The organism is Corynebacterium sp. HMSC034A01 (genome assembly GCF_001838175.1).
Classification (GTDB): domain Bacteria; phylum Actinomycetota; class Actinomycetes; order Mycobacteriales; family Mycobacteriaceae; genus Corynebacterium.
Genome location: NZ_KV835975.1, coordinates 1 through 54,766 on the forward strand (window position 1 = coordinate 1; position 54,766 = coordinate 54,766).

At 65.3% G+C, this 54,766-nt stretch carries 58 protein-coding genes, 1 pseudogene and 1 riboswitch; of the genes and pseudogenes, 29 read left to right on the forward strand and 30 right to left on the reverse strand.

The genetic code is table 11. The features are described from left to right. From HMPREF2791_RS09050 to typA, 9 genes are all read right to left on the reverse strand, one after another. The coding region (locus HMPREF2791_RS09050) for a DDE-type integrase/transposase/recombinase (protein ID WP_141764958.1) at positions 1-728 on the reverse strand (728 nt) is incomplete at its 3' end. Between the two features lie 122 nt (positions 729-850). Then, entirely contained in the window at positions 851-1,039 is a 189-nt protein-coding gene (locus HMPREF2791_RS09055; protein ID WP_070845092.1) for a hypothetical protein, read from the reverse strand. Positions 1,040-1,126: 87 nt separating this feature from the next. Beyond that, complete coding sequence (locus HMPREF2791_RS09060; protein WP_246825494.1) at positions 1,127-1,690, reverse strand: GtrA family protein; 564 nt, start codon at positions 1,688-1,690, stop codon at positions 1,127-1,129. Positions 1,691-1,750: 60 nt separating this feature from the next. Beyond that, positions 1,751-2,851, reverse strand: a complete 1,101-nt coding sequence (dapC, locus tag HMPREF2791_RS09065) for a succinyldiaminopimelate transaminase (RefSeq protein WP_070845093.1) — start codon at positions 2,849-2,851, stop codon at positions 1,751-1,753. Between the two features lie 4 nt (positions 2,852-2,855). Beyond that, positions 2,856-3,179 carry a ferredoxin gene (fdxA, locus tag HMPREF2791_RS09070; RefSeq protein ID WP_070421608.1) on the reverse strand — a complete coding sequence of 108 codons (324 nt, stop codon included), beginning with the start codon at positions 3,177-3,179 and terminating at the stop codon, positions 2,856-2,858. A 13-nt stretch (positions 3,180-3,192) separates the two neighbouring features. Next, positions 3,193-3,516 carry a hypothetical protein gene (locus HMPREF2791_RS09075; protein ID WP_070475074.1) on the reverse strand — a complete coding sequence of 108 codons (324 nt, stop codon included), beginning with the start codon at positions 3,514-3,516 and terminating at the stop codon, positions 3,193-3,195. Continuing rightward, positions 3,513-4,385, reverse strand: a complete 873-nt coding sequence (gene mshB / locus HMPREF2791_RS09080) for an N-acetyl-1-D-myo-inositol-2-amino-2-deoxy-alpha-D-glucopyranoside deacetylase (protein WP_070475073.1) — start codon at positions 4,383-4,385, stop codon at positions 3,513-3,515. The genes HMPREF2791_RS09075 and mshB overlap by 4 nt, the downstream gene beginning before the upstream one ends. Further along, positions 4,382-6,076: an ABC transporter family substrate-binding protein gene (locus tag HMPREF2791_RS09085; protein WP_070845094.1), complete on the reverse strand. Its 1,695-nt coding sequence runs from the start codon at positions 6,074-6,076 to the stop codon at positions 4,382-4,384. Before HMPREF2791_RS09085 ends, mshB begins: the two co-directional genes overlap by 4 nt. Positions 6,077-6,087: 11 nt before the next feature. Continuing rightward, positions 6,088-8,004 (reverse strand): translational GTPase TypA, encoded by a 1,917-nt coding sequence (gene typA, locus HMPREF2791_RS09090; RefSeq protein ID WP_070845095.1) that lies wholly within the window; start codon positions 8,002-8,004, stop codon positions 6,088-6,090. 165 nt (positions 8,005-8,169) lie between these two features. Here typA and HMPREF2791_RS09095 point away from each other — a divergent pair, with 165 nt between their 5' ends. From HMPREF2791_RS09095 to HMPREF2791_RS09120, 6 genes are all read left to right on the forward strand, one after another. Next, a complete protein-coding gene (locus HMPREF2791_RS09095) occupies positions 8,170-8,841 on the forward strand; it encodes an Rv1157c family protein (protein ID WP_141764959.1) in 672 nt (223 codons plus the stop codon). Between the two features lie 3 nt (positions 8,842-8,844). Further along, positions 8,845-9,381 carry a ribonuclease FAU-1 family protein gene (locus tag HMPREF2791_RS09100; protein ID WP_070475069.1) on the forward strand — a complete coding sequence of 179 codons (537 nt, stop codon included), beginning with the start codon at positions 8,845-8,847 and terminating at the stop codon, positions 9,379-9,381. Between the two features lie 374 nt (positions 9,382-9,755). Continuing rightward, on the forward strand, positions 9,756-11,462 hold the full coding sequence (locus HMPREF2791_RS09105) for an ABC transporter family substrate-binding protein (protein ID WP_070845097.1): 1,707 nt from the start codon (positions 9,756-9,758) through the stop codon (positions 11,460-11,462). Positions 11,463-11,596: 134 nt separating this feature from the next. Further along, positions 11,597-12,580: an ABC transporter permease gene (locus HMPREF2791_RS09110; RefSeq protein WP_070475067.1), complete on the forward strand. Its 984-nt coding sequence runs from the start codon at positions 11,597-11,599 to the stop codon at positions 12,578-12,580. Positions 12,581-12,667: 87 nt separating this feature from the next. Next, on the forward strand, positions 12,668-13,669 hold the full coding sequence (locus HMPREF2791_RS09115; RefSeq protein ID WP_371335966.1) for an ABC transporter permease: 1,002 nt from the start codon (positions 12,668-12,670) through the stop codon (positions 13,667-13,669). Next, positions 13,666-15,633, forward strand: coding sequence for an ABC transporter ATP-binding protein (locus tag HMPREF2791_RS09120; RefSeq protein WP_070845098.1), 1,968 nt, complete (start codon positions 13,666-13,668; stop codon positions 15,631-15,633). The genes HMPREF2791_RS09115 and HMPREF2791_RS09120 overlap by 4 nt, the downstream gene beginning before the upstream one ends. Here the strand turns inward: HMPREF2791_RS09120 and HMPREF2791_RS09125 are convergent. The 5 genes from HMPREF2791_RS09125 to HMPREF2791_RS09145 all read right to left on the reverse strand — a co-directional run bounded on the left by HMPREF2791_RS09125 (position 15,620) and on the right by HMPREF2791_RS09145 (position 19,298). Then, entirely contained in the window at positions 15,620-16,087 is a 468-nt protein-coding gene (locus tag HMPREF2791_RS09125; RefSeq protein WP_070845099.1) for a nucleoside/nucleotide kinase family protein, read from the reverse strand. The genes HMPREF2791_RS09120 and HMPREF2791_RS09125 overlap by 14 nt on opposite strands. After that, positions 16,084-16,845, reverse strand: coding sequence for an energy-coupling factor transporter transmembrane component T family protein (locus HMPREF2791_RS09130; protein ID WP_070845100.1), 762 nt, complete (start codon positions 16,843-16,845; stop codon positions 16,084-16,086). The genes HMPREF2791_RS09125 and HMPREF2791_RS09130 overlap by 4 nt, the downstream gene beginning before the upstream one ends. Then, the gene (locus HMPREF2791_RS09135; protein ID WP_070845101.1) at positions 16,842-18,185 is read right to left on the reverse strand and encodes an ABC transporter ATP-binding protein; all 1,344 of its coding nucleotides are present in this window, start codon (positions 18,183-18,185) and stop codon (positions 16,842-16,844) included. The genes HMPREF2791_RS09130 and HMPREF2791_RS09135 overlap by 4 nt, the downstream gene beginning before the upstream one ends. Continuing rightward, on the reverse strand, positions 18,186-18,803 hold the full coding sequence (locus HMPREF2791_RS09140) for an ECF transporter S component (RefSeq protein WP_070475062.1): 618 nt from the start codon (positions 18,801-18,803) through the stop codon (positions 18,186-18,188). After that, positions 18,800-18,916, reverse strand: a riboswitch (TPP riboswitch). Its footprint overlaps the gene before it by 4 nt. A 22-nt stretch (positions 18,917-18,938) precedes the next feature. Further along, positions 18,939-19,298 (reverse strand): DUF2218 domain-containing protein, encoded by a 360-nt coding sequence (locus HMPREF2791_RS09145; RefSeq protein ID WP_070475061.1) that lies wholly within the window; start codon positions 19,296-19,298, stop codon positions 18,939-18,941. A gap of 113 nt (positions 19,299-19,411) precedes the next feature. Here HMPREF2791_RS09145 and HMPREF2791_RS09150 point away from each other — a divergent pair, with 113 nt between their 5' ends. From HMPREF2791_RS09150 to HMPREF2791_RS09170, 5 genes are all read left to right on the forward strand, one after another. Continuing rightward, a complete protein-coding gene (locus tag HMPREF2791_RS09150) occupies positions 19,412-20,320 on the forward strand; it encodes a DUF808 domain-containing protein (protein WP_070475060.1) in 909 nt (302 codons plus the stop codon). Positions 20,321-20,341: 21 nt separating this feature from the next. Then, positions 20,342-21,394, forward strand: a complete 1,053-nt coding sequence (locus HMPREF2791_RS09155) for a hypothetical protein (protein WP_070845102.1) — start codon at positions 20,342-20,344, stop codon at positions 21,392-21,394. Positions 21,395-21,447: 53 nt separating this feature from the next. Beyond that, entirely contained in the window at positions 21,448-21,867 is a 420-nt protein-coding gene (locus HMPREF2791_RS09160; RefSeq protein WP_070475058.1) for a cupin domain-containing protein, read from the forward strand. Positions 21,868-22,020: 153 nt separating this feature from the next. Next, on the forward strand, positions 22,021-23,472 hold the full coding sequence (locus HMPREF2791_RS09165; protein WP_070475057.1) for a DUF4185 domain-containing protein: 1,452 nt from the start codon (positions 22,021-22,023) through the stop codon (positions 23,470-23,472). 42 nt (positions 23,473-23,514) lie between these two features. Then, the gene (locus tag HMPREF2791_RS09170; protein ID WP_246825495.1) at positions 23,515-24,966 is read left to right on the forward strand and encodes a DHA2 family efflux MFS transporter permease subunit; all 1,452 of its coding nucleotides are present in this window, start codon (positions 23,515-23,517) and stop codon (positions 24,964-24,966) included. Here HMPREF2791_RS09170 and HMPREF2791_RS09175 read toward each other — a convergent pair. Next, complete coding sequence (locus tag HMPREF2791_RS09175; RefSeq protein WP_070475055.1) at positions 24,963-25,475, reverse strand: pyridoxamine 5'-phosphate oxidase family protein; 513 nt, start codon at positions 25,473-25,475, stop codon at positions 24,963-24,965. The two genes, HMPREF2791_RS09170 and HMPREF2791_RS09175, sit on opposite strands and share 4 nt — an antisense overlap. Positions 25,476-25,557: 82 nt before the next feature. On the opposite strand from HMPREF2791_RS09175, the gene HMPREF2791_RS09180 reads away from it, so the two are divergent. Then, positions 25,558-26,286 (forward strand): spermidine synthase, encoded by a 729-nt coding sequence (locus HMPREF2791_RS09180; protein WP_070475054.1) that lies wholly within the window; start codon positions 25,558-25,560, stop codon positions 26,284-26,286. Between the two features lie 3 nt (positions 26,287-26,289). On the opposite strand, the gene HMPREF2791_RS09185 is transcribed toward HMPREF2791_RS09180, so the two are convergent. Both HMPREF2791_RS09185 and HMPREF2791_RS09190 read right to left on the reverse strand, forming a co-directional pair. Continuing rightward, positions 26,290-26,781 (reverse strand): 2'-5' RNA ligase family protein, encoded by a 492-nt coding sequence (locus HMPREF2791_RS09185; RefSeq protein WP_070845104.1) that lies wholly within the window; start codon positions 26,779-26,781, stop codon positions 26,290-26,292. 10 nt (positions 26,782-26,791) lie between these two features. After that, positions 26,792-29,077 (reverse strand): ATP-dependent DNA ligase, encoded by a 2,286-nt coding sequence (locus HMPREF2791_RS09190; protein WP_070845105.1) that lies wholly within the window; start codon positions 29,075-29,077, stop codon positions 26,792-26,794. Positions 29,078-29,112: 35 nt separating this feature from the next. Here HMPREF2791_RS09190 and HMPREF2791_RS09195 point away from each other — a divergent pair, with 35 nt between their 5' ends. The 4 genes from HMPREF2791_RS09195 to HMPREF2791_RS09210 all read left to right on the forward strand — a co-directional run bounded on the left by HMPREF2791_RS09195 (position 29,113) and on the right by HMPREF2791_RS09210 (position 33,181). Then, positions 29,113-29,973, forward strand: coding sequence for a non-homologous end joining protein Ku (locus tag HMPREF2791_RS09195; protein WP_070475117.1), 861 nt, complete (start codon positions 29,113-29,115; stop codon positions 29,971-29,973). Positions 29,974-30,088: 115 nt separating this feature from the next. Then, positions 30,089-31,336 (forward strand): ABC transporter substrate-binding protein, encoded by a 1,248-nt coding sequence (locus tag HMPREF2791_RS09200; protein WP_070845106.1) that lies wholly within the window; start codon positions 30,089-30,091, stop codon positions 31,334-31,336. 3 nt (positions 31,337-31,339) lie between these two features. Continuing rightward, on the forward strand, positions 31,340-32,425 hold the full coding sequence (locus HMPREF2791_RS09205; RefSeq protein WP_070845107.1) for a FecCD family ABC transporter permease: 1,086 nt from the start codon (positions 31,340-31,342) through the stop codon (positions 32,423-32,425). Positions 32,426-32,428: 3 nt separating this feature from the next. Continuing rightward, positions 32,429-33,181 (forward strand): ABC transporter ATP-binding protein, encoded by a 753-nt coding sequence (locus tag HMPREF2791_RS09210; protein ID WP_070845108.1) that lies wholly within the window; start codon positions 32,429-32,431, stop codon positions 33,179-33,181. A gap of 20 nt (positions 33,182-33,201) precedes the next feature. Here the strand turns inward: HMPREF2791_RS09210 and HMPREF2791_RS09215 are convergent, their stop codons facing one another. Beyond that, positions 33,202-33,975, reverse strand: coding sequence for a MerR family transcriptional regulator (locus HMPREF2791_RS09215; RefSeq protein WP_070845109.1), 774 nt, complete (start codon positions 33,973-33,975; stop codon positions 33,202-33,204). Between the two features lie 51 nt (positions 33,976-34,026). On the opposite strand from HMPREF2791_RS09215, the gene HMPREF2791_RS09220 reads away from it, so the two are divergent. From HMPREF2791_RS09220 to HMPREF2791_RS09240, 5 genes are all read left to right on the forward strand, one after another. Further along, positions 34,027-34,521, forward strand: coding sequence for a DUF1707 SHOCT-like domain-containing protein (locus HMPREF2791_RS09220; RefSeq protein WP_070845110.1), 495 nt, complete (start codon positions 34,027-34,029; stop codon positions 34,519-34,521). Positions 34,522-34,558: 37 nt separating this feature from the next. Then, a complete protein-coding gene (locus HMPREF2791_RS09225) occupies positions 34,559-35,191 on the forward strand; it encodes a hypothetical protein (RefSeq protein WP_070845111.1) in 633 nt (210 codons plus the stop codon). A gap of 108 nt (positions 35,192-35,299) precedes the next feature. Then, on the forward strand, positions 35,300-36,820 hold the full coding sequence (locus HMPREF2791_RS09230; RefSeq protein WP_070845112.1) for an HNH endonuclease signature motif containing protein: 1,521 nt from the start codon (positions 35,300-35,302) through the stop codon (positions 36,818-36,820). A 25-nt stretch (positions 36,821-36,845) separates the two neighbouring features. Next, entirely contained in the window at positions 36,846-37,388 is a 543-nt protein-coding gene (locus HMPREF2791_RS09235; protein WP_070845113.1) for a DUF488 domain-containing protein, read from the forward strand. A 70-nt stretch (positions 37,389-37,458) separates the two neighbouring features. After that, positions 37,459-39,453, forward strand: coding sequence for a bifunctional metallophosphatase/5'-nucleotidase (locus HMPREF2791_RS09240; RefSeq protein WP_070845114.1), 1,995 nt, complete (start codon positions 37,459-37,461; stop codon positions 39,451-39,453). Here the strand turns inward: HMPREF2791_RS09240 and HMPREF2791_RS09245 are convergent. Together HMPREF2791_RS09245 and HMPREF2791_RS09250 are read right to left on the reverse strand one after the other, a co-directional pair. Further along, positions 39,450-40,292, reverse strand: coding sequence for a trypsin-like serine protease (locus tag HMPREF2791_RS09245; RefSeq protein ID WP_070845115.1), 843 nt, complete (start codon positions 40,290-40,292; stop codon positions 39,450-39,452). The genes HMPREF2791_RS09240 and HMPREF2791_RS09245 overlap by 4 nt on opposite strands. Continuing rightward, positions 40,273-41,112, reverse strand: coding sequence for a DUF418 domain-containing protein (locus tag HMPREF2791_RS09250; RefSeq protein ID WP_070845116.1), 840 nt, complete (start codon positions 41,110-41,112; stop codon positions 40,273-40,275). Before HMPREF2791_RS09250 ends, HMPREF2791_RS09245 begins: the two co-directional genes overlap by 20 nt. A gap of 95 nt (positions 41,113-41,207) precedes the next feature. Between HMPREF2791_RS09250 and HMPREF2791_RS09255 the strand changes: the two genes are divergently transcribed. Together HMPREF2791_RS09255 and HMPREF2791_RS09260 are read left to right on the forward strand one after the other, a co-directional pair. After that, positions 41,208-41,876, forward strand: coding sequence for a response regulator transcription factor (locus HMPREF2791_RS09255; RefSeq protein WP_070845186.1), 669 nt, complete (start codon positions 41,208-41,210; stop codon positions 41,874-41,876). Next, positions 41,873-42,904, forward strand: coding sequence for a sensor histidine kinase (locus tag HMPREF2791_RS09260; RefSeq protein ID WP_070845117.1), 1,032 nt, complete (start codon positions 41,873-41,875; stop codon positions 42,902-42,904). The genes HMPREF2791_RS09255 and HMPREF2791_RS09260 overlap by 4 nt, the downstream gene beginning before the upstream one ends. Here the strand turns inward: HMPREF2791_RS09260 and HMPREF2791_RS09265 are convergent. The 5 genes from HMPREF2791_RS09265 to HMPREF2791_RS09285 are packed head-to-tail and all read right to left on the reverse strand — an operon-like array spanning position 42,887 to position 47,088. Beyond that, positions 42,887-43,987 carry a Dyp-type peroxidase gene (locus HMPREF2791_RS09265; protein WP_083327958.1) on the reverse strand — a complete coding sequence of 367 codons (1,101 nt, stop codon included), beginning with the start codon at positions 43,985-43,987 and terminating at the stop codon, positions 42,887-42,889. The two genes, HMPREF2791_RS09260 and HMPREF2791_RS09265, sit on opposite strands and share 18 nt — an antisense overlap. Positions 43,988-44,003: 16 nt before the next feature. Beyond that, positions 44,004-44,642, reverse strand: coding sequence for a Fic family protein (locus HMPREF2791_RS09270; RefSeq protein ID WP_070845119.1), 639 nt, complete (start codon positions 44,640-44,642; stop codon positions 44,004-44,006). Between the two features lie 9 nt (positions 44,643-44,651). Beyond that, positions 44,652-45,095 (reverse strand): GNAT family N-acetyltransferase, encoded by a 444-nt coding sequence (locus HMPREF2791_RS09275; protein ID WP_070845120.1) that lies wholly within the window; start codon positions 45,093-45,095, stop codon positions 44,652-44,654. Continuing rightward, positions 45,092-46,258 (reverse strand): chromate efflux transporter, encoded by a 1,167-nt coding sequence (gene chrA, locus HMPREF2791_RS09280; RefSeq protein ID WP_083327959.1) that lies wholly within the window; start codon positions 46,256-46,258, stop codon positions 45,092-45,094. Before chrA ends, HMPREF2791_RS09275 begins: the two co-directional genes overlap by 4 nt. Before the next feature lie 14 nt (positions 46,259-46,272). Continuing rightward, complete coding sequence (locus tag HMPREF2791_RS09285; RefSeq protein WP_070845122.1) at positions 46,273-47,088, reverse strand: CPBP family intramembrane glutamic endopeptidase; 816 nt, start codon at positions 47,086-47,088, stop codon at positions 46,273-46,275. 195 nt (positions 47,089-47,283) lie between these two features. On the opposite strand from HMPREF2791_RS09285, the gene HMPREF2791_RS09290 reads away from it, so the two are divergent. Next, on the forward strand, positions 47,284-48,315 hold the full coding sequence (locus tag HMPREF2791_RS09290; RefSeq protein ID WP_070845123.1) for an FUSC family protein: 1,032 nt from the start codon (positions 47,284-47,286) through the stop codon (positions 48,313-48,315). A gap of 41 nt (positions 48,316-48,356) precedes the next feature. Here HMPREF2791_RS09290 and HMPREF2791_RS12380 read toward each other — a convergent pair. Next, a pseudogene (locus tag HMPREF2791_RS12380) lies at positions 48,357-48,500 on the reverse strand (VOC family protein); the annotation flags it as partial. Between the two features lie 168 nt (positions 48,501-48,668). Between HMPREF2791_RS12380 and arfB the strand changes: the two are divergent. Next, complete coding sequence (gene arfB, locus HMPREF2791_RS09295) at positions 48,669-49,112, forward strand: alternative ribosome rescue aminoacyl-tRNA hydrolase ArfB (protein WP_070475032.1); 444 nt, start codon at positions 48,669-48,671, stop codon at positions 49,110-49,112. Between the two features lie 47 nt (positions 49,113-49,159). On the opposite strand, the gene HMPREF2791_RS09300 is transcribed toward arfB, so the two are convergent. Next, a complete protein-coding gene (locus HMPREF2791_RS09300; protein WP_070475115.1) occupies positions 49,160-49,420 on the reverse strand; it encodes a HigA family addiction module antitoxin in 261 nt (86 codons plus the stop codon). A 34-nt stretch (positions 49,421-49,454) separates the two neighbouring features. After that, positions 49,455-49,736 carry a type II toxin-antitoxin system RelE/ParE family toxin gene (locus HMPREF2791_RS09305; protein WP_005290974.1) on the reverse strand — a complete coding sequence of 94 codons (282 nt, stop codon included), beginning with the start codon at positions 49,734-49,736 and terminating at the stop codon, positions 49,455-49,457. A 332-nt stretch (positions 49,737-50,068) separates the two neighbouring features. Between HMPREF2791_RS09305 and HMPREF2791_RS09310 the strand changes: the two genes are divergently transcribed. The 4 genes from HMPREF2791_RS09310 (at position 50,069) to HMPREF2791_RS09325 (ending at position 52,637) form a co-directional block, all read left to right on the forward strand. Further along, complete coding sequence (locus tag HMPREF2791_RS09310) at positions 50,069-50,419, forward strand: VOC family protein (protein WP_070475114.1); 351 nt, start codon at positions 50,069-50,071, stop codon at positions 50,417-50,419. An 89-nt stretch (positions 50,420-50,508) separates the two neighbouring features. After that, complete coding sequence (locus HMPREF2791_RS11650) at positions 50,509-50,754, forward strand: ribbon-helix-helix domain-containing protein (RefSeq protein ID WP_083290258.1); 246 nt, start codon at positions 50,509-50,511, stop codon at positions 50,752-50,754. A 670-nt stretch (positions 50,755-51,424) separates the two neighbouring features. After that, positions 51,425-51,898, forward strand: a complete 474-nt coding sequence (locus HMPREF2791_RS09320) for a Pycsar system effector family protein (RefSeq protein WP_101687450.1) — start codon at positions 51,425-51,427, stop codon at positions 51,896-51,898. A gap of 7 nt (positions 51,899-51,905) precedes the next feature. After that, a complete protein-coding gene (locus tag HMPREF2791_RS09325) occupies positions 51,906-52,637 on the forward strand; it encodes an adenylate/guanylate cyclase domain-containing protein (protein ID WP_070472554.1) in 732 nt (243 codons plus the stop codon). A gap of 9 nt (positions 52,638-52,646) precedes the next feature. Here HMPREF2791_RS09325 and HMPREF2791_RS09330 read toward each other — a convergent pair whose 3' ends face one another. Together HMPREF2791_RS09330 and HMPREF2791_RS09335 are read right to left on the reverse strand one after the other, a co-directional pair. Beyond that, positions 52,647-53,342 (reverse strand): adenylate/guanylate cyclase domain-containing protein, encoded by a 696-nt coding sequence (locus tag HMPREF2791_RS09330; protein ID WP_070472557.1) that lies wholly within the window; start codon positions 53,340-53,342, stop codon positions 52,647-52,649. 380 nt (positions 53,343-53,722) lie between these two features. Beyond that, positions 53,723-54,697: an NAD-dependent epimerase/dehydratase family protein gene (locus HMPREF2791_RS09335; RefSeq protein ID WP_070845125.1), complete on the reverse strand. Its 975-nt coding sequence runs from the start codon at positions 54,695-54,697 to the stop codon at positions 53,723-53,725. Positions 54,698-54,766: the final 69 nt, after the last annotated feature.

A 54,766-nucleotide genomic window follows, 5' to 3' on the forward strand; every position in this document is an offset into this window, starting at 1 on the left:
CCCCCGCACACAAAGAATCGGACACCCTCCTCGTAGGTGTCGTTGACCTTGCGGTTTCGATCCGCCGCGCTGATCGCGTTCGACGCAGTCGAGGCATTATCCGGCACCACAACCTCAGGCACGCCCCCGAAGTAGGCGAACGCGTGGTGGTGGGCATCAAGCCAGGAATGCTGGCGCTCATCCGGACATGCGAGGGCAAAAATCATCCCTGAATACGGCATTGAGGCGACAAACACGCTGACCTTCACCCCCGGTGCGCCGTCAGGGTCGAACAGGCGCATCTTGGTGCCTGCCCAATCCACCTGCATCGTGTGCCCCGGAGTGTGGGTGATGCGTGCGGTCAAACCAGCCGCATCGACATGCGACGCCACCAGCTGGCGAAACCGGTCGTAGCTGTAATGAAGCTGGCCCGGTAAAGCTGGAGTGGTGGTGTAGCGTGCCCACAGCACTTGCAGTGTCTGCTTGTGACGCCCCGTGCGGGCTTTGACCACCGCATCGAAATCGATGGGGACAAACTCGCCCTGGCCGGTGCTGCGCCCATCTACGAATAACTCGTCGAGCTCATCATCCGTCAGCGCCAAAACCTGGTCGACGGTGCGAATCCCAAGGGATCGAAGCACCTGGTTCGACCGGGAAATCGTGCGGTGCGAGCACCCGAGCTGTTGTTCAATCTGGCGGTACGAACGCTGCTGCACAAGCAGCTTCATCACCGCCCGGTAATCCGTCATCAGCGGACTCCTTCCGGTAACCGGCTACACCCCTGTGGCGCAACCACCCGAAAGCATCACCCGCCACCGCCAACCCCGCTACCGGATACCCACTGAACCGCTACCCGAAAGTCACCACACCGCTACCAACTAGCCGGTCGCAACAGTTGGTGTTTGGTCCACCTCGTGGGGCCAAAGTAGACCGTGTGGATCGCTTCCCACTTGCTGGCCAGGTTCGGTATCACGCCGGCGGCGATGGCGGCGCGCTTGTCAAAGCCTTCAAGCACGCGGATCGTCGGTTGTGTGTTCAGAAACTCTTGGAATGGTGTCATGGCAGACAAGCTATGACCGCGCAAGCCCCAAATCTAGACCCCGGCGAAAATGTGGATAACTTTTCCTGTGAAATTCACAATCCCCAGCTAGACGGCCGATTTTGGCTTTCCGAAGGTCCAGAATTTGTTGATGATGAAGTTCACCGGCATGGCTATGAACGTCGAAATAGCCTGCGCCCAGTAGGACTTGGTGCGCAGCCCGGAAGAGTCGTCGAAGATGTGGTCCGGCAGGCCGATGGGCGTGGTCGGGTTCATCAACAGCGTCATGCACGTCAGCGACACCACGAATGCGAGCGCGCCGGTGGCTAGGAACGGGAAGAACCCGCGCAGCCAGGAGCGCCCGTGCACGCCCCGGAACGTCCAGGACCGGTTGAGCTGGTAGTTCCAGGTGTTCGCCAGCACGAACGCGAGCGTGGACATGATGTGGTACCAGCGCACGTTCCAGCGAGTGGCGCCGAGTTGCATGACCACGTCGTTGGCGTGGAGGTCAAGGCCGTTCTCCAGGGCTTTGTTGGCCAGGTAGAACACGATGAAGTTGACCAGCACGCCGGAGCCGCCGACGATGCCGAAGCGCAGGAATTGGCGCAGCCCGGCAACGAATCGCACCGCGGTGCTCCCGCCGGCTGGTGCGGCGGCGTGCTCGTGCGTCACGGACAACCTCCTCGTAAAAGTACGCAAAACTTACGTAAGTGTAGTCCCGGGAGGTCGAAGTTAAGAAACCAGGCGCTTGGCGGCTTCAGCGATGCGTTCGTCTGTGGCGGTCAGAGAGATGCGCACGTGGTTCGCGCCAGCGGGCCCGTAGAAGTGGCCGGGGGCTGCGAGGATGCCGCGGTCTGCGAGCCAGTCCAGGGTTTCGCGGGAGCTCATTGCTTCTCGACGGCACCAAAGGTACAACCCGGCATCAGAGTCGTCGATAGTAAAGCCCGCCTCCGGCAGCGCCTTCATGAGTTTGACGCGGCGCATCGCGTAAGTGGAGCGCTGCATTTCCTCGTGCATGTCGTCGCCGAGCGCTGCGACCATGGCCGCCTGGATGGGGCCAGGCACGATGAGGCCGGAGTGCTTGCGCACCAGCAGCAGTTCCTGCACGAGTGCTTCGTCGCCGGAGATGGTGCCGGCGCGGTACGACGCCAGGTTGGATGTCTTCGACAGCGAGTGCAGGGCGAGCAGCCCGGTGTTGTCGCCGCCGGTGACGGACGGGTGCAGGATGGACACCGGCTCGGCGGACCAGCCGAGATAGAGGTAGCACTCGTCGGAGGCGATGATCGCGCCCGTGTCGCGGGAGAAATCCACCCAGGCGCGCAGCTGCTCTACCGAGAGCACTCCGCCGGTCGGGTTCGACGGGGAGTTGACGAAGACAAGCGCAGCGTCGCGGGGTGCGGCCGCGGGGTCGTCGCAACGCACGACGTCGCAGTCGGCCATGAACGCGCCGACCTCGTAGGTGGGGTACGCGACCTCCGGGATGACCACCTTCGCGCCGCGCAGGCCCAGCAGCGTGGGCAGCCACGCCACGGCCTCCTTCAGGCCGATCACGGGCAGCACGGACTTGTCATTCAGCCCGGCGATACCGAAGCGACGCTCGAGCGAGGAGACGATCGTGGCGCGCAGTTCGGGCGTGCCGGCGGTCTGCGGGTAGCCGGGTGCTGCGGCGGCCTCGGTCAGCGCGAGCTGGATCGACGGCGCGACCGGGTCGACGGGGCCACCGACAGATAGGTCGATCAGCCCGCCTTCGTGCGCGGCGGCGCGCTCGCGCACGTCCGCGATGGTGTCCCAGGGAAAGTCCGGCAGCCGCGATCCGAGTGGAGTGCGAGCCAAGGGCCTAGTCCTGGTTCTGCGGCGGCAGGGCGGCCACGAACGGGTGGTCGAAGTCCTGCGGGCCGGTCTTGGCGGCGCCGCCCGGGGAGCCGAGCTCGTCGAAGAAGCCGACGTTGGCGTCGTAGTATTCGCTCCACTCGTCGGGAGTGTCGTCCTCGTAGAAAATGGCCTCGACCGGGCATGCCGGCTCGCAGGCGCCGCAGTCGACGCACTCGTCGGGGTGGATGTAGAGCATGCGCTTGCCCTCGTAGATGCAGTCGACGGGGCACTCTTCAACGCAGCCGCGGTCCATGACATCGACGCACGGTTGAGCAATCACGTAAGTCATGGCAAACAGTATGTCACTTCCGCCGAAGCATGGGCCAAACGCCACCCGCTATTCCGGCAACGAATAGCACCAAGGACCAGCCGGTTGGCGGGAGAACGGCCAGTGAAATGAAAAACGCGCATCCCCACACGCTCAGCGGCGCGAGCGCCCAGGTGTCCGACCACAGTCGTGCCGTTTTCGTCAGCACCGCGTTGAACAGCAGCGCCACAACCACCCAGATCCAGTTGAGGTAGACCACCTCCAGCACGAGCGAGACCAGCGCGCCGACGCTGAGCCACACCAGTCCGGCGATCGCCTCGCCCCGGGAGAAGTCGTCGCGCACTGCGGGTCGTGTCATCGCGCGATCCCGGTGAGCAGCGAAGCACCGTCGTCAAGCGGAAGCCCCGCGCCCAACTGGTAGTGCTCGACGCGCTGGATCGGCTGGATGATCAGGTTGGACAGCGCGTAGTACACCACCGGGCCGGCGGCGAGCGCGGCGTGGGGGTTGACGTCGGTGGTGCGCCCGTCCGCGATCCACAGCTGGGTGGCGTGCGCGCGCATCGCCTCGACCTTGGCGCTGTAGGCAGCGTTGTTGAGCTCGACGCGGACGTCGGAGGATTCCACGCCGTCGAGCTCGCCGTCGTCGGGCAGGCGCCAGCCCGCGGGTGCTTCGGCGGGCATGAGTGCGGCGGTCTCCTCGGCCAGGCGCACCGCCCATAAAATGCGCGGCACCTCCACGCGCTCGGCGGCGGCATGCGTGATCTCGTGGGCGCGGATGTGGTCCGGGTGCCCGTAGCCGCCGTCGGGGCCGTAGGTGAGCACCAGGTGCGGCTTTTCCGCTTCGAAGATGGCAGCAAGCTTCTCGACGGCCACGTCCCCCGAATTCACAAACGCCCGCGGATTCTTACTCGCGGGCGATCCCGCCATGCCGGAGTCGCGGAAGAAACCGGCGCCGCCGAGGAACTGCCCGCGCGCGCCGATCGCGTCCAGGGAACGCTGCAGCTCCTGGATACGGAAGCCGCCGAGCTGGTCCGCCTCGTCCGCGACCAGGTACTGGTAGGGCTCGCCGATGACCTCGCCTTCTTCCCCGAGGGTGCAGGTGACCACCAGCACGTCCGCGCCGCGGGCGGACAGGTCCGCGAGTGCGCCGGCGGTGGTGATCGCCTCATCGTCTGGGTGGGCGTGCACGGCCACAACGCGGTAGCCGGAAAGGTCTCGAACAGTCATGGAACCTCCTGAATCTTTGTTCGCCGCTTCACTGTATCGGCCAGTTTCCACGCGCCCGCAGACGACAGCCCGCCGGGCCACTGCCCAGGCTGCGTGCCTGCGGCGCGCACCCCGCCAGCGGTGGCAGCCAGACGGGTTTCTCGCAGAAGGGGCACCCAGAGTGCTTCCCGGTGCTCGACCGCCGCGACGCGGTCGGCGGCGATGTCGGGCGGGACCTCTCCAGCGAGGATGGCGGCGGCAAGCTCGTCACCGGCAGCTGTACAGAAACCCGCGAGGTTTCCGGCGCGGCCGTTCTCCGGCGGGCAGGCGATGCGGCCAGCGAGGGTGCTGGCGGGAGTCTCCGCGGAATCGCCGTCGTTGCGCCAATGCACCACGACGTCCACCTCGCCGGATGGGAGGCTGCGCGCGGCAATGGCGGGCAGCTCGTTGGCCACGATGCGGGCGGGCACACCGGCGTTGTTCAAAACGTCGACAAGCGAACGCGCGGCGGCGGTGGCGGCCGGATCCGCGGCATCGGCGGCGACCCGCAACACTTTGCCGTCCGCGGCGAGGGCGTGCAGCAGCGCCAGCGAGCCAGGCTCGTTCGGTGCGGCGGCGTCCACGTTGGTGCTGCGGCGGGCGGCGATGTGGGCGAGCAGGGGGACGTCGATAAGCGAACGCACCTCGGCACGCGCCTGCGGCGAAAGCCCGCTGGTGGCGGAAAGCGTCACGCCGAGGGTGCGGGTGCCCGGGAACGTGCGGGTGTCCACGTCCGGGATCAACCCGAGGACATCCGCGGTGGTGTCCTGCGGGACCATGTCCACGAACGCGAGCTGGCCACTGCGCAGCTGGTCCGCCACCTGGGTGGTGTCGCGCGCCGCGGAGAGAGTGAGGATGTCAATCGGCGCAGGGTCAGGGCCCCAGAACCTGTCGTTGCGGTTCAGCGTGACGGTGCCGTGTGCGCGGTCCACGCTGCGCACGAGGTAGCGGCCGGCGGAGGCCGGGACGGTATTGCGCAACGCGTACGCGAAATCGGCGGCGTCGGCGGCAAGCAGATGCGACGGCAAAAGGTGGCGGAACAGCACACGCCAGTCCCCCACCGGCTGGGCGAAATCCACGTCCACGACCTTGCCGCCGGGCCCGCCGACGCGCACATTCGACACTGCCCGGTATGCGGCCGGGTCCACCACACCGGCGGTGTGTGTCATTCCGCGCCACAAGTAGAGGAAATCCGAGCCGGTGATCGGGGTGCCGTCGGACCACTGCGCGTTCGGGGCGATGACGTAGCGGACTGTGAACGCGGCCGGGGACGTCGGCAGCACCGACGCCCCGACGAGCAGGTTCGGGTCCTTGGTGCCGTCTGCCTGGAATGCGCTGGGCAGGACAAGGTCGGCGATGCCGCGCACCACGGCGGACTCGTCGCCGACCAGGTGCGGGTTGAACCCCGCGCGTACGGGGTCGACGCCGATCTGCGCCTGCGGACGTCCATTGGCGGGTTCCTGGTTGGTGTCCTGCTCCTCGGCGTTGTTTGCGCCGTTAGCGCTGTCTGAGTCGCCGTTCTCGGCGTCTCGCTCGGAGACGGCATCTGGGTGGTCCTCCGGTTCCACCAGCGGCGGCGGGCCGGGGTTGGCCGCGCACGACGCCACGAGGCAGAGCACGGAAAACGCCGCCGCAGCACGGGTGGCTGGGCGGCGCGTTCTACTTAGGTGCATGGAAGAACAGGCTAGCTGTTCTTCTGCTTCGCGCGGGAGCGGGCGCGGCCGCGCTCGGTGGCGTTGAGGATGATCTTGCGCACGCGCATCGCCTCCGGGGCGACCTCGACGCACTCGTCGTCGTCGCAGAACTCGATGGCCTCGTCCAGCGAGAGGGTGCGGGCCTTCTGCAGCGTGACGGTGGCGTCCGCGGTGGCGGAGCGCATGTTGGTCAGCTTCTTTTCCTTGGTGATGTTGATGTCCATGTCCTCGTCGCGGGAGTTCGCGCCGACGACCATGCCTTCGTAGGCGTCCGCGCCCGGCTCGACGAAGAAGTCGCCGCGGTCTGCCAGCTGCTGCAGAGCGTAGGCGGTGACCTGGCCGGAGCGGTCGGCGACCAGGGAGCCGGTCGGTCGGCCCTTGATCTCGCCGGCCCACGGGCGGTGCTCGATGGAGTACGAGTTAGCGATGCCGGCGCCGCGGGTCTCGGTGAGGAAGGTGGTGCGGAAGCCGATCAGGCCTCGCGACGGCACGTCGAACTCCATGCGCACCCAGTCGCCGGAGCCGGCGTTGCCCATCGAGGTCATCTGACCCTTGCGGCTGGCCATCAGCTGGGTGACGGCGCCCTGGTGCTCGGCGGGCACGTCGATGATCATGTGGTCGTACGGCTCGTAGGTCTTGCCGTCGACCTCCTTGGTCACCACCTGCGGCTTGCCCACGGTCAGCTCGAAGCCTTCGCGGCGCATGGTCTCGATGAGCACGGTCAGGGCCATCTCGCCGCGGCCCTGCACCTCCCATGCGTCAGGACGCTCGGTGGGCAGCACCTTGATGGAGACGTTACCGATCAGCTCCTGGTCCAGGCGGGCCTTGACCATGCGGGCGGTGAGCTTGTCACCGCCGTTGCGGCCGGCCATCGGGGAGGTGTTCACGCCGATGGTCATGGAGATCGCCGGGTCGTCGATGGCAATGCGCGGCAGCGGCTCGACGTTTTCCGGATCGCAGAGGGTGTCGCCGATCATGATGTCCTCGACGCCGGAGACGGCGGCGATGTCGCCTGCAACCACGTCGTCGGTGGCCGGTACGCGGTCCAGGCCCTCGGTGACCAGAAGCTCCGCGATCTTGACGTTTTTGACCTGCTGGTTGCCCTCGGAATCGTAGTGGACCCAGGCGACGGTCTGGCCCTTCTTCACGGAGCCCTTGAACACGCGGATCAGGCCGATACGGCCCAGGAAGGAGGAAGAGTCAAGGTTGGTCACCTGCGCCTGGAACGGCGCGTCGATCTCTGCGGACGGCTCCGGCAGCACGTCGTAGATGACGTCGAACAGCGGCTGCAGGTCCTCGTTGTCCGGCAGGTTGCCGTTGCCCGGGTTTTCCAGGGAGGCGCGGCCGGCGCGACCGGACGTGTAGAGCACCGGCAGCTCGAGCAGGTTCTCGGCGGCCTCTGCGGCTTCCGGGTCCTCCAGGCCGGCGCCGAGCTCGAGGAGCAGGTCCTGGGCTTCTTCGACGACCTCGTCGATGCGGGCGTCCGGGCGGTCGGTCTTGTTCACGCAGATGATGACCGGCTTCTTGGCTTCGAGTGCCTTGCCGAGCACGAAGCGGGTTTGCGGCAGCGGGCCTTCGGATGCGTCGATAAGCAAGACAACGCCGTCGACCATGGACAGGCCGCGCTCGACCTCGCCGCCGAAGTCGGCGTGGCCCGGGGTGTCAATGACGTTGATGACTAGGTCCGCGCCGTCCTTGCCCTTGCCGGCGCGGCGGATGGCGGTGTTCTTGGCCAGGATGGTGATGCCGCGCTCGGACTCGAGCTCGCCGGAGTCCATCACGCGGTCGCCGTGTTCGCCGTGGTCACCGAACACGCCGGATTGTTCCAGCATGGCGTTGACCAGGGTGGTTTTACCGTGGTCGACGTGGGCGACGATGGCTACGTTGCGAAATTCAGGGTGCGACACAGAGATAGATCCTTTGCGTTGGCGGAAATAACGCCTAAACGATACTCCCGCCTGCACTGAATCGCATTATCCCGCCAGCAAACCGGGGCGATGCGCGCGCACGGTTCCCACAGTAATATCCCAGTTCCGCTTGACGTTGTTACGGATGTGACTAATGTGGCGCAAGTGCACAACTATCTTTCACTCTCCAGGACCGTCGTTGCGGCGGTGTGCGCTGCCGGTTTGCTGGTGACCGGAGGCGTCGCTAAGCAAACTGCCTCTGCGCAGTCCTCGTTCCTCGACCCGCTGGGCCGGCCGACGCCCGAGACCGTCGCGCGCGTCAACGCGTTCGCAGATCAGCCTCACGTCCCGCAAAAGGTGGGCAACGCGCTGCGCACCGCGGTGCAGTTCTACGCGGGTGGCGACGAGATCGGCGGCCCGCCACTGCCTGCGAACGCCCCACGGTTCACCCAGTTCTACTGGCCCACCGTCTCCGGCAACTGCATCGGCGACGGCCTCCACTCCACCGCTTCCGCGATCGCGGTACCCGGCCCGGCCGAGTCGCCCGCCCCAGGAGCAAAGGCGGGCCAGACCACCTTCGTCTTCACCGCACTCGGCACCCCGGCGGCAGCGAAAGAGCAGGACGGCATGAAGGTGTATTGGATCAACCTGGGCAATTTCCGCACCGGCGTAACGCCGTTGGGCAATAACGGGATTAACCCAACAGGACCGGCCACCTTGTCCGCGACCGCGGACACGGGCTCCGGGCGGGTTCTGGCAGTCGTTGACGGGAGTGTGCGCACCGTCGACAAGCGCTGCCCCTTTGCACCGACCGCCGCATCTATAGACGTGAGGTAACCCATGGCCGCCGATCTGCACCCCGTGAAGCAGGAGACGTTCGACACCGCAGCGAACATCAACACCGACCCAAAAGGGTTCTTGCGAGAGGTGGACACGTTCCGCGTCACCGACTTCGGCCTGTACATGGGCCGCGGCGCCGACCACCCGGAGTTCGGCTACCTGGAGAGCTGGCTGCTGCCGGAGCTTGGGCTGCGGGCAAACATCTTCCACTGGCGCGAAGGCGCCGGGTACGAGCATGACTTCTACTTCGATATCGCCGACATCGACGTCGACGGTGAGGTGTGGCGCACCCGCGACCTGTACGTGGACCTGGTGTCACTAACCGGCAACCCGATCGACGTGCTGGACATCGACGAGCTCGCCGCCGCCACCTCCGCCGGCTACATCACCGCCGAGGACGCCGAGAAGGCTATCGACGTCACGCTGACCGCCGTTGAAGGCATCACGCGCCACGGCGACGACGCGATGGAGTGGCTGCGCGCCCAAGGTATCGAGCTGACGTGGGCCGACAATGTGGAGCTGACCCCGGTCGGGTAATTAACCTCCCGTTCACCCCACCCGCTTCCCCAGCGGGTGGGGTTTTTACATTCCATGAATACCATTCACATTTTCTATAGTTTGGCAGCTTCCACGACATGTGTCACCTACACAGATTGACGTGCCGTTTTGTCAGATCATTCGGGTTTGCTGGAAAACCACTGGGCATAAAACGCAAAATACTTCCCCAAAACAATGTGAACTAGGTGACAAGTACGGTAGGTTGTGTTCAACCTGATTCACGTCGTGTTTACCGAAGGGTGCTGTACGAACCGTGTGCAGGGGCCGCCGGAAATTCCACCGGCACCATTGCCCGCCTTGGGCAACCGTCGCAAAGCAATCTGCGGACGGACGACCTACGAAAGGAACTGACCATGAGCAAACGCCTCCGTGTCGCGGCTCTCGCCGGCCTCTCCTCCATCTCCCTCGTCCTCGCCTCCTGCTCCTCGGACGGAAACTCCGAGGGCACAGCCGCAGGTGGCGGCCAGGACACAGCAAACACTCAGGCCGAGTCCTCCGGCGACAACGGCGAAAAGCTCGAAGTCAACGCCGCGGGCGACTACAACCCGCTGGAGCGCGACCAGATCCAGGACGGCGGCGAGCTCACCCTCGCGATCACCGAGATCGCCGAGCAGCAAAACCTGTTCCACGCAAACATGAACCTGTACACCCGTTCGCTGTGGACGAAGTACAATCCGGTGCTTTCGCTTTTCGACGGTGACGGCACCTACCACCCGAACCCGGCGTACCTCACCGACGTCAAGGACGAGACCGTCGACGGCAAGACCGTGGTCACCTACACCATCAACCCGGAGGCCAACTACAACGACGGCACCCCGATCGATTGGACCGCCTACGAAAACACCTGGAAGTTCAACAACGGCTCCAACCCGGAGGTGCAGGTCAACTCCACCGACGGCTACGAGCTGATCGAATCCGTTGAGCGCGGCGCAGACGACAAGCAGGCAGTGATCACCTTCAAGCAGGCGTACCCGTGGTGGGAGGGCCTCTTCGACTCCCTGGTCCCGCCGCAGGTCAAGGATGCCGACACCTTCATGAACGCCTACCTCAAGCAGGTCCACCCCGAGTGGGGCGCAGGCCCGTTCAAGGTGGAAAACGTCGACTTTGAAGGCGGCACAGCATCCTTCGTGCCCAACGAGAACTGGTGGGGCGAGAAGCCGAAGCTGGACAAGATCACCTACCGCCAGATGGAGGACCAGGCATCCCTGAACGCCTTCCGCGCAGGTGAGCTCGACGCCACCGCCGTTGGCACCCGCGACCGCCTGGCCACCGCGAAGGAAATGGGCGACGCAGTGGAGATCCGCACGGCACTGCGTCCGTCCACCTTCCTGATGACCATCAACTCCACCGCACCGGGCCTGGAAGACATCAAGGTGCGCGAAGCGATCATGCGCGGCATCGACCGCGAACAGCTCGCCGCGATCCGCTTCCAGGGCCTGGGCTACACCGAGGACCTGCCGGGCTCGTTTAACCTCTTCCAGACCCAGGACGGCTACGAGGACAACTTCGGCGAGGCTGTCCAGTACGACCCGGAAAAGGCCAAGGAGCTGCTGAAGGAGGCCGGCTACGACGAGGCGAACCCGCTGTCCGTCCGCTACGTCACCCTCGGCGACTCCCCGATGGTGCAGGCCACCACCTCCGCCCTGCAGGCGATGCTGCGCAACATCGGCATCGACGTCCAGGTTGAGGAGCGTCCGAGCTCCGACTTCTCCAAGGTCACCGCTGAGCGCGACTTCGACCTGTTCATGTCCGGCTTCAGCTCCTCCGACCCGTTCGGTGTCGCCTACTTCGGCCAGATCTACGCATCCGATTCCGAGCTGAACAAGTCCGGCACCGGCACGCCGGAGATGGACAAGCAGATCGAAGAGCTGCAGCAGATCCCGGAAGCTGAAGAGCAGATCAAGCGCGCCAACGAGCTGGAGAAGGAAGCCCTGCAGCAGTTCGGCATCATGCCGTACGCGAACGGCCCCGAGATCGTGGCCGTGAAGAAGGGCCTGGCCAACTACGGCGCCGCGTCCTTCGCGGTCCTGCCGATCGAGAACGTGGGCTGGGCGAAGTAACTTTCCCCACCTTCTACCTGGTGAAACACCCGAGATGAGTGTGAGCCCGCCCAGCGTGAGCACTGGGCGGGCTTCCGCACTTGCATCGCCGAAAACCTCCTGCACACCCGCTGACACCGGAACCGAGAGCGCACATGTTTCGATACCTGCTCAGGAAGACGCTGAGTTGGGGCCTGATCGTTTTCTTGGCCACCAACCTGACCTACTTCCTCGCTAGCTTTTTCCTCGACCCGCGAGCCAATTACTTCGGCCGCCGCCCACCTTTGCCCGAAGACCAGATCGACGCCCTGCTCGAGCCGTTGAACTTGAGCCCGAACACCCCGCTCATCGAACGCTGGTGGACCTGGCTCACCGGCATTCTCACGAGCTGGGACTGGGGCAAGTCCCCGCTCGGAGACTCGGTCAACGAGCAGGTCTCCTACCGCATCTGGGTCTCCGCCCAGCTGACGCTGTTTGCCACTCTTTTGTCCATCCTTCTCGGCGTGGCCCTCGGCGTGTACACAGCTTCGCGCCAGTACAAGCGCGCCGACCGCATGTGGCAGGGCATCTCGATTATCACCATGAACATCCACGTGGTTGTGGCGTCGATCGCCGTGGTCTGGTTCGGCCTCAAAGTCAACGAGTGGACCGGCAAGCGCGTCTTCTACGTCACCGGTGCTTCCAGCCCGGGTGTCGAGGGATTCGGCGCGAAGATGGTGGACTACGCGCAGCACCTCGTGCTGCCTACCCTGTCGCTGTTGATCATCTCGTACGCCGGCTACCACTTCATGCAGCGCACACTGCTGCTGGACAACCTGAACGCGGACTACGTGCGCACCGCCCGCGCGAAGGGGTTGACCAAGTCGAAGGCGGTGCGTCGTCACGCGCTGCGCACCTCGCTGATCCCGGTGGCCACCTCCGTGGCGTTCTCCGTGCCCGGCATCTTCACCGGCGCCGTGATGACGGAGCGCATCTTCGCCTGGCAAGGCATGGGCCAGTACTTCATCCAGACAATTGCGCGTAACGACGTCCACGGGGTCGTCGTCGTGGCCGCGTTCGGCGCCGCCATGACGGCTGTCTCCGCCATCCTGGCGGACCTCATCGTCGTTGCCCTCGACCCGCGCGTGCGCGTGAGCTAAGGAGCACCGATCATGGCACCGAACACCTCCCGCGGCGTATCCCGCAAACTGAAAGACCCCCGCGCACACAGCTCCACCAGCCTGGGCATGCACGCGAACATGCCGCTGAACGACCTCACCGCCATCTCCGAGACTGGCCGCCAGGCCGACGGCGTGATGAGCGAGGAGCGCGACACTCCCCCGCCCATCCCGAAGCAGGGCAACAGCGTCGACGACCAGCAGACGATGCGGGCGACGAGGAAGTCGAAGATCTACTTCCGCCGCTTCATGCGTAACAAGGCCGCGGTTGTGGGCCTGATTATCTTCTTCCTGCTGGTCTTGCTCGCTATTTTTGGCAAGTTCCTCACCCCGTGGAACTACCAGGATCCGGACTTTTTGAACCTGTCGGTGCCGCCGTCATCAGAGCACTGGTTCGGCACGACGGACTCCGGCAACGACCTGTTCGCCCAAGTGGTCCACGGCCTGGGCCGCTCGCTGACGATTGCGGTTCCGGCCTCGATTGCCACCACCATCATCTCGGCGATCGTCGGCGCGGGCGCAGCACTCTACGGCGGCAGTGTGGAAAAGGTCGTTTTGGCCGTCATCCACTTCCTGCTGGCCGTGCCGACCTTCCTCATCATCGCCCTGCTGGTCTCCGGCTCGGGCGGCGACTGGAAGGTGCTCACCGTCGTGCTCATCGCGTTCGGCTGGATGTACTCGGCGCGTGTGATCTGGTCGCTTTCGCTGTCCATCCGCGAAAACGACTACGTGCGCGCGGCGAAGTTCATGGGTGTCTCCCGCCCGCAGACGATCGTGCGCCACGTGATCCCGAATGTCGCCTCGCTGCTGATCATCCAGCTGATGCTGGGCATCGTCTCCACCATCATGTCGGAGACTGCGCTGTCCTTCCTCGGCCTGGGCGTGAAGCTTCCCGACGTGTCCCTGGGCACCCTGCTGCAAACCGGCACGTCGACGCTGATCACCGCCCCGTGGCAGTTCTACTTCCCGGCGCTGATCCTGACCCTGCTCACCGTGTCCATGGCGTTTATCGCAGACGGACTGCGTGACGCGCTCGACCCGAACTCGAACTCCGGAGGTTCCGCAGCATGACAACCAGCATCCACAACCCCGGCAGCGCAGGCTTCGGCGGCGCGGCCCCGGCGCCTACCGGCGACCCGGTGCTTTCGGTGCGCGACCTCAACGTCTCCTTCCCCTCGGAGGCGGGCGTGGTCCGGGCGGTGCGCGGCGTCGACTTCGACCTCTACCCTGGCCGCACTCTCGGCATCGTGGGTGAGTCCGGCTCCGGCAAGTCCGTCACCTCGCTTGCGGTGATGGGGCTGCTGCCTGAGTACGCGAACGTCACCGGCTCCGTGAAGTTCGCCGGCGACGAGCTGCTGGGCAAGTCCGATAACGCAATGTCTAAGATCCGCGGCAACGGCATCGGCATGATCTTCCAGGACCCGCTGTCCGCGCTGACGCCGGTCTACGACATCGGCACCCAGCTGGTGGAGGCGATCCAGGCGCACAACAGCATCTCCAAGTCCAAGGCGATGGACCGCGCCGCGGAACTGCTCGATCTGGTGGGCATTCCGGAGCCGAAGAAGCGCCTGCGCTCCTTCCCGCACGAGTTCTCCGGCGGCATGCGCCAGCGTGTGGTCATCGCGATTGCGATCGCGAACAACCCGAAGGTGCTCATCGCCGACGAGCCGACCACCGCTCTGGACGTGACCATCCAGGCGCAGATCCTCGAAGTGATTAAGAAGGCGCAGCGCGAAACCGGCGCCGCCTGCATCATGATCACCCACGACATGGGTGTTGTCGCCGGCACGGCGGACGACGTGCTGGTGATGTACGGTGGCCGCCCGGTGGAGCGCGCCGAGGTGCACGAGCTCTTCAGCAACCCGAAGATGCCGTACTCCGTGGGCTTGTTGGGTTCCACCCCGCGCGTGGACCAGCCGTCCAACGAACCGCTGACGTACATCGACGGCAACCCGCCGATGCTCATCGACGTCGCCGACCGCTGCCAGTTCGCACCCCGCTGCCCCATCGCCGTAGACGAGTGCTTGGCCAAAGAGCCGGCCCTGGTCCCGGACAAGGGCGACGACGATGAACACCTGGTCGCCTGCATCCGCCGCGATGAGATCATGGAGGGAAAAATCGACGGCAAGCCACTCTTCCCGGCCCCGAAGCTGCCGGAGAACAAGTACGCGGGCATCCCGCGCGAGGACCGCGAGGTCACCCTCGAGGTGGAGAACCTCTACCGCGCCTTCCCGCTGACAAAGGGCGCGTTGGTCAAGCGCCGCATCGGCACCGTGGAGGCCGTGAAGAACATCTCATTCGACGTGCGCGCCGGCGAGTGCATGGCCATCGTGGGCGAGTCGGGCTCGGGCAAGACCACCACGCTGCTGGAGATCATGAATCTCGAGCCGGAGGCGGATTCCCGCATTGTCATCTGCGGCCAGGACGCGGCGAAGATGAACTCCGCGCAGCGCCGCGAGGCACGCAAAAACATCCAGATGGTCTTCCAGGACCCGATGAGCTCGCTCAACCCGCGCATGACTGTGAAAGAGATCATCCAAGAGCCGCTGGACGCCCTCGGCTACGAGGGCGACAAGGACGCCCGCATCTCCGAACTGATGCGCACGGTGGGCCTGGACGCGAAGCAGATCGACCGCTTCCCCGGCCACTTCTCCGGCGGCCAGCGCCAGCGCATCGGCCTCGCCCGCGCGTTGGCGACCAACCCGTCGGTGATCGTGTTGGACGAGCCGGTCTCCGCCCTCGACGTGTCCATCCAGGCCGGCGTGATCAACCTGCTGGATTCGCTCAAGCGCAAGCTGGGCCTGTCCTACCTGTTTGTCGCCCACGACCTGTCGGTGGTGCGCCACCTATCGGACCGCGTGGCGGTGATGTACAAGGGCGACTTCGTGGAGTTCGGCGAAACCGACGACGTCTTCGACAACCCGCAGCACCCCTACACCAAGGCGTTGTTGTCGGCGATTCCGATCCCCGATCCGGACGCGGAGCGTGCGCGCGAGCGCACGGTGTACAAGCCGGAGGAGGTCACCCCCTCCTAACCTCCACGTCCACGGGGATTGCGGGCTGGAGCTTCTCCTGCTCGGCCCACATGTCCCACCAGGGCGCGTAGCCCGGGTCCCGCTTCAGGGCCCGGGCTTTTCGGGTTTCGGCGTCCGCGACAACCCGCAGCGTGTCCACGTCCCCGCGCGCTTTCGCCTTGCTTATCGACGCCTCCGTGACCGCCCCCACCCCCTCCACCACGAGATCCGCGCCGGGCACCAACGGCACCCATTCCGCGCGTCTATCCTGCTTCCAGTCCCAGCGCCAGAAGCCGGGTGCCACCGGGTCGAGGACGTCGTCGGCGACCATCCGGGCGCCCTCGGCGAGTCCGCCCCAGCCGGGGTAGAAGTCGTCCAGGTGCACCACCCGGATGCCGAGGGCGGCGCCGATTTGGTTGGCGAGGGTGGTTTTGCCGGAGCCCGAGGGGCCGTCGATAAGCAGGGTGTACGTCATCGCACCGCCCACACCGGGCGAAGGTAGCCGGTCGCCCACGCGAGCGCGAGCGCGGCGAGCGCGACGGCGAGGCAGGCGGCCATGACCGCCCAGTCACGGGAGTGCAGCGTGGATTCGCGCGCCCAGGAGCGCTTGTTCGGCCCGCCAAAGCCGCGCGCTTCCATGGCGGTGGCGAGCTTGCCGGCGCGGCGCAGCGACATCACCAGCAGGCCAAACGACAGCGAGAACCAGTACTTGATTTTGCCCTGGTCAGCGATTCCGCGTGCGCGGCGGGAGCGGCGCATGGCGTCGAGGTCGTCGCGAAGCAGGGTGAGCATGCGAAGCGCTGCGACGGTGCCGATGACGAAGCGTTCCGGCAGGTGCAGCACCTGCGCGAGCCCGTCGCCGAGGTCGGTGGGGTCCACGTCCGCAGACAGCAGCACCACTGGCAGGGCGATCGCGAGCACGCGCAAGATCACGGCCCACGCCAACGACACCGACAGCTCGGTGACGTGCACAAGCCCCCACTCGAGGTAGGTGTCCCCGCCCGCCTGGCCGTAGAGCGCCATGGGGATGCCCGCCAGTGGCGCGATGAGCAGGATCGGCAGCGCGCGTTTGAAGAAGCGGCCGTAGCCCAGCCCGCACACGGGCACCATGAGCAGCGTGAACGCGAGCACGAAGGTGGCGGAGACCCAGTCGATGGTGAACATCAGCGGCGTGGTCAGAAGCACCAGGCCGAGGATGCGGGTGACGGGGTTGATGCCGCGCAGCAGGTTCATCGGCCCTCCTCCGCGTCCGAGCGTGCGAGGACGCGCTCGACGTGGTCGCCCAGCGAAGCGATGAACGCCTCGTCGTGGGTGATGGACATTACGGTCACGCCCTGCTCCGTCAGCTCGCGGATCAGGCCGACGAGCTCGACGAAGGTGCGGTCGTCCTGGCCGAACGTGGGCTCGTCCAGGATGAGTAACTGCGGGGCGTTGACCAGCGCGGTAGCCACCGACAGGCGCCGCTTCTCACCGCCGGAGAGAGTGAACGGGTTCGCGTCCACCAGGTGCTCCAGGCGCAGGCGGTGCAACAGGTCGTCGATACGCTCCTGCGGCGCGCCGGACAGCGCCATCTCCTCGCGCACGGTGGCGGTGACGAACTGGTGCTCCGGCTCCTGGAACACGTACCCGATGCGGCTGGCCAGATCCCTCGACGACCACTTGATTGACGGGGAGGTCAGCCCCTGCCGGATCGTCTCCGAGTACTGGACCTCGCCCTTTTCCGGCGGGGTCAAGCCCGCCAACACTTGCACCAGCGTGGTCTTGCCGGAGCCGTTCTCGCCGGTAATAACGGTGGAATACCCCTCCGGCGCGTGCATGGTGCGCGGCGGGCCGAAACGCGTGAGCACCTCCTGCGTTGCGACGGCCGCAGGCACTCCCCGTGGCACCTTCTTCGCCGGCGGCAAGGCCGGAGCGTCCGGCAGCTCGTCGGCGCTGATGCGGGAAAGGCCCGTTTGGTCCAGTCGGTAGTAGGTCTGAACCACGTGCGCCCAGTGCTTCGGGCGGTGCTCCACCACGATCAAGGTGGCGCCGGTGCGCTGACAGACGCGGTCCACCGCGGCGATGACCTCGTCGCGCCCGCGCGGGTCTAAGTTAGCGGTGGGCTCGTCCAGGATGAGGATGTCCGCCCCCATCGCGATCACGCCCGCCAAAGCCAGGCGCTGCTTCTGACCGCCAGACAAGTGCGCGGTGCGGTGGTCCAGAGGGATGTCGAGGCCCACGGCGTCGAGGGCGCGCTGCACACGCGGCCATATTTCCTCGCGGGGTACGCCGAGGTTCTCGGCGCCGAAGGCGACGTCGTCGCCCACCCGCGACAGGATGGTCTGCGCCTCCGGGTCCTGCAGCACCATGCCGACAGTCCCGTCCACGTTCAGGGTGCCGGTGCGGCTGCCGTCCTCGGAGTCGTCGATAAGCTTGGCGATGACCGCAAGCAGCGTGGACTTCCCCGAGCCCGAATCGCCGGTAATAAGCACCCTCTCGCCGCGCGCGACGTCGAGGTCGACGTTGGAAAACGCGGGTTGCGGACGCGTCGCGTGCTGGTAGGAAAGCCCCCGCGCCGAGATGGCCAGCGACATTTACGCGGCTGTGTTGAAGCGCTCGCGGCCGGCGCCGAAGCGGTCCAGCGCGCCGGTCTGCGCCAGCGCCTTGACCAGGTAGTACGCCAGCACGCCGGCGAGGACAGCGCCGGAGATGATCAAGCAGGTCAGGTAGATCAAATTGAACTGCAGGCTCATGGCCAGGTTGGCGGAGGTGAACAGCTCCAAGATGAACGCGCCGATGCCCGCGCCGATGCCGGCCAGCGCCGCCACGGACAGGTTGAAGCGGCGGTAGGCGAACACAAGGAACACAAGCTCCGCGCCCAGGCCCTGCGCAAGCCCCGAGTACAGCGTCTCCGGGCCCCACTGGCTGCCCAGCACCGCGGAGACGGAGGCGGCGACAACCTCGACGAACAGTGCGGCGCCCGGCTTGCGGATGATCAGGCCACCCAGCACGCCTCCGATGAGCCAGATGCCCACGGCAAGGCCGCCCAGGCCCGGAGTGAGGGTGTCCAGCGCCTTGAAGCCGGCGTAGCCGATACTGTTCCACACCCAGAACAGCAGGCCGCAGGCCACGCCCAGGACGGCGGCGGTGACGATGTCTACAACGCGCCAGGAGTTCTTCTTCGGCGCTGCAGAGTTTGCGGGCACAGTCATGTGCGAATCTTCCTTCCTATCGCCGGCATTACCCGGATCAGGTGCAACGGTTCACCGAATCGTTTCGGTATCTCAGCCGCCGCTGTGTCGCGGCAGCACCCGTGTGGGGCATTCAGTTGTCGAAATGATGCTACATCATCGATTCGGCGCTTCCGGCTCGGAGACCGCGAAGCTTTGCCCCGGTCCGTCACCGCGCTGCCACTGCACGGCGAGCCCGTCCCGGGCACCGAAGCGCACGAGGTGCGTGCCTACTACACGTTCGACGCGCTCGACCGCGTCGGCGGTGCCGTCGATACGCATGTGCAGCTCCCCCTCTACCGCAGCGAGGCTGCACCGAGTGCTCTCCCCTGCTCCGTCTTGCGCGCGGAAGACAATCGCGCCTTCGCGTGCGGTGTCGTCCCACGACGCCTCAACTTTCCTGCTGAAGTGGGAAGCGAGCTGTTTGGCGTAGCGCTCGGGACGGGCTGTTTTCACGATGGCCTGGGATGTCTGCATGACACCACCCTAACAGAGGTTAGGCAATCCTTACCCCACCCCGCAAGGCCGGTTACACCTGTTTCCGTATACTGGCCGAGTTACTTTCCCCACCTCCCGAGGAGAACCCCCACATGGCCGGTGGCCTACTCGCCCTGCTCGACGACGTCGCCCTGATCGCCCGCCAAGCCGCCGCAAGCATCGACGACGTCGCCGGCATGACCGCAAAGACTTCTTCGAAGGCCGCCGGCGTTGTCATCGACGATGCCGCGGTGACCCCGCAGTACCTCGAAGGCGTGACGCCGGCACGCGAGCTGCCGATGATCTGGCGCATCACCAAGGGCTCGCTGCGCAACAAACTGGTCTTCATCCTGCCGGTCGCACTGCTGCTCAACGCGTTTGCGCCGTGGGCGCTGACCCCGATCCTCATGCTCGGCGGCACCTACCTCGCGTTCGAGGGCGCGGAGAAGATTGCGCACAAGCTGTCGTCCGACGCCGACGCGGAAGCCGAGCAGGCCGCCAACAAGTCCGACCAGGACGAAGACGCCCTGGTCAAAAGCGCGATCCGCACGGACCTGATTCTGTCCACGGAGATCATGTTCATCTCCCTCGACGAGGTCAAGGACCAGCCCGTGTGGATGGAAGCCGCCGTGTTGGTCGCGGTAGCCATCTTCATCACCATCGCGGTCTACGGCGCCGTTGCGCTGCTGGTCAAGATCGACGACATCGGCCACGGCATGATCAAGCGCGGCAACGCCGAAAAGACTGGCCGTGCGCTGGTCAAGAGCATGCCGTACGTGCTCAACGCGATCGGCATCATCGGCACCGTGGCGATGCTGTGGGTGGGCGGCCACCTGCTCATCCGCGGTTTCGACGCGGTCTTCGGCTGGCACTGGCCGCACGACGTCATCGCGATGGGCCAGGAGGCCGTCGGCGGCGGCGCGCTGGGCTGGCTGGTGGACACCAGCGTTTCCCTGGTGGCCGGCCTGGTTGTCGGATTCATTGTGCTGGGCGCGGTGAAGCTGGTGAAGAAGGTGCGTTAGCGCCTGCCTACAATTCCCTCCATGGCAGCCAAGCAGTATTCCCTCGCCCCGTCGACGTGGGGTGCCGGCGTGGAAGTCCCGGTGGACCACGTCTCGCAGGCCGCCCTCTTCTCCGACTTCGCGGGCCGCAGAGGCACCACGTACGTCGATGTGGTGTTGGAGGCGAACCCGCTGAACCGCTCGTGGCGCGTGCGCCGCCGCAGCGGCGGCGAACTGCCTGGGCCGGTGCTGGGCGAGGTCGCGCCCGAGTGGCGCTCATACTTTGACGAGCTGGAGCGCGTCCACTCGTCGTTTCTGCAGCCCGCCACGGTGGCCGCGGTCAGCCTCAACAAAGACACGGGGCGTTTCGACGTCCACGTGGTCCTGCCGCAGCCGCAGCTCGCGGTGCCACGCAACAACGCGCCCGAACAGGCCGCGGTGCTGCTGCCGGGCGACATGCTGGTCATCGACACATCCGTCGGCGAGTTCTCCGCCACCGAGCTCGAAGCCCGCTCCCCCGGACAGTGGTTCGTGGGGCTTGTGCCTATCGACGGCACGCCGCTTGCCACCCTCGACGGCCGCGTCCTCGGCGCCATCGCTGGCCCTGACGGCGAGGCTGTGCTCGAGTGGTTGGCAGGCTTCCCCAACGGCGGACTATGGGCACGCGCGGTGGTCTTAGACGGCATGGCCGCGCTCGACGCCGCCGGCCCAGACGAGGGCACCGAGCAGATCCCCGCATTGAATGCCGCGCCGCAGCGCCGTCCGGAGCCGTGGCAGCTCATCGAGTTTCCCGGCGGCGGCTGGGCCGTCACCGTGGAGCGCGACTTCGCCACCGACCCGGGCGACGAGGTCAAGCCGAAGCACACCGCCCGCTACGTCTCCCTCGGCGGCGGCGCGCGCCCCGAGGAGCTCGCAGCCCCCACGGAGATGTTCGGCCGCGTGGACGAACCCGCCGAACCCGCATCCCCGAAGCGACCGGAGCCAACCGCCGTGGCCGCGCAAAACACCCGCGACGGATACCTCACTGAGGTGGAGAAAGTCCAGCTCAGGAGGAAAAATCGGAAGCGGCGGCGGGGCGGACGCCACCGTCGATAAGCAAATGCCCCTAGGCTGAGGTGTGGACCACTTCCAACAACCGAGGAGGCACGATGGCTGACAAGGGCCCGAACCCGCATGTAGTGGACATTGAGAAGGCGACGCTGGACAACGAGGCGTTCCGCGACACCCTGTGGACCGGCAAGAACCTGCAGCTGACCGTGATGACCATCCCGGTCGGCGGCGAAATCGGCGCCGAGATCCACGACGACCACGACCAGTTCCTCCGCCTCGAAGAAGGCGAGCTGCGCGCGCAGATCGGCCCATCCGAGGACGACCTGGAAATCGACGAAGTGATCAAGGCTGACTGGGCCGCATTCGTGCCGGCCGGCAAGTGGCACAACTTTGTCAACGAATCCGACGCGCCGGCAAAGCTGTACTCCATCTACGCCCCGCCGGAGCACGCCCCCGGCACCCGCCACGAGACGAAGGCGGACGCGGATAACGACCCGCAGGAAACCGACGCGGTCTAGAACCGACTATCAGCGCAGCTGCGCAGGTGAAAGCCCGGAAACGACAGGCTCGTTTCCGGGCTTTTCCGAACGCCGACTGAGGTGCGTTTCAGGTGCTAGAGTGCTCTCTGGTTCTGAAATGTCTAACCAACATCTGTAGAAAAGGCGAGCCTCATGCGCACCCAGACAAAACCGACGATCCTTCTCAGCGCTGGTGTGGCTAGTGCCCTTGCACTGTCCACAGTGGCCGTCCCCCAGGCCCAGGCGGAGTCGAGCCTGTCCAGCCTGTCTTCCTCCTCCGGCACCCCAGCGAAAAAGAAGCGCGAGAAAAAGCCCTGGGTGCCCGTGGAGCCGCCGAAGAAGACCGCGTCGAAGCCGCTGCGCCTTCCCAACGGCACCACCATCCAGATCATGGACGACGTGCTGGGCAAATACTCCGCCCACACCGGGTTCCGCACCGGCGACCTGGGCGCGATGGCGCCGATGGGCAACGGCGAGTTCGCGATGATCTTCGGCGACTCCTTCCGCGGCAACTTTGGCCAAGGGTGGATGAGCCCGGTCGGCGTGGTGGCCACGATGGACGAGGACGGCTTTATCAAGATCCTCCGCCCCATCGACAACGCCTCCGAGGTCAGCGACATGATCTCGTACCACCGCGTCAACGACAGCACCTTGATCCCCTCCGACGTGATCAACGTGGACGGCACGCTGTACCTGCACGGCACCTTCCACGCCCCCTTCGGCAACGTGGTCTCCTCCAACGTGTGGAAGTCCGACAACGGCGGCTCAACCTGGGAGGAGATCAGCTCCACCCGCGGCAACCACATGGGCGGCATGACACAGCTGATCAGCTGGGACCAGGGCCCCGACGGCTACATCTACGCCACCACCACCAAGTTCGGCCGCGAGTCGCCGGTGTACCTGTGGCGCTTTACACCGGAAGACATTGACAGCCCGGGCAATTGGGAGGCCTACAGCGCCCAGATTGACGATTGGACCGACCAGGCCGAGCCGATTCTGGAGTCGGGCGTGAAGGCCGGCGAAATGTGCCTGCGCTACATCGACGGCCACTGGGTCCTGGTCATGTTCAACGAGGACAACCACGACGTCGAAGTGCGCATCTCCGAGACGTTGGAGCGCGACTGGGACGATGTGCGCGCAGTCAAGATCGCGCGCAACGGGTCCTGGGACAACAAGCAGACTCCGCTGAACTGGTCGCAGCCCTACGGCGGCTACATCGTGCCGGGCTCGCACCTGGACGACATGGACATTGTGGTCTCCCAGTGGAACACGTCCGACAACAGCCGCTACACCGCCACCCAGTTCAACGTGAAGGGGCTGGACAAGGTCTACGGCATTGACGCGGACGAGGTGCGCGAGGAGCCGGAGGTCACGGAGGTCAAGCAGGAGTCCGTGGGCACCCCGGACATGGAAGCCGAAGACAACCTGGTCAACGACAAGCCGGAGCTATTCATGTCCTCCGAGGACAACGACGCACTGAACACTCTGCGCACCGTCGGCATCATCCTTGGTGTGCTCGCGGGCATCGGCGTCATCGGGGCGGTGACGCTGCCGATGTACAGGGACATGCTGCCTGAGCCGATCCAGCAGATGCTGCCGATCTAGGCCTTCCGGTAGGTCCCAGTAAAGCCCAGTATCATCTCCCCGATGCAGGAAACCTCTACTCGCTCACCGTGGCCGGCCCTGTGGTCGATGATGTTGGGCTTTTTCATGATCCTGGTGGATTCCACCATCGTTTCGGTGGCGATCCCCGCGATCTCGGAAGGCCTGGACGCCTCCTACAACGAGGTCATCTGGGTCAACTCCGCGTACCTTTTGGCGTACGCGGTGCCGCTGCTGATTACCGGCCGCCTCGGCGACCGCTTCGGCCCCCGCACCATTTACCTGATCGGCCTGGCGCTGTTCACCGCGTCGTCGCTGGCGTGCGGGTTAGCGTCGTCGACGGCCGCGCTGATCGCGGCCCGCGCGTTCCAGGGGCTGGGTGGTGCGATGGTCACCCCGCAGACGATGTCGGTGATGATCCGCACGTTCTCCCCGAAGGAGCGCGGCGGCGCGATGGGCGTGTGGGGCGCTACTGCGGGTCTCGCCACCGTGACCGGTCCGTTGTTGGGCGGTGTGCTTGTCGACGCCTCCGGTTGGCCCTGGATCTTTTTCGTCAACGTCCCTGTCGGTGTGCTCGGCCTGGTGCTGGCGTGGATCTACGTCCCGCGGCTGGAGAAGACGAACCGGCACTTCGACTGGGTAGGCGTTGCATTGAGCACGGTGAGCATGTTCTGCCTGGTCTTCGGCATACAAGAGGCGGAGAACTTCAACTGGGACTGGCGCGTGTGGGCGCTGGTGCTCGCAGGCGCGACGACGATGGCGCTGTTTTTCCGCTGGCAGTCGCGGCAGGGCGGCAGCGCGCTAGTGCCGCTGGCACTATTCAATGACCGTAACTTCTCCCTGGCCGGTGCCACCATCTCCACCGTCGGATTCGCTGTTTCCACCTACATCATCCCGTGGATGATCTACGTGCAGACGGTGCAGGGCTTTACCCCGACCCAGGCGGCGCTGCTGGTGCTGCCGTCGGGTGTGGTCTCCGGACTGCTGTCGCCCTGGATTGGCAAACTCACCAACACGCACGACCCGAAGCCCTTCGCGATCACCGGCCTGTCCCTGGCGGCGGTGTCCATGGGGATCTCCGCGCTGATCACCACCCCGGCGGTGGATCCCCGCTGGATGTACGCGGTCGCCGTAGTCTACGGCGTGGCCAACTCGTTGATATGGGGGCCGCTTTCCATGATCGCCACCCGCAATCTGGACCCGCGCCTCGCCGGCGCCGGCTCCAGCGTGTACAACACCACCCGCCAGATCGGTGCGGTGATCGGCTCGGCGGCGATCGCGGCGATGATGTCCTCGCAACTGGCCGCAACGCTTGGCGACGGGGCGGGCGCCGGTGATTTCGCCGCCGCAGGTCAAACGTCTGGCCCGCTCCCGGAGGCGCTGCGCGAGCCGTTCGCGCTGGCGATGGGCAACTCGATCTGGCTACCGTGCGCAGTCATCGCCGTCGGCGCTGTCGCCGCGTGCTTCTTCGCACGGACGAAATCCTGGAATGATTAGTTATCCATGATGCGGGCGCGCTCCCAGTAGCCGACCTCGTCGCGCCGGTAGATCACCCTGTCGGTTTTGAGCCGGTCTTCCCACAAGTAGAAGAACTCGAAGTGTTCCGGCGACACGCACCACAGGTTGAACCGCTCCCCGTCCACCTTGCGGTGAGCGGTGCCTTTCACGCGCACGGAGCGCCTCAGCGGCTGCCACCAGAAGGTGAGCGCGGCCGCCCAGGTGTTCTCCAGCTGCTGGACCTTGGCCGTGTTCTTGCCGGTGCCGAAGTGGAATCCGTCTGCATCCAGGTGGAGCATGTCCATGATGCGGGCGTCTGGGAGCCCGTTTTCGTCCACGGTCGCAACTGACGTCGCGCTGACGTCGCGCATTCCCGCGTCCACGGCCTCCACGAACCATTCCGCGAACAGCTCGTTGGGGTCGCTCGGCAAGGACGTCAGGTCAGGGGCAGCAATGGGTTCCTGGGTTGTTTCCAGTTCCCCGATGTAGTCCCGTGACAGATAAACCATGTTGCGATCGTACCAACCCCGCCTACCCCCGGGCGCTCGAAACGGGTGCGATACCGACCACACAACAGGTATGCATACTCCCATGCCCAACAATCGCCGCAAGCCACGCGCCCCAAAGAGGCGCATCGCGGGCACCTACCCCATCGACACCGGCACGGCCGCCATTGTCGCGGACCCGGACCGGGACGGTGCATACGTGCTGGAAGTCAACCAGGTGCCATCGTCGTACGTCGTGCCCGGCGCGCCGGAGGTGCTGGGCTACGACTACATGGCATGGATCGCGGACTTCATCGAGGCCGCGGACTTGCCGGAGCCGTTTGCCGCGGTGCACCTGGGTGCGGCTGGCTGCGCGTTGCCCAGCTACGTGCAGCACCGGTGGGACAGCCGCAACATCGCCGTCGAGCTGGACCGCGGGCTGGCGCGCCTAGTGCGCGAGGTGTTCGATCCGCCCGTGGAGATCGCGGTGGCGGAAGCCCGCGCGTTCACCCACGCGCTCGCGCCGGGCTCGGTGGACGTGATCGTGCGCGACGTCTTCGCCGGCCCCGACACTCCCCGCCCGCTGACCACGGTGGAGTTCTACCGGGCCGCACACCGCGCGCTCACGCCGGGCGGGTTGTTCGTGGCCAACGTCGGCGATGTGGCGGGCCTGCCGCACACCCGCGCCACCCTTGCCGGGCTGCAGCTGGTCTTCGCCCACACTGCGGTCACTTTTTCGGGCCGCGGTTACGGCAACGTCGTCGTCGCCGCGTCCGACGCGCCGCTCTCAGGCACACAATTGCCTATCGACGGCGCTGCGCCCGTCCACGATTAGCCCCTAAAACTCGAATTCAGTGCCCAAACTGGGCTGGTAGAACACCGCCCGCTGCGCGGTGAGCTCCTTGAAGTGCGGGGAGGTGACCTCCTGCAGCGCGGCGATATAGTCCGGCACGGTGCGTTTGGGCAGGCGTAGCCCCATGGTCAGGTGCGGGATCCAGCGCTCGCCGCGGCCATCCGGGTTCGCGGCGCTGACAGCTCGGGCTGCGCTCTCGAGCTCCTCCGGCGCCTCGAGCAGCCAGGCCACGGTCTGCTTGGACTTGGTGCCGAAGATGGCGAGCCCGGAACGTCGTAAAGCTGCAGGCAACACAGGCGGCAAAAGGTCGCTTGCCGCAGCGATGGCGCGGCGGTGCATGGCGGGCGCGAAGGTGACGGAGATGTGCGGGCGCTGGTGTTGCTGGGGAAAGCCGCGGTCGGCGAGCTCGGCGTAGATGGCGCGGACGGCCTGCTCCTGCGCCTCGGGCAGGCGCAGCAAAATATTCTCGGGCGACACCTTCTCCTCCTCACACTTCCCAGCGGACCTGGCCGGGGTCCTTGTCCTCGCGCCAACCCCTCCATGATGCCTGGCGCATTTTCCTGTCCGCGGTCGCGCCCGCGAGCTGCACCTCGGCGACGAACTTCGGGGTCACCCACCAGGCATCCTTCGCGTCGGAGACGGGGATGTCGATAGGCGGGGTTGTGCGCTCGACGCGACGCAGCTTGCGGCCGATCTCGGTGAGCTGGGCGTTGGAAAAGCCGGTGCCCACGCGTCCCGCGTAGCGCAGCTCGCCGGTATCGTCCGGCACCGCAACCAGCAGCGAGGCGATGCCGCGCTTGCCGGTGCGCACGCCCACGACCACCACTTCCTGGTGCAGGGCGCGCTTGACCTTCAGCCATGCGCGGGAGCGCTCCCCCGGCGCGTAGGCGGAATCGGTGCGCTTGGCCACCACGCCCTCCAGTCCTAGCTCCTCGGCGGCGCGCCACGCAGTGTCGAAGGAGCCCGTGTACGCGGGCGGGATGACCACGTGCTCGGTCTCGGTGAGTTGCTCGAGCAGCTCGCGGCGGGTGCGCCAGGGCTCATGGGTGAGGTCGCGCCCGCCCAGGCGCAGCAGGTCGAAGACCATGTACTGCAAGTTTGCGTTCGTGCCGTGTTGGTCGGCGCGGTGCAAGGCGGAAAAGTCTGGCCTGCCGCCTTCGTCGAGGGCGACGAGTTCACCGTCGACGCGGCCGCCGTCGACAAGCAATTGCGCGAGCTCGTCCGTGTGCGGGAACAGGTGCGTGTAGTCCTTGCCACTGCGGCTGCGGAGGCGGACCGTGTCGCCGACGTCGGCGAGGATGCGGTAGCCGTCCCACTTCATCTCGTAGGTGAACTCGGCGCCGTCTTGTTGTTCGAGGGTGATGTCGCCGCGGGTGGCCGCGGTGGGCAGCATCGGCGCCAGCGGTGTTGCACTGGGCGCGGCGCTGGGTTGGCTGCGTGTGAGCTTGAGCAGCCAATTCTTCTCGTCGGTGCGGATCAGCGCGAAGCGGCGCGGGATGCCGCCCAAGCCGCCGCCGTCGCGGCCGTGGAGGATGGCGATGACTTCGTTGTCGCGCCACTTTTCAATCTCGCAGGTGCCGATGTCCCAGATTTTCACCGTGCCCGCGCCGTACTGGCCCTTCGGGATGGTGCCCTCGAACTCGGCGTACTCGACCGGGTGGTCCTCGGTCTGCACTGCGAGGCGGTTGACGTCCGTGTCCAGCGGCGGGCCCTTCGGCACCGCCCAGGAAACAAGCACCCCGTCGTGCTCCAGGCGGAAATCCCAGTGCAGGTGGGAGGCGTCGTGCTCGCCGATGACGAAGATCGGTTCGCCGTCGCGCGGTTGGGGCGCCGCGTCGGGCACGGGTTCGCCGGTCTTGTCCTTGTCGCGCATGGAGCGGTAGGTGGCCAGCCGGTCCTCCCCCGCTGCTCCAAGGTCGGCGATCGGGTCGAGGCCGTCCTCCACCCGCGCGATGACCTCGTCGAGCTCCAGCTGCCGCAACGCCGGGTCCGCGATCTCCTCCCACGTGCGCGGCGCCGCCACGGTGGGGCGCTCCCGGCCACGCAGCGAGTACGGGCTGATGGTGGTCTTCTTCCCGTTGTTTTGGCTCCAATCAATGAACACGCGCCCCGTGCGCTCCGCCTTCGCCATGACGGCGGTGATGCGGTCCAGGTGTGCGCGCTGCAGGTGCTGCGCGAGGGTTTTGGCCACCTCGGTCACTGCCTCTGCGTCGCTGGTGCCGTCCAGCCCCGCGTACAGGTGGAAGCCCTTGGACCCGGAGGTCACCGGCACGCAGGTCAGCCCCATGTCCTCGAGGATCCCGCGGCACATCAGCGCCACCTCGGCAGTGTCGTGTAGTTCGACGCCGGGGCCCGGGTCCAGGTCCAACACCAGCCGGTCCGGGTTTTGCGGTTTGCCGTCCGCGCCGAAGCGCCACTGCGGGGTGTGCAGCTCGAGTGCCGCGACTTGGGAAAGCCACGCGAGGGTGGCGGAGCCGTCGATAAGCGGATACGCGTTGACGCTCGTGGTGTGCTGGATGGTGCCGGTGGGCACCCACGCGGGCGCGGAATCCTCGAGGTCCTTGCGGAAGAAGCTTTGCTTATCGACGCCTTCGGGCCACCTCTTCCTGGTCACCGGACGCCACCTGACCTGCGGGACGAGCACGTCGGCGACCGCCTGGTAGTAGCGCATGACATCGGCCTTTGTCGTGCCGGTGACCGGGTAGAGCACCTTGTCCAGGTTGCTCACGGTGAGCTCGCGGCCGCCGACGCGGACCTTCTGGTCATTGCCCATGACCCCACTGTAGAGGCGTGCGTAGAGTGAAGCGCATGCGCGCAGTTTGGACCGGTTCCGTCACATTCGGCCTTGTCAACGTCCCCGTCAAGGCGTACGGGGCAACCGAGGACCACGATTTGTCATTCCACCAAGTCCACGACAAAGACGGCGGGCGCATCCGCTACGAGCGGCGCTGCGAGGTCTGCGGCGAGAAGGTGGAGTACAAACACATCGACAAAGCGTTTGAGGAAGACGGCGACACCGTCGTGATCACCGACGAGGACTTCGACTCCCTGCCCGAAGCCGACAACGACGAGATCGAAGTCGTGCAGTTTGTGCCCGCGGACCAGATCGACCCGTTGATGCTGGAGAAGTCCTACTACCTGGCGCCCGAGGGCAAGACGCCGAAGTCGTACCTACTGCTGCGGCAGACCTTGCTGGATTCGGAGCTGATCGCCGTGGTGCGATTCGCCCTGCGGCAAAAGACCAGGTTGGGCGTGCTTCGGGTGGTGAACAAGGTCATCGTGCTGCAGGGGCTGATGTGGGCCGACGAGGTACGCGAGCTCGACTTCGACGACGAATTCAAAGGCACGAAATCCCGGGCGAAGATCGGCGAGAAGGAGCTGAAGCTGTCCAAGCAGCTGGTGGAGTCCTACGCCTCCGACTTCACGCCCGAAGCGTTCGAGGACGACTACCAGGCGGAGCTGCGCAAACTCATCGACGCGAAGTTCGAGGAGGGCGAGACCCTGGACACCGAGGCCACGTTCGGCGCTGATGACTCGGATGGCTCGGGTGACGACAAGGACAACGTGGTGGACCTCATGGCCGCGCTGAAGGCGTCGCTAAATAAGCGCGACGGCGGCGGGAAATCTGGTTCCGGGAAGAAGTCCGCGAAGAAGGGCAAGAGCGCTTAGGTCCGCGCCCCCGCCTCCCCCCGCAACAGTTGACATTCAGCTTAGGCTTACCTTAGTGTCGCCATAGTTCCTGCAACTTAGCTTAGGCTAACATCACCTAACGAAGGGAAACGTGGTGAAACGTTCACACCGGATCGGCACCCTCGCCGTCTCACTCGCCACCGTCTGCGGGCTGGTCGCCTGCACCGGCGCCGAGACGGCCTCCACTGCCGGCAATGAAACCAGCGATATCAGCACCGAAGTCAGCACAGGGGCGAGCGGCGCCGCTGCCTCAACTCAGACCCGATCCGCTGAGGGCGCGGTGACCGTCACCGACGCCGCCGGCCGCACGCTCCAGTTCGACGAACTGCCGGAGCGCATCGTGCTGGCGGAAGGCCGCGCGGCGTACGCCACTGCCCTGCTACAGGACAATCCGCTGAACAATGTTGTCGCCTATGGCCAGGACTTGGAAAAGGCGGCCGGGGCGTTCCGCGAGAAGCTCTTCGAGATGCAGCCGGAGGCGAAGGACATGCCGGAGATCGGCATGATCCACAAGGGCGACGTCACCGTTGAGAACCTGCTGGCGCAGAAGCCGGACGTGGTGATCATGACGCTGGACCAGAAGAAGTCCGTGGAAGAAAGCGGCTTCATCTCCGATTTGGACGCGGCGGGCATCACCTACGCGTTCATCGATTTCCGCCAGAAGCCGCTGGAAAACACCACGGTGTCCATGCAGCTGCTGGGCGACCTGCTCGGCCAGAGCGAGCGTGCGCAGAAGTACAACGAGTTCTACCAGGCCAAGGTCAAGGAGATCACTGACCGGGCGGCGAAGATCGTCGATAAGCCGGATGTGCTGCTGTGGACTGCCGCCGGGTTCAGCGATTGCTGCGCCGTCGCCGGGGATGTGCACCTGGGCACGCTGATCACCGCAGCTGGCGGACACAACTTGGGCCCCGAGGTGCTCGGCCCAGAGACGAAGACACTCACCCCGGAGAAGCTGGTCGAGCTCAATCCCGACAAGCTCATCGTCACCGGCGGCGAGTGGGCGCGCGACCCGAACAAGGCGGACACCTTCCGCCACGTCGAGCTGGGCTACCAGTCCAACCCCGACCTCGTGCTCGAAACGTGCGAAGGCCCGCTGCAGCAGCCGGGCATGGAGCTTCTCGACGCACCAAAGGAAGGCAACTACTTCGCCATCTACCACCAGTTCTACGACAACCCCTTCAACGTGTTCGCCCTCGAGGCGTTTGCGAAGTGGCTGCACCCGGAGGAGTTCGCGGACCTGGACCCGGCGCAGGACTTCAAGGACTTCCACAAGGAGTGGCTGCCGTTCGATTACAGCGGCGTGTTCTTCGTCGACCCCGCGCACCCGGAGGCGATGTAGGGCATGACCACGCACGTGCCCGCGAAACCCGACGTGGCCGAGGACGCCCGCCGGGCCGCGATTGATAGCTACCTCAAGCGCGGGCGGAAGAAGTCCTTCGCCATTACTGGTCTGCTGGTCGCGGTAGTGGTGAGCTTTCTGTTCGCCGTTGTGGTCGGCCCGATCAACATCGCCGTGGCCGACGTATTTAACGCGGTGTTCCACCCGGAGCGGGTGGACGAGCAGACCCTGGTGGTGATTCGCACGCTGCGCCTGCCAGCCGCGGTGATGGCGGTGCTGTGCGGTGCCGCGCTGGGGCTAGCGGGCGGGCAGATGCAGACGATTTTGGATAACCCGCTGGCGGAGCCGTTCACCCTCGGTATTTCGGCCGCAGCGGCGTTCGGCGCCGCGCTGTCCATCGTGATGGGCTGGTCGCTGGCGGCCAACCCGCAGTTCAACCTCGCCGCCACCGCTGCGCTGGCGGCGCTGATCGCCGTAGCGATTGTGGCGGGCGCTTCTGTGTGGCGCGGCGCCACGGCCGAGTCGATGATCCTGCTCGGCATCGCGCTGTCCTTCTTCTTCCAGGCTTTGCTGTCGCTGTTGCAGTACGGCGCCAACGTTGAGGCGCTACAGCAGATCGTTTTCTGGACTATGGGGTCGATGCAGCGCGCAAACTGGACAGCGAACATCATCCTCGCTGTTGTCCTCGCTGCGGCGATCCCGTTCTGCGTGGCCAACGCGTGGCGCCTGACCGCGCTGCGGCTTGGAGACGACCGCGCCGCCGCTCTCGGCATCGACGTCAAACGCCTGCGCCTTGCCACCCTGCTCGTCGCATCGTTTTTGGCGGCCGCGTCTGTGGCGTTTACCGGCATCATCGGGTTCATCGGGCTCGTCGGGCCCCACGTGGCGCGCATGCTCGTGGGCGAGGACCAGAAGTTTTTCCTCCCCGCCGCGGCCGCTGCGGGCGCGATGCTGCTGAGCCTGGCGTACGCGGTGTCGCTGTCTATCATCCCCGGCCTGGCCATCCCGATCGGCATCATCACCTCGCTGGTCGGCGTGCCGTTTTTCGTGTTCCTCATCTTCACCCGTGCCCGCCGGAAGGGGGCGTAGACCATGACCGTTAGCGCGCAGAACCTCTCCGTTTCCTACGGACGGTCCACCATCGTGCACTCGTTGTCGTTCGGCCCGCTCGAGGGCGGGACGGTCGTCGGTCTGATCGGCCCCAATGCCGCCGGCAAGTCGACGCTAGTGAAAGCCATCGCCGGGATTAAAAAGCCGACGGCGGGGTCGGTGACCATCAGTAAGGACGGCGCGGAGCTCACCGGCAGGGACCGCGTGGAGGCGATCGGCTACGTGCCGCAGGACCTGTTGAGCAGCGCCACGCTGACCGCGTTCGAATCGGTCATGGTCTCCGCCCGCCGCCGCGGCGTCGACGGGTGGGACCCGCTGGAGCGCACCGCCGATGTCATGCACCGTTTGGGTATCACGCATCTGTCCGACCGGCTGGTCTCGGACATGTCGGGTGGTCAGCGCCAGCTCGTCGCTGTCGCGCAGATGCTGGTGCGCGAGCCGAGCGTCATGCTTCTCGACGAACCCACGTCCGCCCTCGACCTACGCCACCAAGTCGAACTGCTCCAGCTCATCTGCGACGAGGTCCGCGGGACCGACCGGGTGGCGCTGGTGGCCATCCACGACCTGAACCTCGCCGCCCGCTACTGCGACGAGCTACTCGTGCTCAAGTCCGGCCGCCTCGTCGGCCAAGACACACCCCATGCGGTGCTCACTCCCGACCTGCTCGAAGACGTCTACGGCTTCCGCGCCCGCGTCCTAGACGACGCCGGTGTGCCCGTGGTCTGCCCCGTGTAGGGAGGACAAGGGGGGCGTGGTTAGCCCCACTGCGGGTTGTCCACGTCCACGCCCTGAGCTGCGGCGTGGGCGGTGACCAGCTCCAGCAGGTAATCCTGGGCGCCGTTGTAGGCTTCGTGGAAGCGGGGGTCATCCACGTACATGCGCGCGAGGATGAGCTGGCGCGCCGGGGTGACGTCGTACCACTGGGCGATGCTTGCTCGGTGGCGCTCCACCAGGTCTTCGGCTTCCTGCGAGCCGGGCGCTACGCCGGCGGCGCGGGCGTTGACCAAGTCCGTGGCGAGCGTGTCCTGTTCTTCCTGGAGGCGTTTGAAGTCACCCTCGCCCATTTGAGCGAGCTTTTCCTGGGACTGCGCCCACTCCGGGGTATCGCCCCAGCGCTGTTCGGCTTCTTCCTGGTAGGTAGGCATATCTTCGCCGAGGTACTTCTTCATTGCGTCCATGTCGATAGATCCTTTCGTTGCGTTGTCAATGAGGTGCTGGACAGATGTGAGTTGGGCGTCGAGCGTGCGCCGTCGAGAAGCGAGTGCTTCTTGGTGGTGCTTGAGGGCGCGGGTGAGGGCGGCCCCGGAGGCGTCGAGAAGCTGCGCGATCTGCGCAAGCGGCACGCCGACTCCGCGGTAGAGGGCAATGGCCGCGCCGCGCTCGAGGTCCGCCTCGCTGTAAACGCGGTGGTCGGACCACGTGCGCGCGGGTGCGATGAGGCCGAGCGCCTCCCAGTGGCGCAACGCCTTGGTGGAAACCCCGAGAGCCTCGGCGGCCTCGCCGATCGTGTACTCGATACCATCTGTCATGACTGCGATTGAACAGCTTGCCGCAGGGGCAAGTGCAAGTTGGGAGCGATAATGGACGAAATCCGCGTGGGCGACGCCGAGCGCTCGGACGCGCTGGACCGGCTGGGCACACTGTTCGCAGACGGTTACCTGGATGTGGGAGAGTTCGAAGAACGCACAGGTCAAGCCGCAGTTGCGCGCACGCGCGGGGAGCTTTCAATGCTTTTCGACGACCTCCCGGCCGAACCGGTCGCATTGGATAAACGGACACCGCCCGAGGTCGAACTGGATGAGAAACTCGCAGCGAAGCGAAAGATGGACACCGCGATCTACACCACGTTGATCGGCGGCCTGGCGGTATTTTTTGTGCTGCAGATCGGGTTCGACCTGGACTACGCCTGGGTGGTGTGGCCGGTGGTGGGTATTCTCGCGGTCGCTTGGTACGCCGTCTTTGACATCTCCGACGAGGAGGACGAGGTCCTCGAAGAACTGTTGGAGAAGGAAAGGACCGATCGCGCCGAGCGGCTGAAGCTCGCTGTCGAGCGCCGCAAAGAGCTTGAGAAATAGCCGCGAGTTTCCTGTGCCCGGCGGTTAGAGTGGGTGCATGATGTTGCGACGCGCGGTGGCGCTGGGTGTGGTTGGTTCTGTCGGGCTGGTTTCGGGTTGCGCTGGGGGTGGCGAGCGCGAAACCGTGGTGGTCACGTCCACGCAGTGGGTGGATCCGGATTCGGGTGAGGTTGTGGAGTCGGGCGAGGATTCGGCACCAGTCGAAACTTCTGAGGCCGCGCCCGAAGCACCAGCCGAAGAAGATGCACCTGCCGATAGCCCTGCGGAAGACGCGCCGGTAGTCGTCGACTCGAACGGTGACCTGCTCGTCACCGGCAACGTGGAGGCGTGGTCGACCGAGCAGGCCCGGAAGGGCCGCCCTGCTCCGGCCAACGAAGACCCGGACAACGTGTACTACGTGCTGGTCTTCGACTCCCCTGCCAACATCACAGCGACTAAGGCCGGAAGCCAGGTGGCACAGGAAAGTCCTTTCGCCCGCCTCGGGTCCGTGCAGCACTGGGATTTCGGAACCTCAGATCACACCAACGGCTGGGACGAATACGTAGGAAAGCGGGTGCGGCTGCGGGTTCCACCTAACCACTTCTCGTACTCGTCCGACATGAGCCTGCCCTTCGGCAGCCAGCTCATGCTCAACGACAACGCCGAAGTGGGCATTGAAGTGCTAAATTAATCCCCCTTTCGAACGGCTGTTCTATTTTCGAATGACCGTGTCGGGCGCGTTGTTAGATTGAGTTCATCACTTTCAAACAACCGCACTCCCGGCAGGAAGGAGGGGGCCATGACCAGCGAGATCACCCGGTGCGTCGACGAGATTTCTTCAGCGCTGCGCACGCTCAGCACGCTGTTCGAGGACCCCTCCGCCCTCGTATTTGAGGACGTCCGGCACGACATGGAGCGCTTGGAGGAGCAGTTCAAAAAGAAGGCATCTATCGACGCAGCATTCGCCTTCATCGCCGACCGGGACGATGCCGGACGCACAGTCGGCGCCAACTACCCGAACGCGTACCTGCAGCAGTGCCTGGACCTTTCCAAGAGCGAGGCCTACAACCGTCTCGAGCGCGGCCGGTTGCTGTACGGCGCACCGCCGGAGCCCACCCCTCCCCCGCCCGAGGACGTGGAGGACCTGTTCGACATGGCCGGTGAGGACGCCGAGGCCGCTGCGGAGGCTGCCGCTGAAGAAGAACGCACCCGCCAGAAGAAGGCGCGCGAGAACTCGTCGAAGGTCAGCGCCGAGAAGCAGGACATTATCCGCCGCGAACTGGACAAGCTGCTCAAGGCCGCGTCCTGCGAGCACACCCGCATCCACGCCGAGGCAATGGAAGAGGCCCTGCACCGCAGCCCCGAAGACCTGCGCCTGTTCGTGCGCAAGGAGGTGAACGCGGCGAACCGGAAGCACGCGCCCCACTCCAACCCGAACGCCGGGTTTGAAAAGAGGAGTGCCACCTTTGGCCGTCGCAAGGCAGACGGCATGGTGGACATCCACATCAACGCCACCGCCAGCCACGCCGCACTGATGAAGGCGCACATGGACAAGGGGCTGGCGCCGAACTCGAACCTGCCGGAGGAACTGCAGGGCGAGGCGGATGCGCGCACACCGGAGCAACGCCGATTCGACCAGTTCTTCGCCATCTTCGAGCAGTACGAGGAAAAGTGCCAAAAGGCTAACGACGGGGCCGCGTCCGTCGTACTTGCAATGACTCTCAACGACCTCGCGGACGGCGACGCCGCGATGCTCTTCGACACCAACACCGGCATCGAAGTGGACTGCTTCGACCTCGTGCGCCAGGGCATGGACGGCACAACCGACTTCCTGCTGCAAGTCGACGGGGTCAGCTCCGTGCCGCTGTGGATGGGACGCACCAGCCGGCTGGCGTCAGTGGCCCAGCGCATCGCCATGTTTGCGGTGCAAGGGGTCTGCTTCTGGCTCGGGTGCACCGCGGCCATGTCGGAGTGCGAGGCCCACCACATCCTCGCCTGGATCAAAGGTGGAAACACCGACATCGAAAACCTCACCGGGCTATGTCGCGAGCACCACAGGTGCAACAACGACCACAGGGACGGCTCCTTTAACAAGGGGTACATGGATTTCGACCCGAATACAGGCAGGTCAGGGTTCCGACGGCGACCGAGTGACCCACTCAAATTCAACCAATCGGTCCCGGCGAAACATTCGGCGGTGAGCAGGATCTATGCCGCAAAGGGCAGGTGCGAGTGCGCCAAACACACTGGCCGCGACCCCGCGTTTTACCCGCCCGACCACCCACCGATGAAAGACACTTGGACACCGATGCGAGTGTGATTGCGTCGGGCGTAGCGTGGCCAGCATGCGCATTTACACCGTGGGCCACTCCAACCTCGACTTCGACGACTTCACCGCGATGCTTTCCGCCGCCGGGGTGAAGTCCATCGTTGACGTGCGCAAACTCCCCGGGTCCCGCAAGTACCCGTGGTTCAACGACGACCACCTCGCCGCGCATCTGCCCACCCACGGCATCGCCTACAGCCGCAGCGAGGGCCTCACCGGCCGCCGCAACGTTTCGCGCACCGTCCCCTTCGAGGTCAACGGCAACTGGCGCAACCGCAGCTTCCACAACTACGCCGACCACGCTCTCGGAAGCGAATTCGCCGACGCCCTCGCCGAACTGCGCGACCACGCCGCCGAAATCCCCACCGCCGTGATGTGCTCCGAAGCGGTGTGGTGGCGCTGCCACCGCCGCATCATCGCCGACCACCTCATCGCCCACGGGGATGAGGTGGGCCACATTATGAGGATGACGGCGGAGGGGGCGTCGATAAGCAATGCAACCTTGAACGACGGCGCCGTCATCGCCGACGACCTTCTCGTCCGCTACCCAGAATTCACCTGAAAGAAACCTCACCGCAAAACGGCCTTTCTAAGGTTGCTCTCACACAACCCGACCAAGAGAAAGGCCCCTCGTGTCCGCCCGCTTCCGCATCCAGCTGGTCACCGCGACCACCACCGCCGCCCTCGCTGCCGCCTTCACGCCCTTCACCCCGGCGGCGCTGGCGGCCGAGACCTCCGAGTTCACCATCTCCAACGTCACCGACTTCCACGGCTACTGGGAGGAAACGAAGTTCGTGCCCGGCGCGGCCCACCTCAAGTGCGCCGTGGACAAGGCCGCCGAAGGTAAAACGCACGTCTTCACCTCCGCCGGCGACAACATCGGCGCCTCCCCCTTCGCATCCAAGCTGCTCAACGACGCCCCCACTCTGGACATCCTCAACCTGATGAACCTGCAGGTCTCCGCGCTGGGCAACCACGAACTCGACGAGGGCGCCGACGACTTCTCCAACCGCGTCACCAAGGCCGCGGACTTCGACTACCTCGCCGCCAACGCCAAGACTGTGAAGAACACGAAGGACTACGTGGTCAAGGACCTCGACGGCGCGAAGGTCGCCTTCGTGGGCACCATCACCGACGACATGCCGAACCTGGTCAACCCGACATCCATCGAGGGCATCGAATGGAACGACCCCGTCGCAACCACGAACGAGCTCGCAGAGAAGCTGAAGAGTAGCGGCGAGGCCGACGTGGTCATCGCGCTCGTGCACGAAGGCGGCATCAAGGCCGACGAGTTCTCCGACGCCGTCGACGTGGCGTTCCTCGGCCACTCCCACCAGTCCATCGAGCCCGCCGGCGAGAAGCCGCTGTTGATCCAGGCCGGCTCCAACGGCACCAACCTCGCCAACGTGGATCTGAGCTTCGACCACGCCGCCAAGAAGCTGACAGTGAAACACGCCGAGCTTCTCGACGCCGACACGATCCGCGCCTGCGACACCCCGCAGCCCGAAATCGACGCCGTAGTCAAGGACGCCCTGGATAAGGCCGGCACCGAGGGCAAGAAGGTCATCGGGCACGCGGACGAGGACCTGTACAAGGCTGGAGACAAGGAGTCCCAGCTCAACAACTACATCGCCGAGGCAACGCGCCAGGGTGTGACCAAGAACTCGTCGGTCACCGCCGACATCGGCGTGATGAATGCGGGCGGCGTCCGCGCGGAGCTCGAGGCCGGCGACGTCACCTACGAGCAGGCGTTTTCCGTCCAGCCGTTCGGCGGCGAAAACACCTACGTCGAGCTGAAGGGCTCGGACGTGGTGCAGGCGCTGGAGGAGCAGTGGCGCGACGACCCGGACCGCCCCATGTTCCCTCTGGGCATCTCCGACAACGTCTCCTACACCTACGACCCGGACGCGCCGGTCGGTTCCAAGATCACCTCGGTCACCGTCGACGGCGCCCCGATCGACCCGGAGAAGACCTACGTGGTGGCCGGCTCGACCTTCCTGCTCGCCGGCGGCGACAACTTCAAGGCCTTCACCAAGGGTTCCGAGCCCGCGAACCTCGGCTACGTGGACCTCAACGCGCTGGTGGAGGCGCTCAGCTCCGGCCAGAAGCAGCGCACCGGCCAGTCCAACGTGGGCGTCCACCTCCCCGCCCCGCTCACCGCGGGCAAGGAGGCAACCATCGAGCTCAGCTCCCTGCTCTTCGACAAGGGCGAGGCCGCCACCACTGCAACCGCAACGCTTGGCGACGCCTCCGGTTCCGCCACCATCTCCCCCAACAACGGCGACATGACCGCCAACGAGTACGGCACCGCCACCGTGAAGCTGACCATCCCGGCGGGGATGTCGGGCACCCAGGAGCTGCGCATCACCACCGACGCCGGCACCGAGGTCACCGTCCCGGTCGAGGTTGCGGCCGCCGCGGACCAGGCCAAGCCCGAGCCGAACAAGCCCGCAGAGCCGAACCAGCCCGAGCAGCCCGCAAAACCCAACACCGGCGGCTCGAGCTCCGGCGACCTCGGCTGGATCATTCCCGTCGCAATCGCGGGTGCCTTCGGGCTCGCGAACCTGGTGGCCCTGCTGTTCCCGTTCGCGGTGGATCGGGTGCTGGGGCCCGTCGCTAAGCGCTAGCCCTCTTGCTTACGGCGGGTGGCCATGAACAGGCCGGCCGCCACCAGCGCGAGCGCGCCAAGGCCGAGCACCACGTAGCGCAGGGAGGCGGCGGGCTCCGAGGACTCGCTGGAAGCCCCAGCATCCGCCGAACCCGCGACCACGCCGCGGATCCATTCGGCTTGCTCCGCCACCGGCGCCACCGCCACCGCGGCGTTCGAGGTCATCTCCTCCTCGGTGGGGTTTTCCGGGTCCTCGAACAGGCCGGCCGACATGACGCCGGCGACCTTGCCTTCGGAGAAGATTGCGCCACCGGAGTCGCCCGGCTGAATCCGCGCGCCGTCGTTTAGGGCTACGTCGAGGGCGGTCGGAGCGTCGAAAAGCGCGAGCGGCGATTCCCCGCGCACCGTCGCCTCCGCGGCAGGCAGCTTGGTCGAACCGCCGGAGCCGTCGGAGGACCAGCCGTAGATGTTCACCTCGCCCGACGGCACCGTGTCCGCAACCGAGGCGTAGGAGGAAAGCCCCATGTCTTCGGTGGTGTGCAAAAGCGCGATGTCGCCGCGGGGCGCGACCTCGTGGCGGTCCACCTGGAACACTTTCTGGTCCTCGCCCTGCCCGGTGCGCACCGAGCCGCCCGGCTTGGCGGCCGCCTCGACGCAGTGGCGGGCGGTGATCACCCAGTGCGGGTCGATGGCGGTGCCGGTGCACACGCCGTCGTCGGGGTCGGAGTCGTCCACTCGCACCGAGACCACGGGCTGCGCTTCAGCCGCGTCGCCGGCGAATTGTTCGGAGTCCATCGCCCACGCCGGCTGCGCCGCCATAGCGACACCAACTGCAACACTAATTGCCAACTTTTTCATTATTTTCCTTTCCGACCACCGCCGTGAGGCGGCGAACAATACTTTCCAGCGGCCCGCGCTGAAACACGGCGAGCCAGCCGTACGCGATCACCACGGCGCCGATCACGCTCGCCCACGCCCCGACCCACTGCGCGCTCAGCACGTGCAGGCAATACAGGGTCAGCGTCATCCGCCCCAGCGGCGCGAGCCACCCCAGCCAGCGCCCCGCCAGGCAGCACAGGGAGCAGATGCCTATCGACGCCCCGGCGGTCCCCACCACATCGGCTAGCCCGCCGGTGTGGCCGGTGGCGTCCAGAAGTGGAGGCAACGGCACCCACCAACGCAGTGCAAGGTCGGCCGCGAACAACACACACCCGACGAGTGCGCCGATGCGCAGCGGCATGTGGCGCGCGAACAGGATTCCCGCGACCATGAGCACCGCCCACATCAGCGGCGGGTACGGCGAGCTCGAGGGCGCGAGCGCCGCCGAGCCCAACGTGCCGGCGAAGGCGAGCCACACCAGCCACGCCGAATCCAGCTTCGGCGCCCACGCGAGGACGATCATGCAGACCCCGATCGTGCCTAGAACCACCTCGATGGTCCCGGAGAACGGATCAAGCGCGAAGTGCAGGGCAACGAGGCACGCCCCGCGCACCACGAACTGCGCCGGCCGGGCGCGCATCAGCCCCATGGACACCCCGGCGAGGAACGCGAAGAGCCCCGCGGGGAAGCCGAACAGCAGCTGCGCTTGAATGCCGCCCGGCACGGTCAGGTGCGCGACGATCATCGCGACAAGCGCCACCGCCCGGGCCGCGTCGATTCCAACGATTCTGGTCTGCATGCCGCTTGAAGCTACGAACCCGGGTGTTGCGCCCGCGTTAACGCGGATGTTTACACCGGCGCAACATCGCGGCGCATACGATCGCAACCATGACAATTCGGGTGCTTATCGTGGACGACGAGGCCTTCCTCGCCGACGCCATCGCCACCGGCCTTGCGCGCGCCAGCATGCAGACCCGCGTCGCCTACGACGGGTTCGAGGCGCTGAAGCTTATCGACGAGCTGCCGCCCGACGTCGTCGTACTTGATCGGGACCTGCCCGGGGTGCACGGCGACGTGGTGTGCAGGCACGTCGTGGAGACCCAGCCCGCCACGCGGGTGATCATGCTGACCGCGTCCGGGACCTTGAACGACCGTCTGGAGGGCTTCGACCTCGGCGCCGACGACTACTTGGCCAAGCCGTTCGAGTTGCCGGAGCTGGTGGCGCGGGTGAAAGCCCTGGCCAAGCGCAACGCGCCGGCGCGCGGCGAGGTGTACCGCTGCGGGGACGTGCGCCTGGACACCTTCCGTCGCGAGGTGACCCGCGGCGAGGCGCCGGTGAGCCTCAGCCCGAAGGAGTTCGCGGTACTCAAGGTGCTCATGGAAGCCGGCGGCGGGGTGATCTCCGCCGAGGACCTGCTGGCGGAGGCGTGGGACGAAAACGCGGACCCGTTCACCAACTCCCCGCGCGTGACGGTGTCGCACCTGCGCAAGAAACTCGGCGAGCCGCGCATCGTGCACACCGTCACCGGCGCCGGCTACTACGTGGCGGAGGCCGAGCGATGAGGCTGAGCCTGCGGGCGCGGATCACGGTGATGTTCGTGGCCACCGTCCTCGGCGTCGGCCTGGCGCTGATCGGCCTGGTGTACGCGTATTTGAAGCTCACCCCGGTGCCGGTGATGGCGTCGTTCCCGGGTGCGGACGACGGCGTGGTCATCGACGGCGCCGTGCCCGTCACCGACGAGATCCTGCGCCGCATCCTCCTCGCCTCTTTGGGTGCGCTGGCGCTGCTCACCGCGCTGGCAGGCGTGGTGGGCTGGTTCGTGGCGGGGCTGGTGATCACCCCGCTGCGCTCGATCGCCGACGACGCCCGCACCGTCACCCGCGGCGACTTGAAAGCCCGCATCGACTACGACGGCCCCCGCGACGAGGTCGGCGAGCTGGCTGAGGCCCTCAACGCCATGCTCGATGAGCTCGCCGACGCCGTCGATCGCCAGCGCCGCTTCGCCGCCAACGCCTCGCACGAGCTGAAGACCCCGATCGCGACGATCCAGACCATCGCCGACGTGGCGCTTTCCGGCGACGACGCCGAGCTACGCCCGGCGCTGGGCCGGATCCGCGAGGTCAACGCCCGCAACGCCGCGACCGTCTCTTCGCTGCTGCAGCTGGCCAATGTGCAGGTCCGCGACCGCGCGCCCGTCGATCTGGCCGCGGTGTGCCGCGAGGTCGGCGCCGCCCACAGCATGCCCGTGGATGCAACACCCCTGACGGTCGAGGCCTCCCCCACCCTGATCCGCCAGGCCGTGGACAACCTCGCGCGCAACGCCGCCATCCACGGCACCGGCGGGTCGATCACGCTCCGGCGCGTCGGGGCCGGCGCCGAGATCACCGTCGAATCCGGCGGCGATCAGCTCGAACCGGCGGAGGTCGCCACCTGGACCGAGCCGTTCGCCCGCGCTTGCCGCACCTCGGGTTCCGGCCACGGGCTCGGCCTTGCCCTGGTCAAGGCGATTGCAGAGGCCCACGGCGGTTCGCTCGAGTTGGCGCCCCGGGCCGGGGGCGGGCTCGTCGTAAAGCTACTGCTCCCTGCGTAGCGCGCCCTCGAAGCGCGCCTTCGCCGCCGCGACGTCCTCCGCGTTGTGGGAGGTGGGCACGTCCGCGCGGTCCGGGAAGACGGCCTTGCCCTGCGGCAGGTTGATCGCCGGCTGGTTCGGCTCCTCGCCGCCCTCGCCGCGCAGGTGCGGGTGCGCGTAGTCGGCGCAGTGGTCCAAAAACACGCGCGGCGGGGCGAAGAAGTTGCAGCCGGTCAACGCCTCGGAGAAGTCCAGGATGCGGTCGTAGTTGCCCTCCGGCTCGCCGATGAACATCCGGCGCAGCATCGCTTCGGTGACACGCGGGTCGCGGGCGTAGCTCATGAAGAAGGTGCCCTGCTTGCCCAGCGCGTCGCCGAAGGAGAGGTTGTTGCGCACGATCTCGAGGCCGTTGCCGTCCTCGTCTTCGACCTGGTTAACGGCGACGTGGCTGTTCGGTGCCTTCTCGTCCAGCTCGATGTCGGAGTGCTTCGTGCGGCCGATGACCTGCTCCTGCTCCGTCACCGGCAGGTCGTTCCAGTCCTTCAGGTTGTGCACGTACTTCTGTTCGACGATGTAGCTGCCGCCCTTCCAGATGCCGTCGCGGATGATCGCCACCTCGACGCCTTCCTGGCCGCGGGGGCTTTCGGTGCCGTCGACGAAGCCGAGCGGGTCGCGGAAGTCCTGGTACTGGAAGGCGTGGACCTCGTCGTGGTAGTCGATGTGGTCTTCCACGATCGCGTTGATGCGGCGCGCCAGCTCGAAGGCGACGTCGAACTCGTCGGAGCGGATGTGGAAGAACACATCGCCCGGGGTGGACGGCGCGTGGTGCTTCGCGCCCTGAAGCTCCACGAACTCGTGCAGGTGCTCCGGCTTGTCCAGCGCGAACAGGCGGTCCCACATGTTCGCGCCAATGCCGGCCACCGCGGTCAGGTGCGCCTTGGGGTAGCGGAAGCCCACACCGTTGGTCAGGCTGGACAAGCTAGAGAGCACCTCCAGCGCCGCCTCCTCGCCGCCGTCTTTGAAGCCGAGGGTGAGAAACAGCGCGTCCCGCGACTGCGGGAGGATCACGGTTTGGGTAACTTCTGCCTGGTTCCTACTCGTCATGGGGGTTAAGTATTCCCTATTGGCGCGAGTTGTGCCGGACCAGGGCTTCCACTACCGGACCTGTCTCGCCGAAGACGTAGGCCCGAGCGAGCAGATCGTGAAATTCGCGGCTCACCGACGGGTCCGCGTCGTCGTGCGGCACCGCCATCAGCACACCTGCCCCCTGGCCGATTAAGTAACTGTTCGCGGCGAAGATCGCGGTGCGCTTGTTGCCGTCTTCAAAGGGCTGGGCTCGGCCGACTTCGACGAAGAGATGTGCGGCGGACCGGAGGGCGTCGTCTAGCTTGAGTTGCTGTTGAATGAGCGCGTCAAGCTCTTCAGCCGTGACCGCCGCGGGTTTGTGCCGGCCGTGGGTGGTGTGAACGCCAATGCCCTGATCCGCGCGGCGCAGCTTGCCGGGGTTGAGCGCGGCGCTGCGGGTGAGCTGCGCATTGATGCGCCCGAGATAGGCCGCGGTGATTGGCTCGCCGGCGGTGGCGATGACGAACTCCGCAGCCGCCTCCAGGTCCTGCAGCAACGCCAGATCACCGCGGCCACGCACCCCGTCCGTATCGCCCGAGCGCAGGTAGCGGTCGGTGGCGAGGCGGCTGGTGGACAGCCCGTCGAAGACGACACCGGCGGTGTAGATGACGTCGAGCAAATCGGTCGCGTGCATGCCTTTACGCTACAGCTCCCGGATATACAGCAGCATCCTTGATCCGGCCTCGATGTTGGTGAAGCCGTGCCGCTCGTAGAACCGCCGCGCGCCCGCGTCGACCTCGTCGACGTTGATCTGCATCTCGCCCGCCCCGCGCTTGCGGATCTCAGACAGCACCCGCTCCATCATCTGCGTGCCCAGCCCGCGGCCGCGGTGCGCCGGGGCGACGTAGAGCTCCTCCAGCATCGCCACCGGGCCGTCGTAGTACGGGCTCGGCCGCAGCGTCAGATACGCGAACCCGGCCTCGCCCGCCAGCACCACGAGCACATCGTCGCGGGCGATGAGCTGCGCGAACCTGCGATCCAGGTTCTCGGGCACCGGGGTGTCGAACTCGGTGTTGAAATTACGCAATAGCTTTGCGACGAGCTCCGCCTCCCCCACCGTTGCCCTCCGAATCACGGGCGCAGTCACAACACCACCTGCCCAACAGCCGCGGCGCCGACGACCACCGCCCAAGCTGGGGCCTTGAAGTTGCACAGCGCCACGAACGCCGCGGCCGCCACCGCCATCGTGGCCGGTCCGTGGATGCCGGAGGTGAACACCGGGGTGTACAGCGCCGCAGCGAGGATGCCCACCACGGCCGCGTTCGCCCCGGCCAGAGCGCTTGCGGCGCGCGGGTTGGCGCGCAGCCGGTCCCAAAACGGCATGACCCCGACGACCAACAGCGCCGCCGGCAGGAAGATCGCCACCGTGGCCAGGGTCGCACCCCACAGCCAGTGCACCCCCTGGGCCGAGGCGCCGAGGAAGGACGCGAAGGTAAACAGCGGGCCGGGCACCGCCTGGGCGGCGCCGTAGCCGGCGAGGAAGGTGTCGTGGTCCACCAGCCCCGTGGGCACCGTGGCCTGCCCCAACAGCGGCAGCACCACGTGCCCGCCGCCGAAGACCAGCGCCCCGGAGCGGTAGAAGCTGTCAAACATCCCCCAGCTCGTGTCCATTCGGCCTACCAGCGGCAGCAGCGCGAGCAGCGCCGCGAAGACTCCAAGCGCCACCAGCCCTACGTTGCGGCTGGCGGTGGAGGGGCGGCTGGGGGCCGGAGGGGCGTCGATAGGCGAAAGCGCGAAGGCGGCCACGATCATGCCCGCAACGATCGCGCCGACCTGTGCCACGGGGTGCGGGACGAGCAGGACGATGAGGAAGGCGGCGAGTGCGACGGCCGCGCGCAACCGGTCCGTGACGATGCTGTTCGCCATGCCCATCACCGCCTGCGCGACCACCGCGACCGCCGCCGCCTTGAGCCCCGCGAGCCAGCCGGCATCTGAGATGTCGCCGAGGCGCGCCACGCCGAGCGCGAACCCGACCATGAGGACCACACTCGGCAGCGTGAAGCCTACAAACGCCACGAGCATCCCAGCGTAGCCCGCGCGCTTGAGGCCGATTGCCATGCCGACCTGGCTCGATGCCGGGCCCGGCATGAACTGGCACAGGGCGACCAGGTCGGCGTACTCGTCGTCGCTGAGCCACCGTCGCTTCTCCACGAATTCGTCCCGGAAGTACCCCAAATGCGCCGTCGGCCCGCCGAAGGACGTCAGTCCGAGCCGGGTGAATATGAGTAGTACTTCAAACACAAGCGCGATGGTAGTGCAGGCGGCTACGCCGCGGGCTGCGCAGAGACTTTACGCCGAAAAAGCACGATTACCACCGCAGTCGCGGCGGCCATAGCGACAAAGCTCGCGGCGGTGGCCGCAGCCGAGGTGGGCAACCCGAGGTCCTGCACGGTGCCGAACGTGTTCCAGGCCAGGTGCACGGCCACCGCAACCCAGATCCCGTTGAACGCCCACACCAGCAGGGCAAACAGCAGCGCGTCGGCGAAGTAGTGCGCGATACCGACCGGGGAGCCGTACGCCTGCGGGTGCACGAGAATGAAGGGGATTGCAGCCAGCAGCGCGCCGATCACCGGGTTCCGGGTCCACGCGGTGAACGCTTGCAGGAACACGCCGCGGAACGCCATCTCCTCGGCGAGCGCGGCCAGCGCAAGCGCGACGAGCTCGACCGGGAAATCGGCGCCGATATTGCCGACCACCTGCCCCCACGACGCGCCGTAGCCGTACACGCCCACCAGCGACATGACCACAGAGATAACCACCAGGGCCACCGCGAAGGCCGCGAACGGCACCCACGGTTTCGTGCCCGGCTGCCCTGTGAACACCGATGACACCGGACGGCGCCCGATGAAGCGGACGGCGACAAGCACCGCGAGGATCTCCACGATCACCGACCCGTAGCCGAAATACTTGTCGGCCGCGCCGCTGGAAGTATCCACACCTGCAGCTTCCAATGCCAGGCCGAGCACCCCTGTGAACAGGACCGCGAGAACGACCACCGCGAGGACTTCGGCGAACGGCCTCCACCACGCGTAGTTGGGCTGGTTGCGGGATGCGAAGAAGAAATTCCCGGTACGGGACACAGCTAGATGCTCCTTGCCTGGTTCGTCTTTTGTTGTTGCGTGTGAGCTAACCGGGCCATCGTATGCCCCGCGGTTGATATGTGCAGAGGGACGAGTCCGCGTCGCCGCGCCCGCCGCGCTAGACTCTCCGCCGGCAAAATTCACGAGCGCGTTTTGGGAGGTCCACAGTTGCACCACTTCAGCCCACTGTTTGAAATGGGGCCGGCCCGGCGCGACCACATCCCGGCGTTCCGCGTCGCGCTCGGGGTGGCAATCACGATGTTCACCCTCCTCGCGCTCGGACGAATGGACCTTGCCATCTACGCCAACTTCGGCGCGTTCACCGGCGTCTACGGCAGGCACGCCACCCGCGAGATGCGCCTGAAGCACCACATTCTGGCGGGCATCGCCCTGACATCGGCGGTGACCGTGGGAGCGCTGATGGCGTGGCTGGATGTGCACCCTTGGGCCCTCGTTGCCATCACCTCGTTGGTCTCGTCGGTGTGGGCGACCATCGCGCTGGCCGCGGACATGAAGCCCACCGGCTCGGTGTTTGTGATCTTTTCGGTGGCCGCGGTCGGCTCGCTGAACAACCCGGTCCACCCGGCGCTCGCCTTCGCCATCGCGGGTGGTGCGGCGCTGCTGTGTCTGGGGCTCGGACAGCTGTCCCACCTCATCGGCGAGGGTCCTGGCGGCGACGCGAAGGAGACCGAGCACCCCACCCGCGCCCCCGACGCCGGCCGGGTTCCCTGGCGGCGCCTCCGCGTCGAGGCTCGCCGCTTCTTCTTCGCCCCGCTGCTGGCCGGCATTCTCGGACTGATCTCAGTGACCATCTTCGACCCGCTCACCCACTCCTACTGGGCGATGGTCGCGGCCGTCGCGCCGCTTGTGAACTCCCGCTTCAAGGTGCAGTACTACCGCGCCATCGAGCGCGTGCTGGGCACGCTCACCGGCATCGCCGTGGCCGGGTTCTTGCTGTCGCACCCGATGCAGGGCTGGCAGATCGTCGTGTGGATCGTGGTGCTGCAGTACCTCACCGAGATGTACGTGACCCGCAACTACACCATCGCCGCCAGCTTCATCACCCCGACCGCGCTGCTCATGGTGCAGACGGTCGAGGCCTCCCCCGTCTGGCCGATGCTGCTCGCCCGCACCGCGGAGACCGTCATCGGCGCGTTCGCGGCGCTCGTGGTCATCGCGGTCGGCTACGTGCGCAAGTACCCCAGCGTTGTGCTGCCGGGCCGTTAAAGCAATTGCTTAGCGACGAAAGCTCCGCCCCACCCCGCGGCCTACCTCCCGTCGCCAGTAGAGATGTTCCAGGCGAGTCCGAACTTGTCCTCCACGACGCCAAAGTGCGCACCCCACGGCGCCTGCGCGAACGGCATCGTGACCTTGCCGCCGCCGCGGGTGAGCTTCTCGATGAGCTGCTCGCCTTCCTCCCAAGATGTTGACGAACTTCATGCCGCCCTCGAATTCGACTCCGGCGAGAGGTTCACTGCGGACGAGATTAGTCGTGAGTTGGAGTGCTAGAGAATCGGAAGCTGTTTTGAGCTGCGGTCTAGGTTGATTAACGCAGAGGGCAAGGACGTAGGGTGGGTGGCATGAACGACCTGACCATCGCGCCCGGCCCGGGGATCCCCGGCGGCGTGGTCATCGCCGCCGCCGACCTGACGGAGCGGTTCGCGAGATCGTCGGGCCCGGGCGGCCAGGGCGTCAACACCACCGACAGCAAGGTGCAGCTCTCCCTCGATATCGCCGCGTGCGCATCGCTTACCGACGCCCAACGCCGCCGCATCTTGCGCAACCTCGAGCATCGCCTCGACGGCACCGTCCTCACCGTGGCCGCGTCGACCCAGCGGTCACAGGTCCGTAACCGCGCCGACGCACGCCACCGCATGGCGGCGCTGTTGCGCGAGGCGCTCGCCCCGCCGCCTCCTCCGCGCCGGAAGACGAAGCCGACCAGGGGCTCGGTGCGGCGCCGTCGAGAAGCGAAGAAGCGTCGCTCGGAGCTGAAGTCCACGAGGAAACGTCCCCAGCTTCCTTAATTTAGAGCCAAGACAAGATCCTAGGTGGCACTCCTCTCCGGAACCGCCTACACCGAAGCAGCCTGGACCGGCTGAATCCGCTCGATCTCCGCCAGGATTTTGTCTTCTGCCACATCCAGGTCGTACTGGGTCTGCAACCCGAGCCAGAATTGGGGGCTCATCTCGAAAAACTTCGCTAGACGAAGGGCCGTGTCAGCGGTTACAGCGCGCTTACCGTGAACAATTTCGTTGATCCGGCGGGGCGGAACGCCGATGGAGACGGCCAGCTTGTGCTGGGTGATCTCCATTTCCTTGAGAAAGTCCTCCATAAGGATCTCACCCGGGTGAACCGGAGGGAGCTTGTCAGTGGTAGTCAACGATCTCAACCTCCTCTGGCCCCGCGGCGGACCACCGAAAACAGATCCGCCACTGGTCGTTGATTCGAATGCTGAACTGACCCCGCCGGTCACCTTTCAACGCCTCGAGCCGGTTCCCCGGGGGAATCCGTAACTCATCGAGAGTCTGCGCGTACCCAAGCTGGCGAAGCTTGCGCAGCGCTACTGAGTGAATGCGGGAATCGATCGAGCGAACCCGCTCTCGATTCCACAGACGCTCAGTGTCCTTGTCAGCGAACGACTGGATCATGTCTCACCCTATCCCCCATAACGCGAAGCGTCAATAACGCGCAACGTTAAGTTTGTACTCACCCGAAAGCAAATGCACAGCCACTTTACGCAACCACACCGTCGCAAGCCCCGCATTACGGTGACTTCCGTGAAGACAATAAACGTGAAGCCGATCAGTGAAGATCAAGTTGATGCTTGGGTCGCCGAAGCCGAAAATGGCAACGACATCGAGTTCCTACGCTCTCGCGGGTGTGACCCTCGCGATTCAAAACGCTCCACTACGCCGGAAGGCTGAGTCCCCGCCCGGACACCCGGCTGCGCTTTCTTAGCCCCGCCCCCATAATGATGCTCATGAGCGACCCGAACTTCACGATCCGCCAGATCACCTTCGACTGCCACGAACCGTCCCAGCTCGCCGAGTTCTGGGCGGCCGCAACCGGCTGCGAAATCACCGCGGATTACGGCGATTTCGTGATGGTCGATTCCACTCCGGCGCTAGGGTTTCAGCGCGTTGCGGATCCGACCCCCGGAAAGAACCGCATGCATATCGACGTTGGCGGGGCGGAACGCGAAACCATAGTGGAGCGCCTCAAAGGCCTGGGCGCTAACGAACTCACCACCCACGAGGCGCCAGGACTCGTATGGACCGTGATGCAGGATCCGGAAGGCAACGAGTTCTGCGTGGGCAGCCCCGAGGCCTAGCTACACGTCGAACTTAAACTCCACGGAGTATCGAACGGAAGTAACCTCACCCTAGCCGATAGAACCATTTCCGTATTACGATTACGTGCATGCGAACCATCAACGGGAAGCCAGTCAGCGAAGAGCAAATCGACGCATGGGTAGCCGAAGCCGAGCAAGGCTACGACGTAGAGGCACTTCGACGACGAGGAAGGAAACCTCGAAACGAAGATGCTGCGAAGGTCATCTCCATTCGGCTTTCCCCTGGCGAGATATCTGACCTTGACAAGTATGCGGCCGCCCACGGATGGTCACGGTCTCAGGCAATCCGCGAAGCATTAAAGAACGCCATTTAGACATGGACGTACGCCGTAGCGCCACGAAACATGGCATCAAGCCAAACGACTCAGTTACTGCCGCGACTTCAGGCTGCGTTTTTACAGCCCCTCTCGACGAAGAGCACCCTCAACGGGAATTGCGCCTCGGGTTCGATGGCTCAATGAGGCTACTCGAGATCGTCGTGCTTCTCTGGGACAATGGCACCGAGACCATTATCCACTCAATGAAGGCGCGCAAACAGTACCGCAGCTTGCTAGATTAGGCGGAAGTCTGTGCCTCCTGTGAAGATTGCAGGTCTTTGCCCGATTGCGCAACCATCGTCTCTACTCGCCGAACCCCGAAGCCTAGCTACACGTCGAACTTGAACTCCATCACGTTTCAATACAGAGCAACCTCCGGATCGGCAGGCGGCGCGGCCGTCGCGGTCACCCTGCAGCAGCTGAGGCAGGAGCGCAAACCGCTTCCAAGCTCTACCCCGCGACTTCCAGCTGGTGGGCCCCATTTAAGACACGTGCGTAACGGACGGCACTCAAGCATCCATGTCAACCTTAGTACTCTAGGGCCATGTTTCGAATGCCGTCTTGGCGCGGTGGGCGACGGGCCACCGAGGGCCATCCGCACGACGCGACGACGCCCGTCAGTCCGCCTGAACCGAATCCAGATCACGCATGGAAGACACTCGCATTGGTGAACGAGTGGATTCGCCATTCGGATGCGAAGGCCAGCGTGACACTTGCCTTTACCGGGGTGATGGCAACAATGACATACAACCTCGCAAAGGATTTTACTCCTCGGACTGCGCTGTTCGACGCTCTCGTATTCATTGCCTGCTTGTCGCTTCTCCTGACTGGCGCATTTTGCGGATGGACACTGACACCAAGAGTGAAGGACAAGGATGCAGATCGGGATGCGATCAACAGGCTCTTTTTTGGTAGCATCGATCGAAATTTCAGGGGCAAGAGACAAAAGTACAGTGAGGTGCTCCATACACTGACCTCTGAACCTGTTGAGCTGACAAAAGATCTCGCTGACCAGATCCATGTCAATGCTCGGATTGCCACAGTAAAAGCATCCGCCGCAAAGTGGGCCATCCGGTGTGCCCTCGCTGCAGGAGCCGCAATCGCAGCCCTTGCCTTCTTTGTCGGCGTCACGAACAGCTAGGACGCAAATGGACGGCAACTACAAACCATATGACTGGACGGCTAGCTCGGCCCGGATCAAAGCGATCCTGGATCAGCCGGCGGGGGCGTATGAGGAGGTAGACGGGCTCCCTGACCGAGACAAGCTCACGTTCTCTAACGGCTTCTACGGCATGTGCTCGGCGATCTTCATTGACATCCGAGACTCGTCCGGCCTGACGTCGAAGCACAAGAGGCCCGTTCTTGCGAAGATCTACCGGTCATTCATCTCGGAAATGGTCGCAGTCCTAAATTCCAACTACTATGTGCGCGAGGTGAATATCGTCGGGGACTGCGTATGGGCCTCCTACAAGACGACGCAGGTCAACCACATCGACGATGTGTTCGCTACCGCAGCGCAGGCCAATACTCTCCTGAACCTCCTCAACCACCACTACGAGAAGGCAGGAGTCACCCAGCTCAGCATCGGCATAGGCGTGGAGTACGGGCGGGTCCTCATGATCAAGGCGGGGTTCAGCGGCAGCACCATCAATGACGTCGTGTACATGGGCGACGTCGTCAACAGAGCAGCCCATCTAGCGCACCTGGCGGGGCGCGGTTGGGGATCAAGCCCGATCGTCGTCGGGGACGTCTTCTACTCGAACCTGAACGAGAACAACCAAGGTCTACTCCGACCGCAGTGGACGTCCGGTATCGGAACCGTGTACCAGGGAGATCCCATCATCCCGCAGATGGACGAGTGGATCAGCTCCCTCAGATGACATCCAACGTCAGACCGACCACAAGAACGTCGACCCGTAGATCTGATAGCCCATGTCGGAGGTTCCCAGGTCAGTCCACATGTTCCGCTTCGGATCACCTCCTAGCTTTGAGGTCTCATTCAGCTTGTTGTAGACGTCGGCGGTGATGTAGGTCGGGTAGCGAGGAGCGAGCGCGGCCAACTTCGCCGCATTGTTTGCTGCGTTCCCAACCCACACCAAGTCATTGCTGCCTCGGATGCCTGTCCGGGCGACGAAAAGTTTCGAAGTATCGATTCCGACCCGCTGCTTGAGCACGAAGGAGCTCTTCGGGTACTTCTCAGCGATCTTCGCTGCCACCATTTTCTTCGATGTCCAGTTGATCTGGAGCCCGCACTTCGCGGCCGCGGAGTTCTTCGAGTTCCCGATGAACACACCCATGACACGGTCCCCGTCGTAGGCCGTGATGATACCGCCCCGCGCACGAATGATCTTCGCTGCACAGTAGAGATAGCTCTTGTAGACCTCCGCAGCGAACCAGTCTTTGTGCACCTCGACCATCCTCGTCGACGACGCTAGATCCGCGTAGAGGACAGTTGCGTCGATCTCGACGGCAAGGTTCTTCAGTGGAAGGTCATCGGTGTCGGGCACCTTCTGGCCTGCGCGGCGTTCCCACTGCTCGTCGAGAGTCTTCTGGACATACGCATCCAGTTCATCTTTCAGACTCATGTCGAAGATCCTTCCCACGCTCACCCTATCCGTTCGCTCGACCAGCTTAGCCGCCGCGCAGTGTCACGGGTTGCTGCAATAGGTCTGCTCGCGACCTTTCAGATACGCCAGAGGCTATATGGCGAAACAGAACTCCACGGAGAGGCGAAAGAAGGCTACCTCACTCAGTTGCAAGCGATTCGAGAAACCTGAAAAGTGTGCCGCACGGCGTTTTCTGCTCGGAAGGGCGACCTCCGAAGGCCAGATCGCTCCCCGTCACGAAGAGCTGGCACCGCCGAAGTTGCCCTCAAGCCAGATTCGGACTCATTCTCCCGGTCAGTCGCGGAACGAAAATCAACTCAGCACGGTTCCGACTGCAACTAAAACTGTTCCTACCGAAACTAAATACCGTCTTCTAACCGCTGGCGAAGCTCGACTTCCTCTTCATCGCTGAGCCCAGCGAGTCTTTCACCCTGCTGTTCTTCTTCGAATCGCAGCGCATCCGCCAATGTTTCTTTCAACGGGCGAATCCGCAGGCCCGCTTCGTAGGCTGCGGCGCAATCGAGTAGCGCGATGTTGCGAAACTGGTCACCTGGTACCCACAACGGCAACGATTTTGGCCCCATCCACGGGGTTACATCATTAGCGAGAAGCAGTTCATCAGAGCAGGGTCGCGTCGTAGCCCTCGATGCGGTTAACTCACGCGAAATCTCAAACACATCGGACAAGGAAGTAGCAAACCCCGTAGCATTAAAGGTTCCGAAAATCCCAACTTCTGCAGACTCAACTATCCAGCCTGCAAGGTCTTTCACATCAATCATAGCGACGGGAAACGCCGGGTCTGGGACGATCACGTTCTCACCCGTGGGATGCGCGAAGCGCCACGGATAGTAACCACTGCGCCCTGTTTCGTCGCCGTAGCCAGCGATCAGACCGGGTCGAACTACCATTACTGGCCGATTTGTGCTGCGATAAATCGTTTCGCAAGCAGACTTTGCGGCTGGGTACTGCCCCATGTTCTCCATGTAGTCAATTTCAAGCGGAGCGACTACGGAATCAGACTCGGAAGAAATACTTCCCTGATCCTCATATACGCTGCTCGAAGACACAAATATACGATGCTTGGCCTCGAGTTTCGCCGCCGCATCCCGCGCATGCTTCGGCTGACTCGTCAGATCCACAATGGTGTCCCAAGTTTTCCTCGCAACCTCATCGTACGCACCGTCACGGTCACGGTCCGAACTCACAAACTCAGCTCCGTTGGGAACCTTCCCGTTACCCCGTGCAAGGCAAGTAACTTGATGTCCTCGGTCGACTGCTGCAGCCGCAATGTGCCCTCCAAGGAAACCGGTACCACCGAGCAATAAAAAGTTCATGTCACTAGTTGTACATGAAACCTTCTCACACGTGACTAGTCTTAATCCCAGCACATCCAAGCTAGATTA

Coding starts and splice junctions, on each gene's coding strand:
- HMPREF2791_RS09055 (WP_070845092.1), bottom strand. CDS start 1,039: ATGACACCATTCCAAGAGTTTCTGAACACACAACCGACGATCCGCGTG.
- fdxA (WP_070421608.1), bottom strand. CDS start 3,179: ATGACTTACGTGATTGCTCAACCGTGCGTCGATGTCATGGACCGCGGC.
- HMPREF2791_RS09075 (WP_070475074.1), bottom strand. CDS start 3,516: ATGACACGACCCGCAGTGCGCGACGACTTCTCCCGGGGCGAGGCGATC.
- mshB (WP_070475073.1), bottom strand. CDS start 4,385: ATGACTGTTCGAGACCTTTCCGGCTACCGCGTTGTGGCCGTGCACGCC.
- HMPREF2791_RS09085 (WP_070845094.1), bottom strand. CDS start 6,076: ATGCACCTAAGTAGAACGCGCCGCCCAGCCACCCGTGCTGCGGCGGCG.
- HMPREF2791_RS09100 (WP_070475069.1), top strand. CDS start 8,845: ATGGCCGCCGATCTGCACCCCGTGAAGCAGGAGACGTTCGACACCGCA.
- HMPREF2791_RS09105 (WP_070845097.1), top strand. CDS start 9,756: ATGAGCAAACGCCTCCGTGTCGCGGCTCTCGCCGGCCTCTCCTCCATC.
- HMPREF2791_RS09110 (WP_070475067.1), top strand. CDS start 11,597: ATGTTTCGATACCTGCTCAGGAAGACGCTGAGTTGGGGCCTGATCGTT.
- HMPREF2791_RS09115 (WP_371335966.1), top strand. CDS start 12,668: ATGCACGCGAACATGCCGCTGAACGACCTCACCGCCATCTCCGAGACT.
- HMPREF2791_RS09120 (WP_070845098.1), top strand. CDS start 13,666: ATGACAACCAGCATCCACAACCCCGGCAGCGCAGGCTTCGGCGGCGCG.
- HMPREF2791_RS09125 (WP_070845099.1), bottom strand. CDS start 16,087: ATGACGTACACCCTGCTTATCGACGGCCCCTCGGGCTCCGGCAAAACC.
- HMPREF2791_RS09130 (WP_070845100.1), bottom strand. CDS start 16,845: ATGAACCTGCTGCGCGGCATCAACCCCGTCACCCGCATCCTCGGCCTG.
- HMPREF2791_RS09135 (WP_070845101.1), bottom strand. CDS start 18,185: ATGTCGCTGGCCATCTCGGCGCGGGGGCTTTCCTACCAGCACGCGACG.
- HMPREF2791_RS09140 (WP_070475062.1), bottom strand. CDS start 18,803: ATGACTGTGCCCGCAAACTCTGCAGCGCCGAAGAAGAACTCCTGGCGC.
- HMPREF2791_RS09145 (WP_070475061.1), bottom strand. CDS start 19,298: ATGCAGACATCCCAGGCCATCGTGAAAACAGCCCGTCCCGAGCGCTAC.
- HMPREF2791_RS09150 (WP_070475060.1), top strand. CDS start 19,412: ATGGCCGGTGGCCTACTCGCCCTGCTCGACGACGTCGCCCTGATCGCC.
- HMPREF2791_RS09155 (WP_070845102.1), top strand. CDS start 20,342: ATGGCAGCCAAGCAGTATTCCCTCGCCCCGTCGACGTGGGGTGCCGGC.
- HMPREF2791_RS09160 (WP_070475058.1), top strand. CDS start 21,448: ATGGCTGACAAGGGCCCGAACCCGCATGTAGTGGACATTGAGAAGGCG.
- HMPREF2791_RS09165 (WP_070475057.1), top strand. CDS start 22,021: ATGCGCACCCAGACAAAACCGACGATCCTTCTCAGCGCTGGTGTGGCT.
- HMPREF2791_RS09170 (WP_246825495.1), top strand. CDS start 23,515: ATGCAGGAAACCTCTACTCGCTCACCGTGGCCGGCCCTGTGGTCGATG.
- HMPREF2791_RS09175 (WP_070475055.1), bottom strand. CDS start 25,475: ATGGTTTATCTGTCACGGGACTACATCGGGGAACTGGAAACAACCCAG.
- HMPREF2791_RS09180 (WP_070475054.1), top strand. CDS start 25,558: ATGCCCAACAATCGCCGCAAGCCACGCGCCCCAAAGAGGCGCATCGCG.
- HMPREF2791_RS09190 (WP_070845105.1), bottom strand. CDS start 29,077: ATGGGCAATGACCAGAAGGTCCGCGTCGGCGGCCGCGAGCTCACCGTG.
- HMPREF2791_RS09195 (WP_070475117.1), top strand. CDS start 29,113: ATGCGCGCAGTTTGGACCGGTTCCGTCACATTCGGCCTTGTCAACGTC.
- HMPREF2791_RS09205 (WP_070845107.1), top strand. CDS start 31,340: ATGACCACGCACGTGCCCGCGAAACCCGACGTGGCCGAGGACGCCCGC.
- HMPREF2791_RS09210 (WP_070845108.1), top strand. CDS start 32,429: ATGACCGTTAGCGCGCAGAACCTCTCCGTTTCCTACGGACGGTCCACC.
- HMPREF2791_RS09215 (WP_070845109.1), bottom strand. CDS start 33,975: ATGACAGATGGTATCGAGTACACGATCGGCGAGGCCGCCGAGGCTCTC.
- HMPREF2791_RS09220 (WP_070845110.1), top strand. CDS start 34,027: ATGGACGAAATCCGCGTGGGCGACGCCGAGCGCTCGGACGCGCTGGAC.
- HMPREF2791_RS09225 (WP_070845111.1), top strand. CDS start 34,559: ATGATGTTGCGACGCGCGGTGGCGCTGGGTGTGGTTGGTTCTGTCGGG.
- HMPREF2791_RS09230 (WP_070845112.1), top strand. CDS start 35,300: ATGACCAGCGAGATCACCCGGTGCGTCGACGAGATTTCTTCAGCGCTG.
- HMPREF2791_RS09235 (WP_070845113.1), top strand. CDS start 36,846: ATGCGCATTTACACCGTGGGCCACTCCAACCTCGACTTCGACGACTTC.
- HMPREF2791_RS09245 (WP_070845115.1), bottom strand. CDS start 40,292: ATGAAAAAGTTGGCAATTAGTGTTGCAGTTGGTGTCGCTATGGCGGCG.
- HMPREF2791_RS09250 (WP_070845116.1), bottom strand. CDS start 41,112: ATGCAGACCAGAATCGTTGGAATCGACGCGGCCCGGGCGGTGGCGCTT.
- HMPREF2791_RS09260 (WP_070845117.1), top strand. CDS start 41,873: ATGAGGCTGAGCCTGCGGGCGCGGATCACGGTGATGTTCGTGGCCACC.
- HMPREF2791_RS09265 (WP_083327958.1), bottom strand. CDS start 43,987: ATGACGAGTAGGAACCAGGCAGAAGTTACCCAAACCGTGATCCTCCCG.
- HMPREF2791_RS09270 (WP_070845119.1), bottom strand. CDS start 44,642: ATGCACGCGACCGATTTGCTCGACGTCATCTACACCGCCGGTGTCGTC.
- HMPREF2791_RS09290 (WP_070845123.1), top strand. CDS start 47,284: ATGGGGCCGGCCCGGCGCGACCACATCCCGGCGTTCCGCGTCGCGCTC.
- arfB (WP_070475032.1), top strand. CDS start 48,669: ATGAACGACCTGACCATCGCGCCCGGCCCGGGGATCCCCGGCGGCGTG.
- HMPREF2791_RS09300 (WP_070475115.1), bottom strand. CDS start 49,420: ATGGAGGACTTTCTCAAGGAAATGGAGATCACCCAGCACAAGCTGGCC.
- HMPREF2791_RS09305 (WP_005290974.1), bottom strand. CDS start 49,736: ATGATCCAGTCGTTCGCTGACAAGGACACTGAGCGTCTGTGGAATCGA.
- HMPREF2791_RS09310 (WP_070475114.1), top strand. CDS start 50,069: ATGAGCGACCCGAACTTCACGATCCGCCAGATCACCTTCGACTGCCAC.
- HMPREF2791_RS11650 (WP_083290258.1), top strand. CDS start 50,509: ATGCGAACCATCAACGGGAAGCCAGTCAGCGAAGAGCAAATCGACGCA.
- HMPREF2791_RS09325 (WP_070472554.1), top strand. CDS start 51,906: ATGGACGGCAACTACAAACCATATGACTGGACGGCTAGCTCGGCCCGG.
- HMPREF2791_RS09330 (WP_070472557.1), bottom strand. CDS start 53,342: ATGAGTCTGAAAGATGAACTGGATGCGTATGTCCAGAAGACTCTCGAC.
- HMPREF2791_RS09335 (WP_070845125.1), bottom strand. CDS start 54,697: ATGAACTTTTTATTGCTCGGTGGTACCGGTTTCCTTGGAGGGCACATT.